Source organism: Phenylobacterium sp., from assembly GCF_036502675.1.
In the GTDB taxonomy this organism is placed as follows: domain Bacteria; phylum Pseudomonadota; class Alphaproteobacteria; order Caulobacterales; family Caulobacteraceae; genus Phenylobacterium.
In genome coordinates this window covers 1-55,000 of record NZ_DASXYF010000104.1, presented here as the reverse complement: position 1 = coordinate 55,000, position 55,000 = coordinate 1, and the positions used below count along the sequence as shown (strand labels likewise).

Sequence of the window (55,000 nt, the reverse complement as noted above, 5' to 3'; positions counted from 1 at the left end):
GGATCTGACCTTCTCGCTCACGCCGGGGTCGTTCCATTTCGTCACCGGTCCGTCGGGGGCGGGCAAGAGTTCGCTGTTGAAACTGATCTACCTGGCCGCGAAGCCGAGCAAGGGGCTCGTTCATCTGTTCGGCCAGGACATCTCACGAGTGGCGGCCAAGGACCAGCCGTTCCTGCGCCGGCGGATCGGCGTGGTGTTCCAGGAGTTCCGCCTGCTCGAACATCTGACCGCCTTCGACAACGCCGCCCTGCCCCTGCGCATCGCCGGCGGCCGGGCCGACGACTACCGCACCGACGTGGCCGAGCTGCTCACCTGGGTGGGCCTGAAGGCCCGCATGCACGCCATGCCCGCGACGCTGGCCGGCGGCGAGAAGCAGCGGCTGGCCATCGCGCGCGCGGTGGTGGGGCGCCCCGACGTGCTGCTGGCCGACGAACCCACCGGCAACGTCGACCACGAGATGGCGTTGCGCATCTTCCGCCTGTTCGTGGAGCTGAACCGGCTGGGCACCACGATCCTCATCGCCACCCACGACCAGGACCTGGTGGCCCGCTCCGGGCGGCCGGTGCTGCACCTGGAGGACGGCCAGCTCACCGCCCTGGGGCCGGGAGGCGCGGCTTGAGCGAGATGTTCGACCTGCCGAAGTGGAAGCCGGCTCCGTTCCTGCCGGAGGCGGACGCGCGCGACGGCTCGCTGATCTTCGTGGTGGCGGTGCTGTGCTTCCTGGCCTGCATGACCGCGCTGGCGGTGATCGCCGCCGACCGCGCGGCGCGCGGCTGGGCCGACCAGCTCACCGGCGAGGCCACCGTCATCGTGCGGCCCAAGGGCAGCGAGAGCCCGGATTCCGCCGCGGCGAGGGCGGCCGAGACCCTGGCCGGCATCCCGGGCGTCACCGAGGCCCGGGCGCTGGAGCGGGAGCAGGCCTACGACCTGATCAAGCCCTGGCTCGGGGACGTGGCCGACCTGGAGGACCTGCCGGTGCCCCGGCTGGTGGCGGTGGAGCTGAACCGCAAGCAGCCGCCAAGCGTGTTGGTGTTGGACGCCGCCCTGAAAGCGCAGGGGCTGGACGCCACGGTCGACGACCACAGCCTGTGGATCAACGACATCAAGCGCTCGGCGAGCGTCGCGCGCTGGCTGGGCGGAGGGGTGTTCCTGTTGATCGCGGGCGCGGCCGCGGCGGTGATCGCCTTCGCCACCCGGGCCGGGCTGGCGGCGCGACGCGACGTGGTGGAGGTGCTGCACCTCGCCGGCGCCGAGCATGTGCTGATCGCCCGGCTGTTCCAGGCGAGGTTCGCGCGCATCGCCGCCACGGCGGGTCTGTTCGGAGCGGCGGCGGCGATGGTCACCGGGGCTGTGCTGCGGCTGGTCGGCGGCGGCCAGGGGATCACCCCGGTGCTGCCCTTCGCCTGGATCGACGTTCTGGCCGTGCTCCCCTGCCCGCTGATCGCCGCCGGCGTCGCGGCGGTGGCGGCGCGGCTCACCGCCTCGTCGCTGATCGGGGAAATGACGTGAAGGGGCTGGCGGCCATCCTGGTCACGGCGCTGATCTGGGCGGCCGGCCTCCTGGCGTTCGCAGGCCGCATCGAGCATTCCACGCCGGCGCAGGACCCGCAGGACGCCGACGGCATCGTGGCGCTCACCGGCGCCGGGTCCAACGAGCGGATCAAGGCGGCCATGAGCCTGCTGGAGGACGGCAAGGGCAAGCGGGTGCTGGTCTCCGGCGTCAACCGCGAGGCCTCCCGCGAGGACATCCGCACGGCGGCGCGCGCGGTGCGCCGGCTCTACGACTGCTGCGTCGACCTGGGCTTCGAGGCGGCCACCACGGTGGGCAACGCGCGGGAGACCTACGCCTGGGCGCGGGCGATGCGCTACCGCAGCCTGATCGTGGTCACCGCCGACTACCACATGCCGCGGGCGATGCTGGAGCTGCACGCCGGCCTGCCGGACCTGGCGCTGCAATCCTATCCCGTCGCCACCTCGGTGGTGGACGCGCACAACTGGTGGAAGACCGGCCGCGGGGCGCGGCTGATCGCGCTGGAATACTGCAAGTATCTGGCGATCCTCGGACGCGAGGCGGTCCTGAGCCTGGGTCCCCGGGCCGCGCCGGCGGCGGCGGACAGGACCTGAACATGCTGGTCGTCCGCTCCCTGGCCTTCGTGGCCCTGTTCTACCTGTGGTCGCTGATCGTCTGCCTGGCGATGACGCCGCTGTTCGTCTTCCCGCGGCGCTGGGTGATGCGGGGCCTGGACATCTACAGCCGCGGCATTTCGCTCCTGCTGGCGGCGGTCTGCGACATCCGGGTGGAGCGGCGCGGGGCCCAGCACATGCCGACGGGCGCCGCGGTGATGGCCTGCAAGCACCTGTGCATGTTCGACATCTTCGGCCAGTTCCAGTGGCTGCCGGACTTCTGCTTCGTGATGAAGAAGGAGCTGGTTCGCGTGCCCTATCTGGGCTGGTACGGGCTGAAGGCGGGGATGATCGTGGTGGACCGCGGGGGCCAGGCCACGGCGCTGAAGAAGCTGGTTCGCGACGCCGTCGCGGGGCTGCAGGACGGCCGGCAGGTGGTGATCTTCCCGGAAGGCACCCGGGGGACGCCCGGCGTGGCCGGCGACTACAAGCCAGGCGTCGCGGCGCTCTACCGCGAACTGGGCCTGCCGGTGTATCCGGTGGCCACCAACTCCGGCGTCCACTGGCCGGCGCACGGCTTCCTGCGCCGGCCCGGAACCATCGTGTTCGAGTACCTGGAACCGATCCCGCCGGGGCTGAAGCGCGCGGAGTTCATGCGCACGCTGGAGGAGCGGATCGAGGCGGCGTCGAACCGGCTGCTCGAGCTTTAGCTTTCTCGCCGCCGCGCGAAGCAATTGGGTGAACCGCCGCCGAATTACGGCTCACGCCGCCTGGGCCTCCCTGGCCTCCACCAGGGCCAGCAGGCGTTGCATGTCGCGGCTGCAGAGGCCGGCTTCGCGCAGGTGTTCGACGAGGTCGCGCAGGTAGTCGACGTTACGCCCGGAGAGGCCGGAGGCGCCGGCGATCAGCTCGGCCTGGCGATCGAGGCTGAGCACACCGGCCCACTGGGGGTGGTGAACGTCGGAGAGGAAGACCAGGCTGGGGACCCGGCGGCCGTCGGCCAGGCGGACGTGGGCCTGCGCCTCCACATAGGTCTCGGTGGGCTGCTCGCGCTCGCGCAGGTAGGCGTAGACCTCGTCCCAGTCGGCGTCGGCGATGCGGAAGGCCCTGCCGCGCACCGCGCCGCCCGGGGCCAGGCCCAGCACCAGGCCGGGGCGCGGGTAGGTCCCACGATGGTGCACGGAATATATGCAGAAGGCCCGCCGGCGTCCGTGTAGGGTGGCGGCCTGCTGCTCCACGAACCGGAACCCCGGCCGCCACATGAGCGATCCGTAGCCGAACACCCACCGCTCGTCCGCCATCCGCCGCGCACCTTCGAAGAGCCTCCCATGTCTGTGCCCGATCCCCTGCCGCCCCGCAAACCCCGGCGGCTCGGCCTCTACCTGCCGTTCGTGCTGCTGCTGGCGGCGGCGGCGGTCTGGAGCGGGGTCTGGTTCAAGGCGCGCATGGAGCTGGGCCGGCGCCTGGACGCCGGCGCGGAAGCCCTGCGCAAGACGGGCTACGACGTGGCCTGGGGCTCGCGCAGCATCGGCGGCTATCCGTTCCGCATGGACGTGACCCTGACCGACGCGCGGGTGCGCGACCCCTCCGGCTGGGCGCTGGCGGCGCCGCGGCTGGAGGCGGAGGCCAACATGCTGAGCCCCGGCCGCTGGATCATGGCCGCGCCGCAGGGCGTGGTGTTCACCCGGCCGGTCGGCGGGCCGGTGTCGGTGAAGGGCGAGATCATCCGTGCGAGCCTGAGCGGGCTGGAGAAGACGCCGCCCGCCTTCTCCTTCGAGGGCGTGAAGCTGGCCTTCCAGCCGGCCCCAGGGGCGCAGCCCTTCGCGCTGACGGCCGCCGACCGGGTGGAGTTCCACCTGCGGCCCGGACCGGACGACCAGGGCGGGGTGTTCCTGCGGGTGGACGGCGGCAAGGCCAGGCTGGCGGGGTTGTTTGCCCGGGTGGCGGGGGACCGGCCGGTGTCGCTGAGCTGGAACTCGACCCTGTCGAAGATGGGCCGGTTCGCAGGCGCGACCTGGCCGGAGGCGGTGCGGGCCTGGTCCGACGCCGGCGGCCAGATCAGCGTGCGCGACGCGGGCCTCACGGCGGGAGACGCGGTGCTGGGTGTGCAGCCGGGCACGCTGAGCGTCGGGCCGGACGGGCGCATCCGCGGATCGCTGGACCTGACGCTGCGCCAGGCGCCCAAGGCCATCACCGCCCTGGCCGACACCGGCGCGATCTCGCCGGAGGCCGCGCAGGCCGCCGCCGTGGTGGCCGCCGCGCGGCGGGACGGGGAGACGGCCCGGGCCACCCTGACCTTCCAGGCCGGCCAGACGACGTTCGGTCCCGTGGCCGTCGCGCCGGCGCCGCGGGTGTACTAAGGGGACCTGGCCCGCGGCTTGCCTCTCCGCCGCCGATGACTTAACCGCAACCCTTCGTTTTCGGGGGCGAAATGGCGAAGGCCGATTCCAAGTCCGCACGCCCGCCCTCGCTGGAGGCGGTGCGCGCGCGGCTGGACGCCATCGACGCCGAGCTGTTGCCGCTGATCGACGAGCGGGCGTCGCTGGCCGCGCAGGTGGCGGCGGCCAAGGCCGCGGCGGGGGACGCCGGCAAGTTCGGCCTGCGCCCGGCGCGGGAGAACGCCATCCTGCGCAAGCTGCTGGACCAGGCGCGACGCGGCGCGGGCGACGCCCTGGTGGTGCGGCTGTGGCGCGAGCTGATCGGCGACAGCCTGGCCCGGCAGGGGCCCTTCCACCTGTCGGTGTGGGGAGACCGGGACGCGGCGCGGGTGGTCGACTTCGCCCGCAACCGCTTCGGCTCCGCGCCGCCGCTGGCGCTGGCCGCCCGGCCGGAAGACGCGCTGGCGGCGGCCCGCACCCTGGGCGGAGTGGGCGTGCTGGCCCTGGCGCCCGACAGCGCCTGGTGGGGCCGGCTGCTGGCCGAGCCGAGGCTGAAGGTGTTCGCCGCCCTGCCCTGCCTGGCCGCCTGGGGGCCGATGACCGCCCTGGCGGTGGCGGAGATCGCCGTCGAGCCCACGGGATCGGACCAGACCTTCTGGGTCACCGACGCGGCCCAGGCGCCGGCGGCGATCGAGGAGACGCTGGGCCGCGACGGGGTCGCCGCGACCTTCCTCATGGCCGCAGGGGGCTTGAAACTGTTCAGCCTGGCGGGCTTCCACCAGCCGGACGACCCGCGGCTGGCCCGTGCGCCCGGCAGCCTCGCCGGCGTGATCGGGGCTGCGCCGGCGCCGCTCGACGTGTAAGCCAAAAGCCCATGTCCCAGCCTCCCGTCCCGCCCACCCTTGATCGCGGCGCCGCCGCGCGTCCCCAGCCGAAGCCGGGGATCATGGACATCCACGCCTATGTGCCGGGCAAGGCCACGGCGGAGGGCGTGGCCGATCCGATCAAGCTGTCGGCCAACGAGAACATCCTGGGGTCGAGCGAGAAGGCGCGGGCGGCTTACGCGTCGGCCGCCGGCCAGCTGCACATGTACCCGGACAGCCGCACGACGATCCTGCGCACGGCCATCACCGAGCGGTTCGGCCTGGAACCGGAGCGGCTGATCTTCGGCTGCGGCTCCGACGAGGTGTTCCAGCTGCTCTGCCAGACCTTCCTGGAGCCGGGCGACAACATCGTGCAGGGCGAGTTCGCCTTCGCCGCCTTCGCCATCGGGGCGCACGCCTGCCAGGCGCAGGTGAAGGTGGCCAGGGAGCCCGGCTACCGTATCGACGTGGACGAGATCCTGCAGACCGTCGACGGGCGCACCCGGCTGGTGTTCCTGGCCAACCCCGGCAACCCGACCGGCACCTGGATCCCGTTCTCCGAAGTCGAGCGGCTGCACCAAAACCTGCCGCCCAGCGTGGTGCTGGTGCTGGACGGCGCCTACGCCGAGTTCGCGGACGACCCGACGTTCGACGACGGGATCGACCTGGCGCGGGGCTCCGAGAACGTGGTGGTGACCCACACCTTCTCCAAGCTGCACGGGCTGGCGGCGCTGAGGGTCGGCTGGGGTTATGCGCCGGCCGCCATCGCCGAGGCGGTGGACCGCATCCGCCTGCCATTCAACATCAATATCCCGGCGCAGCTGGCGGCGGTGGAGGCGCTGAGGGACGAGGAGTTCCAGCGCCGCTCGATAGAGCACGTGAACCGCTGGCGGCCGTGGCTGGACCAGCAGCTGGGCGGGCTGGGCCTGGACGTCGTGCGGCCCTCGGCGGCCAACTTCCTGCTGGTGGGCTTTCCGAAGGCCGGCAAGACGGCGAGCGGGGCCGAGGCCTTCCTGTCGGCCCGCGGCCTGCTGGTGCGGCTGGTGACCAACTACGGCCTGCCGGACCACATCCGCATCACCATCGGGCTGGAAGAGCACAACCGCGCCGTCATCGAGGCGCTGGCCGCCTTCATGCACCGCTAGGACCGCTTGGCCGCGACCTGATCCAGCAGGCTGCGCGCCTGGTCGACGAAGGCGCCTGCGACCTCCGCCGCAAAGGGGTTCTGCGTCTGGATCGCGGTGAACAGCTCGAAGGTGTCGGCGCCGATCAGCGAGCAGAGCTCCAGCAGGTGCTGATAGGAGACGGTCTTCAGCTGTTCGTCGGGAATGCCGAGATTGACCAGCGAGCGGCCGATCAGGTGAGTCAGGGCCTGCACATAGGCCATCTCCCGGTCATGCTCCTCCGCGCTGGTGACCGTCACGGTCAGGCCGAGCGAGCGGCCGAACGCCGCGACCCGCTCGTGGCGCTCGCCGCGGATCGGGCAGACGACGAAGCGCAGGCCTTCCAGGCCAGCCTTGGCGCTCTGCGGGCCGAACAGCGGGTGGGTGGCGACGAGGTCGACGTGCGCGGGCAGGATCTCGCTCATCCACTGCGCGGGCAGCATCTTCACCGATCCCACGTCGACGACCAGCGCGCCGGGCTGGAGATGCGGCGCCAGCGCTGTGAAAACCGCGCGCATGGCCGCCACGGGCACGGCGACGACCACGACATCCTGCCGAGCGGCGTCCTCCAGCGATCCGAACGCCACGCCGGCCTCTCGCGCGGCGGCTTCGGCGCCCGGGGCCAGGTCCGTGACCAGCACGTCGAAATGAGGTTTCAGGGTCCGGGCCGCGAGCTGGCCGAACTGACCGAAACCGACAAGGCCCAGGCTCTTCATCGGCGCTCGATAGCCTGTAGGGCGCAGCTTCGCAAACCTACTCCCCCAGGAACGCCGCCGTCGCCTCGATGGCCTCGACAAGGCTGACCCGCTCCACCGCCACCCCCTCGGGCAGGCTGGTGAACAGGCGGCTGGGAGCGGCGGCGTCGAGCATGACGAACACGCCCTTGTCGTCGGCGCGGCGGATCAGGCGGCCGAAGGCCTGGGCGATGCGGCCGCGGGCGACGGCGTCGTCATAGCCCTTGCCGCCGAAGCGGACCCGGCGAGCCTTGTGCAGGATGTCCGGCCGCGGCCAGGGCACGCGGTCGAAGGCCAGCAGCCGCAGCGAGCGGCCGGGCACGTCCACCCCGTCGCGCACGGCGTCGGTCCCCAGCAGGCAGGCGTCCCGCTCGGCGCGGAAGATGTCGACCAGGGCGCCCACCTCCAGCGGGTCGACGTGCTGGGCATAGAGGGCGAGGCCGCGGTCGGCCAGGGGCGCGGCGATCCGCTCGTGCACCGCGCGCAGCCGGCGGATGGCGGTGAACAGGCCAAGGCCGCCGCCCCCCGCCGCCAGGAACAGCTCGCGCATGGCGGCGGCCACCTGGCGGGGGTCGTCGCGGCCGACGTCGGTGACCACCAGGCAGCAGGCGTTGGCGGCGTAGTCGAAGGGCGAGGCCAGCTTGACGGTCTTGGGCCGCTCGGGCAGGCGGGCCGCGCCGGTGCGCATCTCGGCGAGCGCGAAGGGATCGGCCGCCGCGCCGTCGGACAGGGTGGCGCTGGTCACCAGCACGCCGTGGGCCGGGGCGATGACGGCGTTGGTGAGCGGCTCGGTGGGATCGACCCAGTGGCGGCGGCAGGCGGCGTCGACCACCCGGCCGTAGAGGAAGGTGGCGTCGAACCAGTCGACGAAGTCCGGGTCGTCCTCGGCGTCCTCGTCGATGGCGCGCAGCATGGAGCGCCAGGCCGGCAGGGTCATCCGCGCCCGGCGGTCCAGGCCGCGCAGGGCGCCCTCGATGCGGGCGCGCTCCGGCGCGGTCAGGGTGGCGGCCTCGTCGTACAGCACGTCCTCCAGGCCGCGGGCGAGCGCCAGCAGCGGGGCCTCGACCTTGCCCAGGGCCGCGGCGGCCTCGCGGGCGGTCTCGCGCACCCGGTCGACGGCAGGGCGCGCGGCGCACTCCATACCGACCTCGGAGGGGGCGGCGCGGGCGCGGAGCTGTTCGAGCAGGGCGACCAGGAAGGTCTCCACCGGACCCAGCGGATTCACCTCGCCATTGGGCGGGGCGATGCGGCCGGACCAGCCCTCGCCCGGCAGGGCGGTGGCGGCGCGGGTGGCCTCGATCAGGGCCAAGCGCGCCTCCTCCCGCTCGGCGAGCAGCTCCCCAAGCCGCGCCTCCAGGCCGCGCCCGCGGCGGCCGCGGCCCTCGGGCCCGCGGATCCAGCGGCGCATCTCGGCCGCCTCCGCCCCGGAAAGGGCGGCGGCGAAGGCGCTGTCGGCCGCGTCGAACAGGTGGTGGCCCTCGTCGAAGACGATGCGCTTGAGCTGGGTGGTCTCGCCGTCGGCCTTGGCGCCCCTGGCCTTGCGGGCCCCGTCGAAGGCCGCCTGGGTCAGCACCAGGGCGTGGTTGGCGATGACGATGTCGGCCCGGCGCGAGCCGCGCACCGCCTTCTCCACGAAGCAGGTGCGGTAGTGCTGGCAGCCGGCGTGGATGCACTCGCCGCGCCGGTCGACTAGGTTGGCGGCGCTGGCCTGGGCGGACGGGCCGATGGCGAACAGGGTGGGCAGCCAGGCGGGGAAGTCGCCGCCGGTCATGTCCCCGTCGCGGGTGGCGCGCACCCAGCGGGAGGCGAGGCCCAGGCCGATCAGGTCGCCGCCGCCCAGCTGCGCGGCATTCACCGCATCCTGGAAGTTCAGCAGGCACAGGTAGTTCTCGCGGCCTTTTCGCACCACGGCCTTGCGCGCCCGCACGCGCGGGTCGGGGAAGATCGACTGGCTTTCCCGCTCGATCTGCCGCTGCAGGGCGCGGGTGTAGGTGGAGACCCAGACCGCCGGGCCGTTGGCCTCCGCCCAGAGGGAGGCCGGCGCCAGGTAGGCCAGCGTCTTGCCGACGCCGGTGCCGGCCTCGGCCAGCATCATCCTGGGCTCGCCCTCCCGCTCGCGGGGCTGGAAGGCGAAGGCGGCCTCGGCGGCGAACTCGGCCTGGGCGGGGCGCGCCTCGTCGAGGCCGGAGCGCTGCAGGAGAACCTTCAGCCGCTCGGCGGCGTCCTCCGGCGAGACCGGCCGCGTGCCCGGTTCGCCGGGCGGCGCCTGGTCCTCCCACTCCGCGATACGGCCCCAGGCGTCGAGGCCGGAGGTGCGGAACTGGTTGCCGACCGGGGCCGAGCGCAGGGCGGCGACGGCGGCCGGGCCCCAGGCCCAGCCGGCCCGGGCCAGGGTCTCGGCCACGGCCAGCGCCTCCTCGCGGGAAGGCTCGGGCGCGGCGGCCAGCTCGCCCAGCAGCAGGCGGGTGACGGCGAGCAGGGCCGCGGCCTGGACCGGGGCGCCGTCCGGCTCGGCCAGGCCCACGGCCAGCGCCAGGCCGGCGGCCGAGGGGGCGCAGAAGCGGGCGGGCCGCACGAAAGCGAACAGCTCCAGCACGTCGAGCAGGCCCTGGGCGCGCGGCGGGGCGTTGAGCCCCAGCCGGCGGGCGGTCATGGCGGCGTGGGCGAGGAGCACCGGGCCGCGCTCGAACAGGTCGCGGGCCTCCGGCGGACGGACGGCGCGCACGCCGGCGGCGTCCGCCACCGCCGCCCGCGGCCCGGGCAGCACGATGAGCGCGGGCGCGAGATCCAGGGTGGGCGAAGGCGCGTTCACCCGCGTCTGCTACCTGCATTCGGGCGCGAACGAAACGGAAGCCTTGGGGTGGCCGAGTTCTCCTCTCCTGGCCCCGCTTGCGGGCCAAGGACGCACACATCCTGGGGGCCGCTGATGAATCCTTCTCCCCATGCGGGAGAAGAAGAACACCGCGCCTCCATAGGAAATGGATGACCCGGCGCTTACGTCGGTAAACACTTTTTCCGGGTGGCGAACAACACCTTTTGGTCCGATAAAATATAATTGTAATCAATGGTTTATATGATATCTTAGGTGTTCTGGAGCTGTTGACCGGTAAACACCTTGCAAGGCTCCGTCACGGCGGCGGCGCAGGGTTGCGCTCTGATCCCCAACGATGCGGAAAACACCTGGGAGCAGTGCCAGCGGGCGCCTGCGAAGCGTAGCTCACACGGCGTCGTGCGACAAGAACATAATGAGAACATTACGGCTGGCGGATGCGGAGCCCCGGCGAGGGGCTTACGCCGCCTTCCGGGCGACGGCGGAGAGGACGTCGAAGACCTGGGATATCTCGATGGGCTTGCCGAGGACGCCGTCGGCGCCGGCTTCGATATAGCGGCGGACGTCGTCGTCGAAGACGTCGGCGGTGAGCATGTAGATGGGGGCCGCGACGCAGGGTCCAGCTTCGCGGCGGATGCGCCGGAGCGCCTCGACCCCGTCCATGCGCGGCATGTTGGCGTCCATCAGCAGCACGTCGAAGGCGCTCGCATTGGCCGCCGCGACGGCTTCGCAGCCGTCGTCGGCAAGGCGGACCTCGATGTCGAAAGGCTGCAGCAAGGCCTTGAGCACACAGCGGTTCGCCGCGTTGTCCTCAGCCACGAGGACGCGCAAGGGGCGGCCGGTCCGATCGCGCGGGTCCGCCGCAGCCGGCAAATCGACACCATCCCGCATGTCAGGCTCCCTCACGTGCGAGTTCCCTGAGGTAGCCGGAGAGCGGCAAGGCTCCGGTTAACGTTCGGCCGTGGCGGATGCGGCGGGTTGTCGCAATCCGCTCAGCGCTTGAGGCCCAGGAGATGCAGGAAGGCCTGGAGGTCGCTCCAGATGTCGTCGAGCCAGCGCCGCCACCAGGACCTGGCGGGCTGGGGCGGGGGCGCGGCGGCGGGCGGCGGCGGGGCCGGTTGCGGGACGGACGCTGGCGGGGACGGCGCAGGGGGCGCAGCCTGGACCGGTGCGTCGGGCGGGGGCGGCGGCGCAGGCGCAGCGGGCGGGGGCGCAGGCGCGGCGACGGGCTTCGGCTGGGGCCTGCCCATCGGATAGCTCCCGACGATCTCGCCGTCGCCGGAGCGCCGCCAATGGCCTCGGCCGTCCTTGCACGCCAGCGTCCCGCCGCCCTGCCAGCGGCAGCCGGGCGGGGCGGCGTCCTGGGCCGCCGCAGCCGCGGCGGCCAGCAGAACCGCGCCGGCGAGCGCGGCGGGAATGATGCGAACCATGGCCCCCTCCTTCGTCCGTCCGCGCGGTCAGTGGCGCGGGATGGGCTTGCAGATCGTCGCGTTGTCCTGGTCGATGCAGGCCATGCCGCGGCCGCGCCGGCCCCGGCGGTCCTGGAACATCAGCACCCGCGGCCTGTTGGCGGGCGCTGCGGCGGCGGCCGGGCCCGGGACCGGCGGCGGGGCCGAGGCCCAGGCCTCGCCGGCGGCGGCCAGCGCCCGGGCCTCGGTGACGCAGCGGGCGCCGTCATAGAGCTTGCCGCGCGGGCAGCCGTCCCAGGTGTTGGGCGACGCCTGGCGCATCAGCCGTCCGGTGGGCGTGGCCCGGCCGTCCTCGCCGCGGCACCACATCTCGATGGTCGAGGGCCGGGCCGGAACCGCGACCCAGTGGCAGTCGGGCGGGGTGTCGACCTGGGCCGCCGCGCCGCCCGCCATCGCCGCCCACACGATCAGCCCCACCGCCCGCCGCATCGCCGCGCCTCCTCAAGCCCGGTCCCAGTGAGGGGCGCAGCCCGGCCGCCGTCAAGCCGCTTGCACGAAACGGAACGGGAACATCTTATGGCGGCGATGGACGACACGGGCGCCCCACCCTCTCTGCTGCCCGAGCGCTTCGCCGCCTGGTTCGAACGGCGGGGCTGGCGCCCGCGCGCCCACCAGCTGGAGATGATCGCCAAGGCGCGCGCCGGACGCGACGCGGTGCTGATCGCGCCGACCGGCGGCGGCAAGACCCTGGCGGGCTTCCTGCCCAGCCTGATCGAGCTTGCCGAACGGCCGCCGCGCAACGCGCGGCCCGGGCTGCACACCCTCTACATCTCGCCGCTGAAGGCGCTGGCGGTGGACGTGGAGCGCAACCTGCTGGCGCCGATCGGCGAGATCGGCCTGGCTGTCGTCGCGGAGTCGCGCACCGGCGACACCGGCGTGGCGCGCAAGCAGCGCCAGCGGGTGCGGCCGCCGGACATTCTGCTGACCACGCCCGAGCAGCTGGCCCTGCTCTGCGCCTGGGAGGGCGCGCGGGGGTATTTCGAGGACCTCGCCTGCGTGATCGTCGACGAGATCCACGCGATCCATTCCTCCAAGCGCGGCGACCTGCTGGCGCTTGACCTGGCGCGGCTGCAGCAGCTCGCGCCGCGGCTGCGGCGGGTGGGCCTGTCGGCGACGGTCGACGACCCGGACGTGATCCGGCGGTGGCTGGCCTATGGTCCTTCTCCCCTTGCGGGAGAAGGTGGCCTGCGAAGCGGGTCGGATGAGGGGTCGATGGGCCTCTCCGCGATGAACGCCGTCGTCACCCGGACAGATCTGAGAGACCCCTCATCCGACATCCCTCCGGGAGGCCACCTTCTCCCGCAGGGGGAGAAGGAAACAGTGGACCTCGTGCGCGGGCCGCCCGGCGCGGAGCCGATCATCGACCTGCTGCTGTCCGAGGGCCGCGTGCCGTGGGCGGGGCATACGGCGCAGCACGCCATGGCCGAGGTCTATGAGGCGATCACCCGGGCCCGCACGGCGCTGGTGTTCGTCAACACCCGGTTCCAGGCCGAGTTCGCCTTCCAGGAGCTGTGGCGGCTGAACGAGGAGAACCTGCCGATCGCCCTGCACCACGGCTCGCTGGCCGCCGAGCAGCGGCGCAAGGTGGAAGCGGCGATGGCGCGCGGCAGCTTGCGGGCCGTGGTCTGCACCTCGACCCTGGACCTGGGCGTCGACTGGGGCGACGTGGACCTGGTGATCCAGCTGGCCTCGCCCAAGGGCGCGTCGCGGATGGTGCAGCGGATCGGTCGCGCCAACCACCGGATGGACGAGCCCAGCCGCGCGCTGTTCGTGCCGGCCAACCGCTTCGAGATGCTGGAGTGCCAGGCGGCCCGCGAGGCGATCGCCGAGAACCGGCTGGACGGCGATCCGGAGCGCGTGGGCGCGCTGGACGTGCTGGCCCAGCATGTGATGGGCTGCGCCTGCGCCGAGCCGTTCGACCTGACGGCGCTCTACGAGGAGGTGCGTGGAGCCGGGCCCTACCGCGACCTGGCCTGGGAGGACTTCGAGGCGGTGGTCGATTTCGTCTCCACCGGCGGCTATGCGCTGAGGGTCTACGACCGCTTCCGCCGCATCGTGAAGGGCCAGGACGGCCGCTGGCGAGTGCGCGACGCCGCCACCGCCCAGCGCCACCGGATGAACGTCGGCGCCATCGTCTCGCCCGCGGTGCTGAGCGTGCGCATCGCCGGGCGCCGGGGGCTCCCCGGGCGCAAGATCGGCGAGGTGGAGGAAGGCTACCTGGAGCTGCTGGAGCCCGGCGACACCTTCGTGTTCGCCGGCCAGGTCTGGAAGCTGGTGGGAGTGACCAGCCTCGACGTGCTGGTCAGCCCGGCGGCGGACCGGGACCCGAAGATGCCGTCCTGGGGCGGCTCGAAGTTCGCGCTCTCCACCTACCTGGCCAAGCGGGTGCGCGAGCTGATGTACGACCAGGACCACTGGGCGGTGCTGCCGCTCGACGTGCGCGAGTGGCTGGAGGCGCAGCGGGACCGCTCGGCGATCCCCCACGGGGACGAGATGCTGCTGGAGACCTTCCCGCGCGGGAAGCGGCATTTCATGGTCTGCTATCCGTTCGAGGGCCGGCTGGCGCACACCACCCTGGCCATGCTGCTAACCCGGCGGCTGGAGCGGGCGGGGGCTGCGCCGCTGGGGTTCGTCTGCAACGACTACGCCCTGGCGGTCTGGGCGCTGAAGCCGCTGGATGGCCTTGATTTCGACTCGCTGTTTGCCGAGGACATGCTGGGCGACGACCTGGAGGACTGGCTGGCCGACAGCTTCATGATGAAGCGGGCCTTCAAGGGCTGCGCGGTCATCGCCGGCCTGATCGAGCGGCGCTTTCCCGGCCAGCCGCAGAAGTCGGGACGCCAGATCACCTTCTCCACGGACCTGATCTACGACGTGCTTCGCCGCCACCAGCCCGACCACCTGCTGCTCCGCTGCGCCCGCGAGGACGCCGCCACCGGCCTGATCGACGTGGCGCGGGTGGGCCAGATGCTGGCCCGGATCCGCGGACGCATCCGGCACGCGGCGCTGGACCACCTGTCGCCGTTCGCGGTGCCGATCCTGCTGGAGATCGGCAAGGAGCGGGTGCCCGGGGCGGCGGGCGAAATGATCCTGGCCGAGGCGGAAGCCGACCTGATCGCCGAGGCGCTGGCATGAGCGCCGTCGCCCCGGCCGGCGCGGGCTATGGCTTCGCGCAGAGCGGCTGCGGGGGGCTGCGGCTGGCGCTCAACGGCGAGGAGGTGCTGCTGCGCCGGTCGGGCGGGATGTGGCTGGAAGCCGCGCGCGCCCTGGTGGTGGCCGACCTGCACCTGGAGAAGGGCTCGTCCTACGCCGAGCGCGGCCAGATGCTGCCGCCCTACGACACGGGCGAGACGCTGGACCGGCTGGAAGCCGAGACCCGGGCGTTGCGGCCCGCCGTGCTGGTGCTGCTGGGGGACACGTTCCACGACCGGCGCTCGGAGGCGCGGCTGGCGGCGACCTACGCCGAGCGGCTGCGGACGCTGGCGGCGGGGCTGCGGCTGATCTGGGTGGTGGGCAACCACGATGCGGACGGGCCGCAGGCGGCGCCGGGCGAGGTGGCGCAGACGCTGACCCTGGGCTCGCTGACCCTGCGGCACGAGCCGACGGGCGGGCGCCGGCCCGGCGAGGTGAGCGGCCACCTGCATCCCTGCGCCAAGGTGGCGGCCTCGCGCGGGGTGGTGCGGCGGCGCTGCTTCGTCACCGACGGCGAGCGCGCGGTGCTGCCGGCCTTCGGGGCCTATGCGGGGGGACTGAACGTGCGCGACCGGGCGTTCGGGGGGCTGTTCGCGCAACCGCCGCTGGCCGGGGCGCTGGGGACCGAGCGGGTGCATGCGGTGGGCTGGCGCTCGCTGCGCCCCGACTGAGCCTGAGCATCCCCCTACATCCGCAACGCCTGCTCCATGGCGACGGCGAGCGAAACGCAGGCGCCGGCGGCCAGCAGGGTGGAGAGCCGGGGGTAGCGGGACGGCACGTCCGGCGCGGTGTGGTCGAACAGCCATTGCAGGATGAAGGCCGCCATGAAACCGCCGATCACCACGACGGCTCCCAGGCGTCCGCGGCTCATCAGGAGCGCCCAGGCGGCCACTGACGAGATCACCGAGGTGGTCAGCCGCGTCCAGCGCGGGGCGGGCCTGGCGCTCTCCAGCCCCCAGCGCACGCCGCCCAGGAAGCTCAGCACCGTGGACGACCAGAACAGCAGCGCGGTGAGCGCGACGGGCGCCCAGCGCGCCGGCCCGTAGGCGTAGAGGGCGGCCGCGGCGGGAAACGGGGCCAGGGCCAGGACGGCGATGGTCCACAGCGGCGCCGGTGCGGAGGCCTCACGTTCCATCGGGGTCAGCTCCTGCGGAAGACGGCTGAGGCAGCCCAGCCGGCCGCGAGCGCGATAGCGACCGAAGCCAAGCCGTAGGACCATGGCCTGTCATGGGCGAGAAGGTAAAGGGCCCTCTCGGCGCCGGCCTTCTCCACCAGCAGGGTGCGTCTGCGCTCGGCGACGGGCCGGCCGGCCTGGAACAGGACGATCCTGGCCTGGTAGACGCCGGTGGGGGCCGCCGCCGGCAGGGCGATCTCGGCGCGGAACAGGCCACGGTCGACGAAGCGCACCCCGCGGTCGTCGTCGGCGTAGAGGCCGGCCGCGGACTTCAGCCGCACGACGGCGCGGCGCCAGGCGAAGTAGTCGGCGCCCAGGCGGCTCACCACCATGTCGCGGACGCCGTAGCGGGTCTCCACGCGCTGCTCGGCCGGGGCGTCGATGGCCAGGTGGTCGAGCCCGGCCCCCAGGCGGCGCAGCGCCGAGAAGCCGGCGACCTGGTCCAGCGGCCGGGTGGAGGCGGTCATGTAGAAGCCGGGCGCGCCCTGGAAGACCACCGGACGGCTGTTGATCCACAGTCCCGCCACATGGACCTTGCGGGCGATGCGGATCGGCTGCTCGGGACCGCGCACGATGACCACCACGTCGGCGGGCCGGGCGGCGGGGTCGAAGACGGCGCCGTAGAGGACGATGCGCGCGCCGCGGAAGCTGGAGGTCACCCGCACGTGGGTCTCGGTCAGGGCGGCGGCCACGGCCGGCGGCGGGTCGAGGGCGGCCATCAGCCGGCGCCCGGCATCAGGACGAAGGGCTCGTCGGGGACGATGAACAGGCCCAGGCCCATGCGCAGCCCGACCAGCAGGACGATCAGGCCCAGCAGCGCCCGCAGTTCCTCCGCCCGGAAGCGGGACGAGGCCTTGGCCCCCACCTGGGCGCCCAGCACGCCGCCGACCAGCAGCAGGGTCGAGAGCACCACGTCCACCGTCTGGTTGCGGCCGGCCTGCAGCACGCTGGTGAGGCCGGTGGTGATGATGATCTGGAAGAGGCTGGTGCCGACCACCACCGCCGCCGGCATCCTCAGCACATAGATCATGGCCGGCACCAGGATGAAGCCGCCGCCCACCCCCATGATCGCCGACAGCACGCCGACGAAGACGCCCAGCGCCAGGGGCGGGATGACGCTGATGTAGAGCCGCGAGCGCGGGAAGCGCATCTTCAGCGGCAGGCCGTAGAGCCACGGCGGCCGGCGGTCGGCGCGGCGCTTCGGCGCCTCGCCCCGGCGGCGGCGCAGGACGGTGGAGACCGACTCCATCAGCATCAGGCCGCCGATGACGCCCAGGAACACCAGGTACGAGAGCGAGACCACCAGGTCGGCCTGGCCCAGCAGCCGGAGCCAGCGGAACGCCTCGACCCCGACGACCGAGCCCACGGCCCCGCCGCCGGCCAGGACGCCGCCCATCCGGAAGTCCACCGCCCGCTTGCGGCCGTAGGAGATCACGCTGGACATGGAGGAGGCGGCCACATGGTTGGCCTCGCTGGCGACGGCCACCACCGGCGGAATCCCCAGGAACACCAGCACCGGCGTCATCAGGAAGCCACCGCCGATGCCGAACAGGCCGGAGACGAAGCCCACGGCCGCGCCCAGGGCGACGAGCACGGCGACATTCACCGAGACGTCCGCGATGGGCAGGTAGATGTCCAATCCCTCGCCTCCGTTGGCGGAGACCCGCTGTCGGCCAGGGACTAACCCGTAGCGGTCAGCGCGTGAAGACCGTGAGCCGGGCGACGGTGACGTCGTCGAGGCCGCCGGTGGGCGGCAGGCCCTGTTCGCGCTGATAGGCGGCGACGGCCATGGTCAGCGCCGGCGACGGGCTACCGTCGCGCGGGCCCTGATAGTAGCCGAGCCGCGAAAGCGCCCGTTGCGCGGTGACCATGGCGTCCGCGCCGGCGGCCGCCACCTGGCCCGGGACCGCCGCGCGGTAGCCGCCGGCGGCGCGCTCCACCACGGCCTGGCCGGCCGGCGACAGGCCGGCGCGGGCGCGCTGGGCGCTGGAGCGGGACTCCGCGTCGCCCGAACGGCCGGCGATCAGGTACCACTTGTAGGCTTCCGCCATGTTCTGCGGCACGCCGATGCCCTTTTCGTAGAGCAGGCCCAGGTTGAACTGGCTGTCCACCAGGCCGAGGTCGGCGGCCCTGTGGAACCACTGGGCGGCGAGCGGCGCGTTCTTCGGGCCGCCCACGCCGCGGATGTGATAGAGGGCCAGGTCGTGCATCGCCAGGCGGTCGCCGCCCTGGGCGGCGCGCTCGGTCCAGCGGCGCGCCTCGACCGGGTCCTTCTTCACGCCGGAGCCGCCGGCCTCATAGAGCTTGGCGAGATAGCGCTGGGCCGGCCCGTAACCGATGTTGGCGGTCTTCTTCAGGGTCTCGAGTCCGTCCGGCTGGCCCGACTTGACGGCCTCGACGGCGGCCTGGTAGGCGGCTTCCAGCTCCGGACCGGCGGGCGCCGGGGCCGACGGCGCCGTCGGGCCCGCGCCCACCTGCGACAGGCTCTGCGGGGACAGGGCGATGGCCGCCCGGGGATTGTCGCCGAACGGGGCGGAAGCCTGGGCGATCTGATCCGCCACGCGCTGGGGCGGGGCGCCGCCCGGCCTGGCGCTCATCACCACCAGGCCAGCGGCCCCGACGCTGAGGAAGGCGGCCCCGCCGGCGATCAGCAGGGCGGTCTGCAGCGTCGAATTGCGCGACTTCTTCGAACCCCTGCGGCCGAGGCCCGAGAACAGCGAGCCCAGGGTGGGACGGCCGATCGGCCGCTGGCCGCCGTCCTTCTTGGCCTTGTCGCCGTTGGAGGCGCTGGCCCGCGCCGCGGCCCGGGCCTGCTCGATCACCTCGCGGGTGGTGAGCGGCCGCGCCGGGACCTCGATCTCCGGCGCCAGGTCCGCCGCCCGCTCAAGCTGGCCGGCCTTGAACGCTTCCGGATCGTCGAGGTCGGCGTCGGGCTCGAACAGTTCCGCGTCGTCCGCCCGGGCGTCGTCGTCGAGGCTGAGGTCGATGTCGTCGGCCGAGAGCTCTTCCTCGGCGCGCGGCGCCTCGGCGTCCGGGGCGAAGGCGGAAGGGCGCGCATCGCCCAGGAACTCGGTCTCGGCGTCGAAGTCGTCGTCATCCGGCGCGACGAAGGCGGCGTGGCCCTGCGCCGGCGCGGCGGGCGCGGCCGGGGGCTCGAACCCGGGGGCGGACTGCAGCGCGGATCTCAGGATGTCTTCGGGCTCGGGTTCGAATTCCGGCTCGGCCGCGGCCACCGGCCCAAAGCCGTCGGCGGCCTCGAAGTCCTCCTCGGCGAAGGCGGGCTCCTTGGAGTCCTCGACTTCGGCGGCGGCGGGAAAGGCCTTCAGCGGCGGCGGCTCGAACGCGGGCTCGGCGGCCTTGTGGTCGGGCTCCGGCGGGCCGAAGTCGGCGAAGGGCGCCGCGCCGAACGGGGTGAAGGTGGTGCGGGCGCCGACATGGCTCGCCGGACCGGCGCCGCGGCCCACGTCGCCCAGGCGCTGGTCGATCTTCTCGCGGGCTTCCTCAAGCAGCTTGGCCGTGCGCTCCTCGCTCTGGCGGATGCGGTCGGAAAGCTCCTGCGAGTCCCGTTCGTGACGCAGGTTGAGCTTCTCGGTGGCGCGGACGACCTGCTCGCCGACCTCGTCGATGGCCTGCGCCGAACGGCGCTCGGCGGCGCCGATGCGCTCGCCCAGGCGCTCGGTGATGCGGGCGATCTCGCCGCCCAGCCGCTCGAGGGCCTGGGCGTGGACGTTGTCGGTGCGGCCGAGCCGGGTCTCCATCGCCGTGGCGATACGCGCCACCTCGCCGCCCACCTGCTCGATGGCCTGGGCGCTTTGCACCTCGGCCGTCTGCACCCGGCGGTTCAGGGTCTCGGCGACGGTCAGCACCTCGCGGCCCATCTGCTCGATGGCGTGGGCCGAGCGCTGCTCGCCGGTGCGCACGTGCTGGGTCATCTCGCCCAGCTTGCGCTCCATGCGGTCGAAGCGCTCGTCGGCGGAGGCGCGCAGCTTCTCGGCCACCTCGGCCCGGACGGCCTCGACCCGCTGGCTCAGGCCCGTGGCCAGATCCTCCAGGCGCAGATCCCCCTGCCCCACGCCCACGGACTCCACCGCCTTCAGCCGGCCGTCGAGGGCCGCGAAGGAGGCCCGCAGACCCTCCAGGGCGCCGGTGGTGCGGGCCTCGGCCTCCGCCAGGCGCTCGCCCAGCCGGCCCACGACCGCATCGGCCACCCCGGCCGGATCGCCGGAGCCCCGCTGCTCGATCCGCTCGACGCGCTCGGCCACGGCGTCGATGATCGCCCGCGTGCGGCTCTCGCCGTCGTAGAGGTGGCCGGCGACCTTGCCCAGCGCCTGCTCCAGCGAGCGCAGGGCCTCCGCCGAGCGCGGGCCGGAGTCGCCGTCGTACTTGCGCAGCCGCTCGGCCAGCCGGACCTGGGAGGAGCTGAGCTCCTCCACCGCGCCCTCGAAGCGGGCGGCGACGGCGACCTGCTCCCGCTCGCCGGCCTCTATGCGGGCCAGCGCCTCGCGCACGGAATGCTCCACGCCGGTGATGGCGAGCCCGGTGCGGGTCTCGGCCTCCTCCAGGCGGGCGGAAATCCGGTCGAAGGCGGTCACCACCCGGGCGACCTCGTCGGCGGGATGTTCGGGGGCTTCGTACCGCGCGGGCGCCTCGCCGCCGCCGCGGGAGGTCTGGAAGTAGCTGCGCGTGGGGCGCTCGGCGAACTGGTCGTGGGAAGTGACTTCGTCGGGACCGTCGTCCTCCAGGATCACCCGGTTCAGCCACTCACCGAGGGTCATGCCCGAACGCCGGGCGAGATCCTTCGCGACCTCACGGGCCTTAGGGTCGATCCCCTTGACGCTCCAGGGCGCCCCTGACGTCATCGAATCGCTCTCCAGGACAGGGTTCGAGGCTACCGACCGATTCCTGGGGTGTAAACGCGGCGTCATAACAAGATGTAGCGCCTCGCGCAGTCTGCTGTGGATTGAAACGCCGCGATCGACCGGCTTCCTACGGACGGAAACGTGATTGTGGTTAATGGGGTGTTAACCGTTGTTGCAACGCAGCACAGGCGGTGGCGCTGCGGCCTGCGCTACGCGGTCGCAGCGCCTCCCGTCCTGTGTCCCGGTTCCGGAATCCGCAGGCGAACTTCAGATCCGGCGCCTAGGCCGCGGCGGACAGCGCGGGCGGCTCCTCGGGGCGTTTGGGGCGGCGGGCGAGGTTGGCGACGCCGCCGGAGGACAAGAGGCCGACGTCGGCCATCAGGATCGGGATCGCCCACTTGTAGGGAGCGGCGATGTAGCGGGGCTGCCAGACCGGGTCGTACTTGTCCTTGTACCGGCGAAGGCCGCGGAAGTTGTAGATCTCCTCCCCCCGCTCGAAGAGCAGGCGGCCGACCCGCGACATGATCGGCGCCAGCGGCCGGTCGTCGAGGCCGGCGAGCGGCGCCATGCCGAACTCGAAGGCCTCGTAGCCCTGCTCGCGGCCCCACTCGATGATCTCGACGAACAGGTAGTCCATGACGTTCTTGGGCGCATCCTGGGCGTGGCGCATCAGGTCGACGGAATAGGCGCCGCGCGAGGCGGTGATCCACAGGCTGGCGAAGGCGACGACGCGCCCTTCGCAGCGGGCCACGGCCACCGGGAACTCCGTCAGGTAGGCCGGGCTGAAGCCGCCCATGGAGAAGCCCTTCTCCCCCCCGGCCTGGGCGCCGAGCCAGTCGTCGGAGATGGCCGCAAGCTCGCCCATCGCCGCCTGGACCTCGGCGCCGCGCAGCACCTGGAAGCTGCAGCCGTCCTCGCCGGCCTTGCGCCAGGCGCGGCGCAGGTTGCCGCGCTTGCGGCCCTCGATGCTGAAGGAGTCGAGGGGCACGGCGGCGGTCTCGCCCACCTTCTGGATGGAGAAGCCCAGCTCAACGATGTCGGGCAGGTCCTCGGCGCCCAGGTTGTAGAGGCCGGGCCGGGCGGCGTGGGCGTCGGCCAGTTCGCGGAACCGCCACAGCAGCTCCAGCCGCTCGTCCCGGCGGCCGACGGGGGCGCCGAGCGCGATCCAGGAGCGGCCGCGCACCCCGAACATCAGGAAGCTCTCGCCCGAGGTCGAGAACAGGAAGCGCTTGTCGCCCAGCAGCGCCAGGTTGGAGCCGGGCTCGGCGGCCTCGGCGCTGGCCAGGATCGCGCGGACCCGGCCGAAGTCCGGGTCGGTCTCGCCCATCACCGGCGGCGGGGCGGCGGTGGAGACGAGACGCCAGACGCCGAAGGCGAAGAGGGCGAGCGCCGCGCCCGCCCAGGCGCGGATGGCCCGTGCGGCGTCGGCGTCGGCCATCACCCGCCACCAGGACTGGTCGGCGTAGTCGGCGTGCTGGAACGACCACAGGCCGATGGCCCCCGCCCCGACGACGGCCGCCAGCGCCGAGAACAGCCAGCCGGGGGTGATCTCCATCCGGCTGAGGCGGGCGCTGCGCGGAAAGGCGCTGCGGAAAGGCAGCAGCAGCACCGCCAGGCTGGCCAGGATCGTCGTCTCCTCCCAGACGAAGCCCTTCAGGAGGGCGAGCGGCGCGGCCGCCAGCAGGGCGGTGAGCGTGGCCGCCCAGGCCGCGTCCAGCCGGGAGCGCAGGCCGAAAGCCAGCAGCACCAGGGCCAGGCCCATGACGCTGGAGAGGAAGTGGCTGATCTCGATGAGCAGCACGGGAGCTACGGCCATCAGCTCCACGAACCGCCCGGGCACGGAGGGCGTGGCGCCGGACGCCAGCAGCATGACCCCGGCCGCCAGGGTCAGCACCGCGGCCACGCTGGGCGCGGCGGCGTCGGCGGCAGGTTTCAAATCGTGGATCAGCCGCATGCGTGGCGCCAATGCCCCCGGAAGCCCGGGCTTATAGCCTGACTTGCAGGACGCCGCACGATGCAACCGGCGAAGCCGGGGTTTCCTGCGCTTGCCGGCCGGCGAGCCGGCGCTAAGTTGCCCTGCGCGTGCGACAGGGAGAAGGCCATGGCCGGGAACGACCGTCTCGAGGACTTCCGCCAGGAGGTCCGGGACTGGCTGGAGGCCAACTATCCGGCGGAGCTGCGCGATCCGGCCGTGGAGAGCGACCCCGACGCGGTGTGGGGTGGCCGCAAGTTCGCCGGCGAGGCCCGCGATCCGCAGGTCGTCTGGATGCGGCGCGCAGCCGGGAAGGGGTGGACGGCGCCGGCCTGGCCCAAGGCCTATGGCGGCGCGGGCCTGTCGGAGGCCGAGGCGCGGGTGATCGCCGAGGAACTGGCCGCCGGCCGCTACCGCACCCCCCTCTCCTCCATGGGTCTGTGGATGCTGGGGCCGGCGCTGATGGAGTACGCCGGCGAGGCGCAAAAGGCCGAGCACCTGCCGAAGATCGCCCGCGGCGAGATCCGCTGGTGCCAGGGCTATTCGGAGCCGGGCGCGGGCTCCGACCTGGCGTCCCTGCAGGCCCGTTGCGAGGACAAGGGCGACCACTGGCTGATCAACGGCCAGAAGGTGTGGACCTCCTACGCCGACCGCGCCGACTGGTGCTTCTGCCTGGTGCGGACGGATGCGACCCGCAAGCACGAGGGGATCTCCTTCGTGCTGATCGACATGGCCTCGCCCGGGGTGGAGGCCCGGCCGATCCGGCTGATTTCCGGCGAGTCGCCGTTCTGCGAGACTTTCTTCACCGACGTGAAGATCCCCAAGGAGAACCTGGTCGGCCGGCTGAACGGCGGCTGGGAGATCGCCAAGCGGCTGTTGCAATACGAGCGCCAGAACATCTCCGGCCTGTTCGGCGCAGGCGGCGGCGCGGGCGGCGCGCCGGGGGACCTGGGCGAAATCGCCAAGCGCTACATCGGCGTGGACGCCGAGGGCCGGCTGGCGGACGGCGACCTGCGCGCCCGGATCACCCGCAACAAGATGGACATGCAGGCGCTCGCCCTGACCATCGCCCGGGCCGCGTCGGAGTCAGGCGCCAACAGCGGACCGGGAGCGACCACCTCGATCATCAAGTACGCCGCGGCGACCTTCGCCCAGGAGCGGTCCGAGCTGATGATCGAAGCCCTGGGCCATCAGGGACTGGGCTGGGAAGGCGAAGGCTTCACCCCGGCGGAGCTGGCCGCCGTGCACGGCTGGCTGCGCTCGAAGGGCAACTCGATCGAGGGCGGAGCCTCGGAGATCAACCTGAACGTGGTCGCCAAGCGGGTTCTGGGGCTGCCCGACCCGTCGCGCTAGGGTGGGGTCCGTCCGCGGACTTTTCCTCCCCTGTCCCGAAGAGGACGGTGGGGGCGAGCCGACGCACTGCAGAACCTACGCCCCTCCACCACCGGCTCTTCGGCCGGTGGTCTCCCTCCCCGTCCTCTTCGGGACAGGGGAGGATGGAGGTAGACGTCCTTAGAACTCGACGTCCAGCTCTTCCACCTCGTCGGGCTCGGTGAGGGCGACGGCGGTCCATTCGCGCATGTAGGGCAGCGCCAGGATGCGGTCGCGATAGCCGGCGCAGACCGGGTCGAGGGCCACGTCGTAGGTGGCGAAGCGGGTGCAGACCGGGGCGTACATGGCGTCGGCCACGGTCAGCTCGCCGAACAGGAAGGGGCCGGCCGACGCGGCCAGGCTCTCGCGCCAGATGGCGGAGATGCGGTCGATGTCCGACTGGGCGCCGGCCCAGACCTTGAAGCCCGGGTGGCTGGCCTTGAGGTTCATCGGCAAGGCCGCGCGGAGATTGGCGAAGCCGGAGTGCATCTCGCCGCAGACGGAGCGGCAGCGCGACCGCTCGGCCCGGTCGGCCGGCAGCAGGCCCGCCTCGGGGTGCAGCTCGTTGAGGAACTCGGCGATGGCCAGGGTGTCCCACACCTGGCCGCCGCCGTAGGTCAGGCAGGGGGTGAGGAAGGACGGCGAAAGCAGCAGGAGCTCGGCGCGCGCCGAGGCGTCGTCGAGCGGGACCGGCACGGTCTCGAACTCCAGTCCCGCGAACTTGCAGAGCAGCCAGCCGCGCAGCGACCACGAAGAGTAGTTGCGGCTCGAGATGGTCAGAGAGGTCTTGGCCATCGACGCTTTCGGCCCCTTCAGCGGACGGGATCACCATGCCGTAGAGCCGAACGTCCGGCCAGGCCCAACCTACGGCGGCCCCCGGCGCGGCACGACCGGCGAATGGCGCGTTTTTGGGCGCCGGCGCGCCGGCGGCGCCCGCGCAGGCGCATCCACGGCCTAGCCTGAATCTTGCATGCTGCAATGCGACGCGCCCGGCGACTCCGCCCGCGCAATTGAAGCATGCAGGATGTCGACGGCGACGTTGGCGGAACCGCGAGGACGAATGCGCTACAAGGCCTTCCAGGCGCAGGTGGACATGATGGCCCCCGCCCGGCTCGCGGCCGGCGCGGCCAACGCCGCCCTGGGCCTGGGCCCGCCCTGGATGCGCCAGCTGCCGCCGCTGGCGCACCTGTCGGCGGCCTGGGAGATGCTGAGCCGCGCCGCCCTGACCCACCATCGCCCGGACTACGGCTTCACCGAGGTGATGATCCGCGGCGAGGCGGTGCCGGTGCGCGAGGAGGTGGTGGCGGGCACGCCGTTCGGCGACCTGGTGCGGTTCCGCAAGGCGGGGGATCCGGAGCAGCCCAGGGTGCTGCTGGTGGCCCCCCTGTCGGGGCACTTCGCGACGTTGCTGCGGGGCACCATCCAGACGCTGCTGCCGGACAACGACGTCTACATCACCGACTGGCGCAACGCCCGCGACGCGCCGCTGGCCGCCGGCGCCTTCGGCTTCGACGAATACGTCGCGCACGTGATCTCGTTCCTGGAGACGATGGGGCCGGGCTCGCACCTGATCGGCGTGTGCCAGCCCTGCGCCCACGCCCTGGCCGCCGTGTCGCTGATGGCCGAGGACGACAATCCGGCCACGCCGCTCAGCATGACCCTGATGGCGGGGCCGGTCGACACGCGGATCAATCCCACCACGGTCAACGCCCTGGCGACGTCCCGGCCGATCGAATGGTTCGAGAAGGAGCTGATCGACACGGTGCCCGCGCGGTTCGCCGGCGCCGGCCGGCGGGTCTACCCGGGCTTCATCCAGCTGACCGCCTTCCTGCTGATGAACCTGAACCGCCACGTGGACGCCCACGTGGACATGTACACGCACCTGGCGGCGGGCCGCATGGCGGAGGCCGACACCGCCAAGGCTTTCTACGACGAGTACTTCGCCGTCCTGGACCTGACGGCGGAGTTCTACCTGGAAACGGTGAGCCGGGTGTTCCAGGAACACCTGCTGCCCAAGGGCCAGCTCGTCTGGCGCAACCGCCGGGTGGACCCGGCCGCGATCCGCCGCACCAGCCTGTTCACCGTCGAGGGCGAACGGGACGACATCTGCTCGGTGGGCCAGACGGTGGCCGCCCACGACCTCTGCAAGAACATCTTCGCCAACCGCAAGCGCCACCACCTGCAGCCGGGCGTCGGGCACTATGGCGTGTTCAGCGGCCGCAAGTGGTCGACGCAGATCTATCCGCAGGTCCGCAACATGATCCTGGCGACGAACTAGGCTCCTGATCCTCCCGCCCACTGGCGCAGCAGAGAGGGGTCGGCGACGCCCGAGTGGTGGGCGGCCACCTTGCCGTCCCTGAACAGGAACAGCGCCGGGATGCCGCGCACCCCGTAGTCGGCGGAGAGCTGCGGCTCGGCGTCCACGTCGATCTTCACGAACCGGGCCCCGGGCTCCAGCTCGGCGGCGGCGCGCTCGAAGATCGGCGCCATGGTCCGGCAGGGGCCGCACCAGCCGGCCCAGAAGTCGGCGATGACCGGGATGCCGCTCCTGGCGACGTGCTGGCGGAAGCGGGCGGTGGTCAGGGCGGCGGGCCTGCCGTCGAACAGCGCCTGGCCGCAGCGGCCGCACTTGCCGGCCCGTGCGTCGCGGCCGGGCGGCAGGCGGTTCACCGCGTCGCAGTGGACGCAGACGACCTGGATGGGATCGGCCACGGCGGCCTCGCAATGCTGACGGCGCACGAAACGCGCAGAAGGCGGAGATAGGCGCCCGCAGCCCGCGGTCAACGGGGGCCTTGCGTGCGCCGCGGCCGCCGCTACCAAGGCTGCGACGGAGGACCAGGATGGCGGCGGGATGGCTGATCGGGGTGCTGGTGGAGACGCCGGACGAGCCCCTGCCCTTGCGCCGTTACTACGCGGTGGCCAAGGACGACCGCGCCCAGGCCGAGTGGACGGCGGTGGACCAGGCGATGAAGGTGGGCCGGGTGGCGTCCAGCCCGGTGGGCGGGGTCGAGCCGGTGCAGGCGGAAGGCGAGCTGCCGGCCCGGCTGCTGGCGGCGCAGGGGGTGAAGCCCGGCGCGGTGCGCGACCTGGGCTTCCGCACGCCGCGGCGCTGGCTGAGCGCGCTGCGGCCGGTGCGCGCCGGCGGCTGAGCGGACGCGGCAAAAATCAGCGAACGCCGTCCTTCGGCGCAATTGATCGGGAACCTTGGCAGGACTAGGGTCGGGAACTCGAATCCACCACCGGGGGCCATGACATGCCTAAACTTTCAACTGCGGCCGTAGCCCTCGGGCTCGTCGCCTCCATGGCCGCCGCGACGCCGGCCGCCGCCCAGTACGGCATGGACAAGAAGGGGCCGAAGAACGCGGCCACTCCCGAACTGCCGCGCTGCGACCGGCCGCTGGGCACCGCGGCCATCCGCGAGCCCGAGAGGCAGTGGTGGACGGAGCTCGGCCTCTCGAGCCCGGAAAGCCTCCTGAAGCTGTTCGCCGCCCGCTCCGGCTGCCTGCGGATCGTCGACCGCAACGGCGGCCTGGCCATGCGCAACATGGAAAAGGACCTGGGCGCGTCCGGCGACCTGCGGCGCGGCTCCAACATCGGCAAGGGCCAGGTGGCGGCGGCCGATTTCTTCATCGTGCCGGACATCGCCAACTCCAACTCCAACTCGGGCGGCAACGCCCTGGGCGCCGTGGCCGGCGCCTTCGGCTCGCGGTTCGGCGGCTTCGGGGCGCTGGCGGGCAGCATCAGCACCAAGAAGTCCGAGGCCCAGGCGCTGATCACCCTGGTGGACGCGCGGACCACCGAGCAGCTCTACGTGGCCGAAGGCGTGGCCAAGAAGACCGACATCAGCTTCGGCGCCGGCGGCGGCGGCGGCGGCTGGGGCGGCTTCGGCGCCGCGGCCGGCGGCGGCTACTCGAACACCGAGATCGGCAAGGTGATCACCGCGGCCTACTTCAACGCCTTCGTGGACCTGGTGGGCTACATGCAGCGCGGCGCGCCGACGGGCGCCGAGGCCTCGGCCAACGCCGGCATCCAGGGCTATTCGGTGAAGCAGAACCTCGTCCTGCGGAAGACCGCCTCGCCGGGCGGGGCGTCGGTGCGCACCTTCACCCCCGGCGACACCGTCTATCCCACCGGCCAGAAGAACGGCATCTGGTGGGAAGTCGACGACGAGAACGGCAACCGCGGCTGGGTGTCCTCGGCGTTCATCACGCCCCGCTAGGGCGAACGGACGGGTCGTGAACAAGGGACGGCTGGAGGCTTTCAGCGACGGCGTCATCGCCATCATCATCACCATCATGGTGCTGGAGCTGAGGCCGCCGCACGGGACCGAGCTTTCGACCCTTCGGCCGCTGATCCCGGTGTTCCTGAGCTATGTGCTCAGCTTCGTCTACGTCGCGATCTACTGGAACAACCACCACCACATGCTGCAGGTGGTGAAGGGGGTGACGGGCGGGGTCCTGTGGGCCAACCTGCACCTGCTGTTCTGGCTGTCGATCATCCCGTTCGCCACCGCCTGGATGGGCGAGAACCACTGGGCCCGGGCGCCGGTGGCGCTCTATGGCGCGGTGCTGCTCATGAACGGCCTGGCCTATTCGATCCTGGCCCGGCTGCTGATCCGCCGCGAGGGCCCGGGCTCCACCCTGGCGACGGCCTTCGGCCGCGACGTCAAGGGCCTGGCCTCGGTGGCGCTCTACACGGCGGGGATCGCGGCGGCGTTCGCCAATCCGGCCGTCTCCCTGTCGATCTACGTCTTCGTCGCGCTGATGTGGGTTGTTCCGGACCTTCGGATCGAGCGCCGCCTGCAGACCTGAGCAGACGCCCGCCCGACGCCGCCCTCAGACCGGAAACGTCAGGGTGGCGCTGACCCCGGGCTGGCTGACCAGCGAGAACTCGCCCTGCACCTGGGCCGAGAGGCTGCGCACCAGCCAGAGGCCGAAGCGCTCCCGCCCGGCGGCGGGGTCGAAGCCCACGCCGTCGTCGGCGACGCGCAGGTCGCAGCGGCCGTCGGGACGGCGCCGCAACTGCACGGTGACCTTGCCGGACCGCCCGTCGGCGAAGCCGTGGGCCAGGGCGTTGCCCACCAGCTCCTGGGCGATCAGGCCGAGGGTCGAGGCGGCGTGGTCCTGCACCCACAGAGGCTCGGCCTCGACCACCAGCTCGGCCGGGCGCGAGCCCTGGCGGCGGCGCCAGATCGGCGCCATGTCCACCAGGAAGGCGGTGAAGTCGACGCCGTCGGGCTTGCGCTTCTGCTCCAGCGCGCCGAGCGAGCCGACGGCGTCGGCCATCCACAGGAGCTGGCGTCGGGCGTCCGGGTCGGTGGACCGCTGGCTGCGCATGCGGGCGAGCGCCGCCAGCAGCTGCAGCGTGTTCGCCATGCGGTGGCGCACCTCGGAGGCGGTGGGCGCGTTCGACGTCGCCAGGTCGTCTGTCATGGCTGCGACCGCTCACAGCGCAGAAGCAAAAGCGTCCAGGAATTCATGCGGCCCCTCGCACCGGCGGCCCAGGCGCGCCGGAGGGCGGAGTCTGAGGCGCGGGCCCGGCCTTGGCTAGTCTGAGCATCGCGCCCCACAACCCTCTGTCGGCCTGGAATTACCGCTAGGGGTCTTTGAAGGTTGCAGAAGCTGGCGCACGCTGCGGCAAGCTGTCGCAGTGCGCCCCGCCGCCCGGCGTGGTCGCCCGGCGGCCGGTCCCGAAGGCGCAGGCGGAGTGATTCGGCCGGCGATCGGGTCCAGGGCGCGGTCGGACGGCTCTACGACGCGCTCGGTCGGCGCAGCCGGCGCCCGTTCCCCCTGCGGCGGGCATGGAAAAGGCGGCCCGGAGGCCGCCTTTCCGCGGCCAGGCGCCGCGCGCCACGCGAACGCATTCGCCGCGTGGAGCGCCGGCAACCTACGGGAAGCGCCGCGGCGGCGATCTATGGCCTTTCGTCGCGGCGCCCAGGGTAGAGCTACGGATTGAGCACGACCCACAGCCAGAAGAGCGCGCTGAGCTCCAGCGCGATGCAAAGCATGGCCCAGACCACGGAACGGCTACGCGACCGCGGAGGCGCCGTCTCCGGGCTCCGGTAGAAATCGAACCTTGGCATGATCGTCTCTCACGCCCCCCACGGCCAAGATAACGCGGGTATAGTTCAGCTTCGGTTAAGCTGGGCAATAACTGCCGGTCCCGCTGCGGCAGGCCGATCGGCAGGCGCCCGGCGCCGGTTCCGCGCGTGTTCGACGCCTCAGGGCGGGCAAGCTGCGCCTGGAGGCGGGCCGGGCGGCGGTGCGGGGTTGCGGTGCGGCCCGCACGTCCGTAAGGGCTGGCCGATGCTGGAGAACCTCAAGGCCAACAACCGGAACTGGGCGGCGCGCAAGACGGCGGTCGATCCCAGCTTCTTCACGCGCCTCGCGGGGCAGCAGGCGCCGGAGTACCTGTGGATCGGCTGCTCCGACAGCCGGGTGCCGGCCAACGAGATCGTCGACCTGGATCCGGGCGAGCTGTTCGTGCACCGCAACGTCGCCAACCTGGCGCCGCCTCAGGACGCGAACTACCTCTCGGTGCTGCAGTTCGCCGTCGACGTGATCCAGGTCAAGCACATCATGGTGGTGGGCCACTACGGCTGCGGCGGCGTGGCCGCGGCGGTGGACGGCCAGCGGCGGGGCCTGGTCGACCACTGGCTGCATCCGATCCGCGAGGTGCACCAGGAGCACATCTGCGAGCTCCAGGCCCTGCCCGACGAGCGGGCCCGCTGGGACCGGCTGGTGGAGCTGAACGTGGCGCGCCAGGTGCGGAACGTCGCCTCGGACGTCTTCGTGCAGGACGCCTGGGCCCGCGGCCAGCCGCTCCACGTGCACGGCTGGGTCTATTCCCTCACCAACGGCCTGGTGACCGACCTCGACATCACCGAGGGCCCGCCCGGGACGAAGGACGGACAGCGGTCGTGAAGCCGCGCGGCGGGTTGCAAAACCCGCCGGCAAGCCCAATGTGCCGGCCGCTTCCAGGCCACGAGCCGCTGCGCCTTCGACGGACGACCGGATTTGATCAGCAACCCGCCCGCCCCGGCCAATATGGCGCGCCGCCGGCGGCGCATCGTCTGGGTCCGGTTCCTGCGCCGCACCCTGCCGGTCACCGCCGCCATGCTGATGGCCGGCGTCGTGGGCCAGGTGGTCTGGCGGGCGGTCTCCGTGGTGGTGGCGCCGGAGGCGCAGGCGTCCGGAACCACGGTGCGGATGGACAATCCCAGCTTCAGCGGCCAGTCCCGCGACGGCTCGCGCTATCTGCTGACCGCCCGGTCGGGCCTGCGCGACGCCGCCGACGCCGCGCGCATCCTCCTGGACGCGCCCACGGTGACCATCAGCCACGGCGGCCAGCCCGCGACCCGCACCAGGTCGAAGAGCGGCGTGTTCCGCGAGGACGACCGTACGCTGCAGCTCAAGGGCGACGTGCGGGTGGACGACGGCTCCGGCTTCAAGTTCGCCTTCAAGGACGCGGTGATCGACACCACCACCGGCAAGGTCTCGGGCCAGGGGGTCCAGGGCCAGGGACCCGCCGGCCAGGTGAGCTCCGACCAGTACACCGTCTACGACAAGGGCGAGCGGATGGTGTTCAAGGGCGGCGTCCACGGCCGCATCGATGGTCGCTGAAGCGTGCGCCTGCGTCGTTTCGATCGGGGAACAATGGCGGCGGACCGTATACCGTCCACGCCCCAGAGGGAGGCCGGGCCGGGCCCGAGGACGACGTCATCTCCGACTATCCCAACCCCGCGGGGCCGAACGCCGGCGCCCCCTCCGCTGCAAGTCTGCGCCCCGCATGACGACTGACGCCGCCATGCAGATCGCTCACCGATCCGGAATGAGCCGCGTGCTGGCCAATACCGGCGTGCTGCTGGGCGGGCGGACGGCCAACGCGGTCGTCAGCCTGGCCTACATGGCCGCCGCCGCGCGCCTGCTGGGCGTGGCCGAGGTGGGGGTGCTGATCCTGATCAACGCCTTCGCCCAGCTGGTCGGCGAGGTGGTGAAGTTCAACTCCTGGCAGGCGGTGCTGCACTATGGCGCGCCGGCGCTGGCCGAGGGACGGCGGGACCGGCTGCAGCAGGTGGTGCGGTTCGCCGTCTTCCTGGACGTGGTCAGCGGCCTGGCGAGCGTGGCCGTGGCGATCGCCGCCGCCCACCTGTTCGGCCAGCGCCTGGGCTGGGGGGCGGCCGAGAATCCCGCCGCCGCCCTCTACTGCCTGTCGATCGTCTTCCTGGTCCCCGCCTCGCCGATCGGCCTCCTGCGGCTGTTCGACCGGTTCGACCTGATCGCGGCCCAGGCGCCGATCAGCTCGGCCGTCAGGCTGGCGGGCAGCGGACTGGCGCTGGTGACGGCCCCGACGCTCGGCCTGTTCCTGACCGTCTGGGCCGTGGGCTCCGGGACCGCATTCCTCTACCTGGCCGCCGCCTCGCTCGCCGAGCTGAAGCGGCGCAACCTCCTGGAAGGATTCCGCTGGCGCGGGCCGCTCACCGCCGGCATGCCGGGCGCCTGGCGCTTCGCCTGGGCGACCAACGTCTCCGGCAGCCTCGACACCGCCTTCACCCACGCCATCACCCTGGTGGTGGGCGCCGTCGCCGGACCCTCCCCCGCCGCGCTTTGGCGCGTCGGCCGCCAGGTGGCCGACGCGCTCGCCAAGCCCGCCCAGCTGCTGGCGCCCGCGCTCTATCCGGAACTGGCGCGGCTGCATGTGACCCAAGGCGAGCATGCCATGCGTCGCCTGGCGCGGCAGGTCGGCCTGCTCGGCGGCGGGATCGGCACCCTGCTGCTGCTGATCTCGGCGACCGCCGGCCGGCCGCTGCTGACCCTGGTGATGGGCCAGGGTTTCGCCGGCGCGGCACGGGTGATGACCTGGCAGGTGGGCGCCGCGGTGATCGGCATCTGGTCCATTCCGCTGGAGCCGATGCTGGTGTCCCTGGGCCGGCCGGGGGACGCGGTGAAGGTGCGGCTGATCGTTTCCGCCGTGCTGCTGGTCTGCCTGGTCCCGGTCGTGCAGCGCTTCGGCCTGACCGGCGCCGGGGCGGCGCTGGTGATGGCGACGGCCAGCCTCGCGGTCGGCATGTTCGCCATGCTGCAGCTTAAAGCAGGCGCCGCACCTGCGCCGACGCGAACGAAATGACTTGCATCGACGCCCCGGCGCAAGCGAAGCGCAATCCGTGATGCTGCTCCCCACCGCCGCCGACCGCGCGCTGCGCCTCGCCGACTTCGCCACCCTGGTCCAGGCGCTCGACTACGCCGCCGGCGGCGAGACGGGCGTCACCCTCCACTCCCTGCGCGGCGAGGTGGCCGAGGCGCTCTCCTATGCGAGGCTGCGGACCGAGGCCCTGGACTATGCCGCGCGCCTCATGGCGGCCGGCCTGCCGCCCGGCGCGCGGGTCGGCCTGATCGCCGAGACCGACGGCGACTTCGTCCGCGCCTTCTTCGCCTGTCAGTACGCGGGCCTCGTGCCGGCGCCCCTGCCGCTGCCGGCGCCGCTGGGCGGCCGCGAGGCCTATGTGGCGCAGATCGGCCGCATGCTGGAAGCGGCCGACGCCTCGGCCCTGCTGGGTCCGGCCTCGATCACCGCCTGGATGGCCGGCGCGCCCTCCGCGGCGCTGAGCTTCGTGGGCGCGCTTCCGGACCTGCCGCCCGCGGCGGGCCACGCCCTGCCCGGGATCGGGCCGGACGCCCCCTGCTACCTGCAGTTTTCGTCGGGGAGCACGCGCTTTCCGACCGGCGTGCTGGTGACGCACCAGGCCTGCATGGCCAACGCCGCGGCCATCGTGCGCCATGGCCTGCAGGTGAGGGCCGAGGACCGGGCGATCTCCTGGCTGCCGCTCTATCACGACATGGGGCTGGTGGGCTTCCTCCTGAGCCCGCTCAGCTGCCAGATGTCGGTGGACCTGCTGCCCACCGGGGCCTTCGTCCGCCGGCCGCTCCTGTGGCTCGACCTGATCACCCGCAACGGCGCGACGATCTCCTATAGCCCGACCTTCGGCTACGAGCTCTGCGCCCGGCGCGCGGAGGGCGGCGGCGGGCCGGCGCTCGACCTCTCCCGCTGGCGGATCGCCGGCGTCGGCGGCGACATGATCCGCACCGGGGTCCTGCGCGACTTCGCCCGCGCCTTCGCCGGAGCCGGCTTCCAGGCCAGCGCCTTCGTGGCCAGCTACGGCATGGCGGAGGCGACGCTGGCGCTGTCCTTCGCGCCCCTGGGTCGCGGGCTGGAGACCGAGACCCTGGACATCGCCAAGCTGGAAAACGAGCGCCTGGCGATCCTGGCCGACCAGACGGCGCGGGCCCGCGACTTCGCCCGTTGCGGCCCCGCCCTGCCCGGCCACGAGCTGCAGGTGCGCGACGGGAACGACGCGCTGCTGCCGGAGCGGTCGGTGGGCCGGGTGTTCGCCCGCGGTCCCAGCCTGATGCGCGGCTATTTCCGCCAGCCCGCCGAAACGGCCCGGGTGCTGTCCGACGACGGCTGGCTGGACACCGGCGACCTGGGCTTCCTCGACCGCGGCGAGATCGTGCTGACCGGCCGCGGCAAGGACCTGATGATCATCAACGGCCGCAACGTCTGGCCGCAAGACCTGGAATGGACCTGCGAGGCCGAGCTCGAGAAGGTGCGCAGCGGCGACACCGCGGCCTTCTCCGTGCCGGGCGAGGAGGAGGAGCAGGTCGTGCTGCTGGTCCAGGCGCGCAGCAGCGACCCCGAGGCGCGCGAGGCGCTCCGCGTCGAGGCCGCCCGCATCCTGCGCCTGCGCCATAGCATCGAGGCCGAGGTGCGGCTGGTGGGCCCCCACGCCCTGCCGCAGACCTCGTCGGGCAAGCTCAGCCGCTCCAAGGCGCGCGCCGCCTTCCTGGCCGGGGCGTTCGACCTGGAGCCCAGCCGGTCGTGACCCGCGGCGTCGCCGCTGTCACCGGCGCGACGGGCTTTCTCGGACAGCATCTGGTCCGCGCCCTGTCCGACGACGGCTGGCGGGTAAGGGTCCTGGCCAGGCGGGCGCCGGTCAGCCCCTTCTGGGCGGGGATCGAACCCGAGGTGGTCATCGGCAACCTGGAGGACGAGGCGGCGCTGGCCCGCGTCTGCGCCGGGGCCGGCCTGGTGGCGCACGCCGCAGGCCTGATCGCCGGCTCCGCCTCCCAGCTTCGCCGCGTCAACGTGGAGGGCGGCCGGCGGCTGGCGGTCGCGGCGTGGAAACACGCGCCGGGGGCGCGGACGCTGCTGATCTCCAGCCTGGCCGCGCGCGAGCCGCAGCTTTCAGCCTATGCGGCCAGCAAGCGCGCCGGGGAGGAAGCCGCGCTGGAGGTGCTGGGCGACGCTGCGGTGGTGGTGCGTCCGCCGGCGATCTACGGCCCCGGCGACCGCGAGACCCTGCGGATTTTCCAGGCGGCGGCGCGCTCGCCGGTGCTGCCGGTGCTGGACCCGCGGGCGCGTATTGCGTTGATTCACGTCGAAGACGCCGCGCGCCAGATTATCGCCTTGGCGCAGATGCAAAAAAGCGGGTGTGGCCCGATGGGACTATGCGATGAACGGCCGGAAGGCTATGCGTGGCGCGAACTGATGCAGACTGTCGCAGCGGTGCTCGGCAGGCCGCGGCGGCTGTTGCGTATTCCGGCCGGGGCGCTGTCGGCCCTTGCCGCGGTGGATATGTTGGGCAATGGCTGGCGCCGGAGGACAGCCACGCTTACATTCGGAAAGGTCAGGGAACTGACGCATCTTGACTGGGGAATCCAGCCACATGAGAGAGCGCCAGGCGCGCCGGCGGCTGTCTTTGACCTTCGGGCAGGTTTTGAACACACCGTCGCATGGTACCGGAAGAGCGCTTGGCTTTAACCGTTGAGAAACCCTAACGCGCGTCGATGTCGGCTTCGCGACAGGGATTGAAGAGGGGCATTGAGGAGCATTGTCGGATGGAGTCCGTGACCGATCTCACCGTCCATCAGATCGGGCGTACGGCCTCCATGGTGATGCAGCGTACCGTGGACGTGACCGAGTCGTCGGATATCGGGCGTGACCTGGGAGTCGACTCATTGAGCTTGATGAATATCGTCATGGAGCTTGAGGATTTTTTTGAGCTTTCGATTCCGCTGGACCGCTTGGCGGATGTCGAAACGGTGGGCGACTTGGCGGCTCTTATCAACGAACTGCGAGTGAGAGCGTAGCATCATGGGGCTTCTCGATAAGCATAAGGCCTACAACGAGGCCTATAAGGCGATCCGCGACATGGGCGCGGATCCTTTCAACGTGCGGTTTGAGGCGGTGCTGTCTCCCTCCGAGGGAATCGTAAACGGCCGGCCGACGATCCTGCTGGGCACCAACAACTACCTGGGGCTCACCTTCGACGAATCGTGCATCGAGGCCTCGCAGGAGGCGGTCCGGCTGCACGGCACCGGGACCACGGGATCGCGAATCGCCAACGGCAGCTTCGGCGGCCACGTGGAGTTGGAGCAGGCGATCGCCAGGTTCTTCGGCCGGCGCGCGGCGATGACCTTCACGACCGGCTACCAGGCCAACCTGGGCATATTGTCGACGCTGGTCGGCCGCGGCGATCACCTGCTGCTGGACGCCGACAGCCACGCCAGCCTCTACGACGGGGCGCGGCTGGGCCATGCGGAGGTGATCCGCTTCCGGCACAACGACCCCGACGACCTGCGCAAGCGCCTGCAGCGGCTGAAGGGCCAGCCCGGCAAGCGGCTGATCGTGGCCGAGGGCATCTACTCCATGCTGGGCGACACCGCGCCCCTGAAGGAGATCGTCGACGTCAAGAAGGAGATGGACGCCTACCTGCTGGTGGACGAGGCCCATTCCCTGGGCGTGCTGGGCGACAAGGGCCGCGGCCTGGCCGAGGCCGAGGGCGTGGAAGCCGACGTCGACGTGGTGGTCGGCACCTTCTCCAAGAGCCTGGGCGCCATCGGCGGCTTCTGCGTCTCCGACATGGACGACTTCGAAGTGATGCGGGTCGTCTGCCGTCCGTACATGTTCACCGCCTCCCTGCCGCCCAGCGTGGTCGCCTCGACCCTCCAGGCGCTGCGCCGCATGGAGTCGGACCCGGCGCTGCGCCAGCGTCTGACGGCCAACGCGCAGAAGCTCTACCAGGGCCTGCAGGCCATGGGCTTCGAGCTGGGTCCGCATTGCAGCCCGATCATCGCCGTCGCCCTGCCCGACCAGCCGCTGGCCCTCACCGTCTGGAAGGCGCTGCTGGACAAGGGCGTCTACCTGAACCTGGCCCTGCCGCCGGCCACGCCGGACGCCCGGCCGCTGCTGCGCTCCAGCGTCAGCGTGGCGCATACCGACCAGCAGCTCGACCAGGTGCTGCGGGCGTTCGGCGAGGTGGGCGAGGCCTTCGGCCTGGTGGCCAAGTCGCGGCAGCGCGCGTCAGCCCGAGGCTGACCGCCGCCGCCAGAGCGCCCAGAGCAGCGCCGGCGCCGACAGGATCGGGTGGCGCTCGCGCCACGGGGTCATCGGCACGGCGACGCCGGTGTGGCGCTCGATCTTCCAGGCGGCATAGCGGGCGGCGCCTTCGAAGGTGAAGGCCGCCTTGGCCAGGCGCGCCAGGTTCAACGGCCGTCCCAACGCGCGGCGCAGGCGCCAGGCGCGCAGCCGGCGGGTGCGGTCGGAAACGGTCAGCTGCGGGGCGAAAACCCCCTCCCCCGCCGTTTCGAACCTCAGGCCCCCGGCCGCCCACGCGAGGGGCAGCAGGCCATCGTAGCGCTCCGGGTCGGCCTCGATCAGCGAGCGTTCGCGTCCGCTGGGCTCCACGCGGAACTCCGCAGCGTAGGTCTGGCGAAACAGCGCCGACCAGTAGGCCTGGGCCGGCCCCCGCTCCGGCCCGAGCGCCGCGGCGTAGCCGGCGGCGGCGGCGGCGGCGTCCGCGACCGCCGCCTGCACCGCCGCAGCCGCCGCCGCGTCCTGGCTCCACACGAGCACCGCGGGCTGGACGAAGCGGGTCCAGACGGTGGTGTCCGCCCCGGTCCCGCGCGCCGCCCGCTGGAACCGCGCCAGCGTCATGGCCGCCACCTTGGCCCGCACCAGGCCGTCGGCGGCGGCGACCTCGTGGTAGCTTACGTCGGGCCAGAGCATCCGGCCGGGCAGGCCGCGCCATCCCTCCGGCGGCCGGCGGGTCAGGACGTAGAAGTCGAGGACGCCGTCGCGGTCGCCGGTGCGCAGGGCCGAGCCGTAGAACAGCACCGCGGCGGCCTCGGGGAACAGCGGCGCCAGCGCCTCGGCCGCCGCCGCCGCGGCCGGCGGCGCAGGCCGGGCCAGCTCGCGGCGGGCGAACTCGAGCAGTTCCGGCGTCATGGCCGCAGGAACCGCAGGGGCGGCCCCTCGGCGAGGGTGAGCTCGCCGCCGGGATAGGTCTCGCCGTCGAGGACGAACGCGCCGGGCAGCGACAGGCGCACGCGACGGGCGTCGCCCCGCCGGTAGCCGTGCGCCGCCAGCCACCCCTCCGCCTCGCCCCAGAGCAGCAGACGCAAAGCGCGCAGGAGCTGCTGGGGCGGCGCGTCCACGTCCAGCACCTTCAGCCCCGGCCGGACCGGGCCGAAGGGACGCAGGCCCCACGGAAACTGCTGCAGGGTGGTGGCGATCATCACCAGCCGGTCTCCCGTGCGCCAGGCGCCGCCGTCGAGGCTGAGGCTCAAGGCTTCGCCGCGCGCCCAGACGCCGCTGCGTCCGCCCATCAGCAGGCCCGCCGCTGCGCCCGCCAGGCCAACGGCGACCACGGCGTCGTGGAAGACGCCGGCCCGATGCAGGCGCTGCGATCTGTTGATCGCGCGCACGAAGCCGGCCGCTCCGAAGACGAAGCCCGAGAGCGGCGCGCCGCCGCCCTCGCGGGACACCTGCAAGGGCGCGCGCACCGTTACGTCGGCGCCTTCCCGCGCCGCCGCCAGCGCCGCCGCCACCGTCCAGCCGCGCGGGACGCCGAGGTCCCTGGCCAGGATGTTGGTCTTGCCCGAGGGCAGCGCCGCCAGCAGCGGCGCGGCGGCGTCGCCATAGGCGGCCGGCAGGGCGCTGACCACCTCGCGGACCGTGCCGTCGCCGCCGTCGATCACCACCAGTTCGACCCCTTCCCGGGCGAAACGCACCAGCTCGTCGGCCAGGATCCGGGGCGTCGGGGGCGCTGCGTACAGCACGTCGGCGGACAGGCCGCCGTCCACGACCTGCCGGTTCGCGTGGCTGCGCGGATTGCGGATCACACCGGCGCGCATCAGCGGGAGAGCCGGGACGCCGCCGTGCACGGCGTCAGCGCCTGCGCCAGCTGCACCGCCAGGGAGACGTCCGACGCGCCGACCGCCGCCGCCGGCGAAGCCCGCCCCGCGCCTAACGCATTGGTCAAAACCGCTCTCCCCTGTAAACCAAGGCAGCTCCCATACCGCGCTTCGGCGCAGGTTCGCCACAGCCCCGGATTCGCCATTGGCCGTGTTCCGCCTCGCCCACTTCTCCGATCCGCATCTGCCGTCGTCCTGGACCCCGGACACGGCGCGCGACGTGGTGTCGAAGCGCGCGCTGAGCCGACTGGCCTGGCGGCGGAAACGCAGCCAGCACGATCCGGCGGTGCTGGCTCTGTTGACGGCCGACGTCGCCGCCCACGCACCGGACCACATCGCCGTCACCGGCGACCTGACCAACTTCTCCACCCCTGAGGAGTTCGAACGCGCGCGGACCTGGCTTTCGACCCTGGGCCCGGCCGATCGGGTCACCGTCAGCCCCGGCAACCACGACGCCCTGGTCGACCGCGGCCTGGCCGCCCGCCTGGAGAGGCTGCGCCCCTGGTTCGGCGATACGGACGGCGAAGCCTTCCCCCACGTCCGCCGGCGGGGCCCGGTGGCGCTGGTCAACCTCAGCACGGCGACGCCGACGCCGCCGGCCCTGGCCACCGGCGCCCTGGGAGCGGCGCAGCTCGCGCGGCTGGCGGCAGGCCTCGAGGCGGCCGCCCAGGCCGGGCTGGCGCGCGTGGTCATGCTGCACCATCCGCCCGTCGAGGGGGTGGTCTCCCGCCGCAAGGCGCTCGACGACGCCGCGGCCCTGCGCGCGGTGCTGCGGGATCGTGGGGCGGAACTGGTGCTGCACGGACACGGGCATGAAAGCGTGTTCGGCGCGCTCGCAGGGCCCGTGGGGCCCATCCCGGTGCTGGGCGCGCCGTCCGCCTCCTCGCCCGGCGGGCGGCACGCGCCGGCCGGCTGGCATGCGATCGAGATCGAACCCGGCGCGGGCGGACCGTCGATCCGGGTCACGGTCCGCGGGCTCGACGCCGCGGCCGGGAAGCTGCGCGAGCTGGGGCGCTACGTGCTGCTCCCGCTCACTTCAGGTATCGCAGCTTGAGCCGGATGCCGGTCTCGCCGGACCCGGCCTGGAACCGCACCGCCTTGAACGGCGGCAGGCCCGTCTTGGTGGAGGGATCGTTGGAGAAGCCGAAGCCCTCGGTCGGCAGGCCCAGCAGGGTGCGGTTGAAATCGTGGTCGCCGTTCTCGTCGTGATAGACGGCGACGGCATAGTAGCCCGGCCCGGGCAGGAAGAAGCAGGCCGTGGTGACCGGCGCGCCGGCCGGCGTACGCACGCGCAGCAGCTTGCCCTTGGGCGCCAGGAAGCGTTGCGGCTCGTCGGGATAGAGGGTCACGGCCACCTCGCCGTGCGCCGAACGCACGCCGCCGACCTGGACCGTCAGCCTGGCGGCGCCGGGCTGGCCTTCGCAGGCCAGGGCGGACGCCGGGAGGCTCCAGGCCGACGCGAGCGCGACCAGCGCCATAGTGCTTGCCGATTTCACGGTGATGGACGAGCCTCTTTCGATGTATCAGGCGCTTCGCACGCCGGGAGCGAGACGCTCAGATGACCAATGCCACCGCCGTCAGTTTCGGTTTTCCTGACACCGTTGTCGGAGAAACCGCCTGCTGGCTGGTGCTCGCACGGCCCAAGCAGCCGACATTTGGTTCCCTGGTGCTGATTTGCAAGCATCAGGCCCGCGCCTTTTCGGACATCGGCGCCGAGGCCTTCGCGGACCTGCGCCACGCCGTGTCCGCCATAGAAGCCGTGTTGGCCAAGGTCGTGGCCTATCGGAAGATCAACTATCTGATGTTGATGATGGTCGACCCCGACGTTCATTTCCACGTCATCCCCCGCTACGAGGGGGAGCGCGTGCATGAGGGGACCGCCTTCCCCGACGCCGGCTGGCCCGGCCCGCCGGACCTGGCGGCGGCGGTGGACCTGGGCGCGGCGGGCGCCGGGCGCCTGGCCGCGACCTTGCGCGCATCCTGGCCGGCGGCTTGAGGATGGCGTCCAGGTCCGCGAAGGCCGGGCGCAGAGGGCCTCTTGCGCTGATCGACCGCTATGTCCTGCGCATGACTTTCTGGCCGATGGTGGGCTGCCTGGCGGTTACGGTGGTCTCGCTCCTGCTGGAGCGGGCGCTTCGGCTGCTGGATCTCCTGTCGCAGAGCAGCGAGCGATTCGGGCCGGTGGCGGAGCTCACCGCCAACCTCCTGCCCCACTACCTGGGCCTGGCCCTGCCCATCGCCTTCTTCGTGGCGCTGTTCATCGTCATCACCAAGCTGGACGACGGGTCGGAGGTGGAGGCCCTGCTGGCCAACGGCGTCTCGCTCTCCCGGCTGGCCGCGCCCTATGTGGCGCTCGGCCTGGCGCTGATGGCGATCAGCCTGGTGGTGTTCGGCTACATGCAGCCCTACAGCCGCTATGCCTACCGCGCCGTGCTGCACGCGGCGATCAACGCCGGCTGGGACGCCCGCCTGCACGGCGGCGCCTTCATCACCGACGGCGATACGGTGATGACCGCCGACAGCGCCAGCCTCGAGGGCCGCCGGCTGCAGCGCCTGTTCATCCGCCGGCCGGTGAACGGCGGCGAGGAGGTGATCACCGCAAGCTCGGCCCAGCTGGTCCTGCAGCCGGACGGCAAGCACGTGACTCTGCTGCTCAAGGACGGCGTGCGGGTGGGCGAGAGCAGGAACGGCAGCTTCGACACCCTGCGCTTCGACAGCTTCACCATGCAGACCAGCCTCAGCAGCGCCGCAGCCCTGATGCGGGCCCGCGGCGGCGACGAACGGGAGCTGACGTTCAACGAACTGGCCCGCGAGGCGGCCAATCCGGCGCCAATGATCCCGCGCGGGAAGCTGCTTTCGGAACTCTACATCCGCCTCGCCCGTTCGGCCGTCCTGCCCTTCCTGCCGCTGATCGCCTTCCCGCTGGGCCTCGCCGCCAAGCGCGGCCGACGGGCGGCGGGGCTGATCCTGGCCGGGGTGCTGATGCTGGCCTTCCAATACGGCCTGGAGTTCGGCGAAGGGATGGCCGGTGCGGGCAAGGCGCCGCCGGGCCTGGCGGTGGGCACGCCCTTCTTCCTGTTCACCGGCTTCTGCGTCTGGATGTTCCTGGGCAGCCGCAAGCGGCCTGGCCAGACGCCGATCTCCGAGTTCGTGGGCCGCCTGGGCGACGCGATCGAGCGGGTGCGCGGCCTGCTCGGCGGCCTTTCGCGGGCCACCGCATGAAGCTCTACCGCTACGTCCTGAAGGCGGTGAGCCTGCGCATCCTGGTGGCGGGGCTGATCCTGCTGGCGGTGATGCAGATCCTGGACCTGCTGGAGGTCACGCCGGACATCATCAAGCGCGGCCTGGGCGCGGCGGGCATGGCGCACTACGCGTTCCTGCGCCTGCCGCGGCTGATCGATCAGGCCGCGCCGCTCAGCGTGCTGACCGGGGTGATCTTCGCCTTCATGAAGCTCGCGGGAGACAGCCAGATCGTGGCGATCCGCGCCTCGGGCGTCTCCGTCTACCGGCTGACGGCCATGGCGCTGCCCGTAGTGCTGGCGGTGATGGCGCTGGACTTCGTCGCGACGGAGGTGGTCGCACCGCGCACCGATCCGATGCTGCAGGCCTGGTGGTCCGCCACCGCTCCGGCCGACGCCAGGCCGACCGTCAAGCCCCACGCCTTCCGGGTCGGCTCCGACGTGGTGGTCGCCGCGCCGGGCGACACCGAGGGCCGGGCCCTGACCGACGTGAAGATCTACCGCCGCGACGCCACCGGCCGGCTGGTGGAGCGGATCCAGGCGGCGACGGCCATCTACGCCGGTGAGGGCGGATGGCGCCTCGAAAATCCGCAGTTCGCCCGCTTCACCAGCGGCGGCGTCAACCTGGGCGTGGCGGGCCAGATGACCTGGGCCTCGGCTTTCCGGCCCAGGGACGTGCGCGCCCTGTTCGCGGGCGACCAGCGCGTGTCGGCCGCCTCGGCGGCGCGGGCGCTGGCCGGCGGGGGCTCGGAGCGGCCGCCCAGCTACTACGCCACCCACCTGCAGCGCTCCGTCGCCCACCCGCTAGGCGCGCTGGTCATGCTGATCCTGGCGGCGCCCGTCGCGCTGGCCAACTTCCGCAGCGGTCAGGGCGGGGTGTTCGTGGTCGGCAGCCTGGTTTCGGGGCTGGTGTTCCTGGTCGCCGACGGCGTCCTGACCGCCATGGGCGAGAGCGGCGCGGTGGCGCCCGTGCTGGCGGCCTGGACGGCGCCCATGGTGTTCGCAGCTCTGGGCGCCACCGCCCTCCTCAAGCTGGAAGGCTGATGACCGGCGAAAAGCTCAGTGTGCGCCCGGTCCGCTCGAAAGCGGAGCTGGAGCGGTTCATCCAGGCACCGATGCGACTGAACGCCGGCGACCCGGCCTGGATCTCCCCCCTGCTGATGGACCGCCGCGACGGGCTCTCGGCCAAGTCCAACCCCTTCTTCGCCCATGCGCAGGTGGAGATGTGGCTGGCGAGCCGGGCGGGGCGCGACGTGGGCCGGATCAGCGCCCAGATCGACGCGCTCGCGCCGGCAGACCCGGCGGGCGCGACCGGCGCCTTCGGCCTGATCGCCGCCGAGGACGATCCGGAGGTGTTCGCCGCCCTGTTCGCCGCCGCCGAGGCCTGGCTCGCCGCCCGGGGCGTGACCCTCGTCCGCGGGCCGTTCAACCTCTCGATCAACGAGGAGGTGGGCCTGCTGGTCGACGGGTTCGACACGCCGCCGATGGTGCTGATGGGCCACGACGCCCCCTACGCCGGGCCGCGGGTGGAGGCGCAGGGCTACGCCAGGGCCAAGGACGTCTACGCCTATCTGGCGCCGCTGGCCGACCACAAGGCCGAGGCCATGCTGCAGCGGGCGATGCGCAGCCCCGCGCCCGGCGTCGTCCTGCGTATGCTGGACATGTCCCGCTACGCGGCGGAGGTCGCGACCCTCACCGAGATCCTCAACGACGCCTGGCGCGACAACTGGGGCTTCACGCCGACGACCGAGGCGGAGACCCGCCACCTCGCCCAGGCGATGCGGCCGATCGTCGACAGGCGGCTGATCTGGTTCGCCGACATCGACGGGGTGACGGCCGGCGTGCTGGTGGCGCTGCCCAACGTCAACGAGGCCATCGCGGACCTCGACGGCCGCCTGCTGCCCCTCGGCTGGGCGAAGCTGCTCTGGCGCCTGAAGGTGAGCGGCGTGAAGTCGCTGCGGGTGCCGCTGATGGGGGTGCGGCGCGCCTATGCGCGCACCGCGCAGGGCCGGATGCTGCCGTTCCAGCTGATCGCCGCCGCCGCCGGCCAGGCCCGCGCCCTGGGCTACGAACGCTGCGAGTTCTCCTGGATCCTCGAGGACAACCGGCCCATGCGGCGGATCTGCGAGGCGGCGGGGGCCACGCCCTACAAGACCTACCGGATCTACCAGAAGGCGCTGGCTTGACGGGCTTCACCGCCCTGCTGCTGGCGGGATCGCGGCCGGGCGACGACCCGGTCGCGGCCTACGCCGGCGTGGGCCACAAGGGCCTGATCGAACTCGCCGGCGAGACCCTGCTGGCGCGGGTGCTGCACGCCCTGGACGCGGCGGGCGCAGCGCGGGTGTTCGTGTCCACCGACGCCCCCGAAATCGCCGCGGCCGCCGGCAAGCTCAGGCTCAAGGCGGAGGTGCGCGTCGTCCCCGCCGCGGAGAGCCCGAGCCGCAGCGTCGGCCAGGCTGCCGAGGCCACGGGCACGCCGCTGCTGGTGACTACGGTCGACCATGCGCTGCTGCGCCCCGAATGGGTGCGCCAGTTCCTCGACGCCGTCCCGGCCGAGGCCGACATCGCCGTGCTGGTGGCGCCGGAGGCGGTCGTCCAGGCCGCGGCGCCGGGAACGCGGCGGACCTACCTGAGGATGCGCGACGGCCGGTTCAGCGGCTGCAACCTGTTCCTCCTGCGAACGCCGCGGGCGCTCTCGGCGGTGGCGCTCTGGCGGCGGGTGGAGGCGCACCGCAAGCAGCCCTGGCGGATCGCTGGCCTGCTCGGGCCGCAGATGCTGCTGGGCTATGGGCTGGGCCTGCTGACGCTCGACGGCGCGGTGCGGCGGCTGGGGCGCAAGGCGGGCGCCACGGCGGCGGCCGTGCGCACGCCCTATGGCCTGGCCGCGGTGGACGTGGACCAGCCCGCCGACCTGGACCTCGTGCGCAGCATCGTCGCCGCCGGCCCTATTTCAGAGACTTGCTGAGCCTGTTCGGTTCGGAGAGACCCAAAATGGGGCTCAGACCACCACGAACGGCGCAGGGACGCCGCTCAACAGCCACCACACCGCAAGGGCGCCGCCCAGCGCGATGGCGACACCGTATGGCACGCCGCGCCCGAAGTCGCCCTTCCCGCGCATCTGAAACATCACCAGCGCCCGGGTCGGCCGGCTCACCAGGCTGACGGCGGCGATCACGCCTCCGGCAAGGACGGTCGCCAGCGCGAAAAGCGGCAGATAGGTCAATCCCGTAAACAGGGCGACGACGGTAAAGAGCTTGGAATCACCCGCCCCGACGATCCGGAAGGCGTAGAGCGTCACCGTGACGGCCGCGGCGATGCCGGCGGCCTCCAGGGCCGCGACCAGGCCGACGCCCCCGCCGGCGACGGTCCACAGCAGAAAGAGGCCGAGGACGGAAAGCACGCTCCAGTTGGGGATGCGGCGGTCGCGCACGTCGCTGATGGCCGCAACGGCGAGGACGGCCGTAAGTGCGGATGCGACCAGGATGCGCGCGGGTTCAGCGAGAAACAGCGGGACCATCCTTGTCACGGGCCGCCAGGCTGCGAACGACGTCCAGATTTTCAGAGGCGCGGCTGTAATATTCGCTTCTGGCCTTCATGGCGCGCTCCAGCAGGTCCTGGGACTCGGCGTAGTCACCGCGCAGCGCGGCGGCGAAGCCGGCGTTGTTGAGGATCGCCGCACGGTCGTCGTTGGCGCCGGCGGCGGTGGCGCGGCCGTAGTCGCCTTTCATCGCCAGCGCCAGACGCAGATTGGTGCGGGCTTCCGCCAGATCCGGCCTTTTCTGCAAGGCGGCCACGAAGTCGGGCACGGCCTCTTCCGGCCTGTGCTGCAACAGTCGGGAGTAGCCGCGATTGTTCAACACGACGGCTTGGTTCGCCGAGGCCGCGAGCGCCTTGCCGTAGGCGGATTCCGCCTGCGTCCAGTCCTGCCTGCGATCGTATTCGCTGGCCAGGGCGTTCCAGGCGCGCCAGGCGGACGGGTCGGCGGCGACCGCCAGGGCGAGCGCCGCCAGCGCCTTGTCGGACCGGCCCAGCAGGGACAGGGCCACGCCCTGCCCCTGGAGGGCGGCGGCGTGGGTCGCAGGCGCCTCCAGCGCGCGTTCGAATTCCCCGAGCGCGTCTGCGTAGCGGTTGCGTGCGAGATCCAGTTCGCCGCTCAGGAGCACCAGCCGGGGATCCGACGAGCCGCTCAGCGCGGCGCCGTCGAGCATCTGACCGGCGTCTATATAACGGCGTTCGTCCAGAGCGCGCTGGATCTCGCCGACGTCGGCGTCGATCACCGCCGCGGCCGGCGCCTTGCGGCTGTGGCCGAACACGGCCCCCTGGCAGCTGCCGGCGACCGCTGTCGCGGCGAGCACAGCGAAGGCCAGACCGGCGAGACGGCTGCGGACGGTCCTTGTGGGAGTCATTGCGTCCGTCCTAGCTGCGGCTGAAACGGCCGCGGGTGCGCCACGCGCCGGCGTCGGCGCCGATAACCAGGCGGATGCCCTTGCACGCCCCGTCGCAGGCGACCATGCGGGTCGACCTGGGCAGGGTGCGCGCCAGCGCCCGGGCCGCCACGACGGCGTCCTTCGAATAGCGGATGGTGGTCTCTGGTTCGCGCGGCGCGTTACGAAGCGCAGCCCTCGGCGCCGACCATCCCAGCCGGGCCAGTTCCGTTCGTACGGCGTCCGCGCCGCCGCTGCGGCCAGACGCGTTGACGACCACCAGGATATGTCCGGTGGTGATGGGAAGCGGCTTCGCCAGGGCCAGCTGCGCTGGGGCCCGGATGAACAGGACCGCGCCGTCCGGCCGCGGCCTGGCGGCGGCCTGCTCCTGCTCCTGCGCCGCGGCCGGCGGGGCCGACTGCGCGGGGGCTTCCGCCATGGCGGCCATCGCGGCCGCGCCCTGCTGCAGGGCGGCGGAAAAGGCGATGTTGTTGTTGACGATGGCCGAACCGGGATCGACCGCCTTGGCCTCGGCATAGTATCGCGCGCTGAGATCGAAGCGGCCCAGCTTGTCGTAGACCACGCCGAAAGCGTTCAGGATCCTGATGTCTGCCGCGGCGTGCGCGCGGGCGGCCTGGAGCTGGTCCAGCGCGTCGGCATAGTCCCCCCGGTCGATCGCGGCGGCGGCGGCTTCATATCCGCGGTCGGCGACAGCGACCTTCGCGTCGCCGATCTCCACCGGCCGGACATCGACCCACCTGGCGCGGTCGGGGACCAGGGCGCAGGCCGCAAGCGCCAGCAGCAGGGGGGCGGCGAGGATCGGACGGATCAGGCGTGGGAGGGTCATGGCGAGGCTCAATGCTGGGCACGCAAGGCGGGAAGCAGGGTTCGAGACACGTCGATGACCACCGGCAACAACAGCGAGGTGATGATCACCGGCAGGATGCAAGCCACCAGCGGCACGGTCATCAGCACCGGGATGCGCAGGGCCTTCTCCTCGGCCTTGAGGAAGCGGTGCTCGCGCATCTCGACGGAATAGGTCCGCAAGGTCTGGCCGATGCTGACGCCGAGGGCGTCGGTCTGCACCATCAGGGCCACAAAGGACTTGACCGTATCCACGTCCACCCTGTCGGCCATGGCCCGCAAGGCATCGGCCCGCCCGCGGCCGGCGCTCATCTCGTCCGAAAGACGGCCGAACTCCCGGGCGATGCGCGGATGGGAGATGCGCACCTCCTGGCCGACCCGCACGAAGGCGGCCTCCAGGCCGAGGCCGGCTTCGACGCAGACCACGATCAGGTCGAGGACGTCCGGGAACTCGTGCTCCAGCTGCGCCTTGCGGTCGTTGACCCGCTTGGCGACGAACACCCGCGGGCCGAGCAGCCCGAACCCGCAGAGCAGCAGCGGGACGGCCACCGGAGCCAGGCCGGTCAGTGGCTTGGCGGCGGTCGACTGCGCGATGACGAACAGGATCGGCAGGCCGATCGCGGCGCCGAAGCGCATGAGCACATACCAGATGGGCGCCGCCGGATGGTCGAAGCCGGCCAGCGCCAGGTCGCGCCTGAGCTGGTTGCGTTCCTTGGAGTCGTTCAGCGACGAGGACTCGACCCACTGCAGGAAGCGATTGGCGACCTTGTCGTTCCTGAACAAGGCGGCGGCCGGGGCGCCGTCGGGACGCCGCTGCTCCCCGAGCCGGCGACGCACGCTCAGGGCGCCTTCAAGGCTGCGGATGGCCGCGATGCTCACCAACACCACCAGGGCGAAGATCAGGATCTCGATGACGATCTGGAGCGGCGTGTTCATGTGGTCAATATTTGAAATTGATGATGCGCTGGATCATCGCCCAACCCAGCAGGTAGAGACCGCCCACGCAGGCCACCGTCGGCCAGAAGATCGGATCGGAGAACTTGTCCGTGTAGAACTTGGGGTTGAACACCGCCTGGAAGGCGACCAGCCCCACCGGCAGCGCGCTGAGCAGGTAGGCGGAGGCCTTGCCCTCGCTGGCCAGGGCCTTGACCCGCTTGGCCAGGGTGCCCCGGCCGCGCATGACCCTGGTCAGGCCCTCCAGGATCTCCGCGAGGTTGCCGCCGGTCTCGGCCTGGATGTTGATGGCGACGGCCATGAAGTGGGCGTCGCCCGAGCCGGTGCGGCGCGCGAAGCTGGTCAGCGCCGCCTTGAACTCCGCGCCGTAGTTGGTTTCATCCACGATCAGCCCGAACTCCGAACCGATCGGGTCGCCGAGCTCGTCGGCGGCGAGCTGGACCGAGGCGAGCACCGGATGCCCGGCGCGGATGGCCCGGGTCATGATGTCCAGCGCCAGCGGCAGCTGCTCCTCGAATTTCTTCAGGCGCGCGTTCCTCGCCCGCCGGACCCAGAGGAACACCCCCAGCAGCGACAGGGCGCAGGCGCCGACCAGCGACACGGCGCCGTTGAGCAGCAGGTCGCCGCCGTTGACGCTGACCAGCACCAGCCCCGCCAGCCAGATCGCGGCCGCCGCGCCCCCGGCGATCGCCGCCAGCCGGGCCGGAGTGACCGTGAGGCCGGCCTGCCGGCAGTAGGCCTCGGCGCGTTCGTAAAGCGCGGCCAGGCGCCGGCTGGCAAGCTGCGGCGCCGCGGATCGGCGCACCAGGGCGGCATGGACCTGTTCGTGATCCATGCCGGCGTCCAGCATGGTCAGGCGGCGGTTCACCCGCCGGGTCTTGTCGCCGGACTCGAGGACGACACCGGCCAGCGTCTGCACGAGCACGACCACGGCGATGAAGGCCAGGACATAGATCAGGGGGACGAAGGCCGCCGTCATGGCGCGCCTCGCCGCGTCGCCGGCGCGGCCGCCCGCAAGGCGCCGGGGGACAGAAGGGAGGCGGCGCGCAGCGGCATCAGGTGGATGTCCGGCCTGCCGAGAACGACACCGCCGGCGCCTGCAGGCCGCGGGCGGTCAGCTGGTCGAGGAACCTGGGCCGCACCCCCGTGGTCTCGAAATCCCCCATCACCCCGCCGGCTTCGGTCCGGCCGCGGCGGCGGAACCGGAAGATCTCCTGCAGCGAGATGACCTCTTCCTCCATGCCGACCAGCTCGGCGATGGAGACCACCCGGCGCCGGCCGTCGTCCATCCGCTCCACCTGTACGACGACGTGCACCGCCGAGGCGATCTGCTGCCGGATGGAGCGCGGCGAAATCTCCAGCCCCGCCATGCCGATCATCTGCTCGATGCGCGAGATCGCGTCGCGCGGGGTGTTGGCGTGGACGGTGGTCATCGACCCGTCGTGGCCGGTGTTCATCGCCTGCAGCATGTCGAAGGCTTCGCCGGCGCGCACCTCGCCCACGATGATCCGGTCGGGGCGCATCCGCAGGGCGTTGCGCACCAGGTCGCGCTGCACCACCTCGCCGCTGCCCTCGATGTTGGCCGGGCGGGTCTCCAGGCGGCCCACGTGGGGCTGCTGCAGCTGGAGCTCGGCCGAGTCCTCGATCGTCACGATCCGTTCGTCGTGCTCGATATAGGCCGAGAGCGCGTTGAGCAGCGTGGTCTTGCCCGAGCCCGTGCCGCCGGAAATCAGCACGTTGCGCCGGGTCTTGACGATGGCCTCGAGCACCTGGGCCATCTCGGCGGTGACGCTGCCCAGCTCGACCAGGCGGCCCATGTGGATGGGCGACCTGGCGAACTTGCGGATGGAGACCAGCGGGCCGTCGACGGCCAGCGGCGGAATGATGGCGTTGACCCGGCTGCCGTCCGCCAGCCGCGCGTCGACCATCGGCTGGGACTCGTCCACGCGCCGGCCGACCGCCGCGACGATCTTGTTGATGATCCGGATCAGGTGGCGGCTGTCCTGGAACTTGACGTCGGTCTGTTCCAGGCGGCCGGCGCGCTCGACATAGACGGAATTGTGCGTGTTGATCAGGATGTCGCTGACGCTGTCGTCCTTCAGCAGCGGCTCCAGCGGCCCCAGGCCCAGCAGCTCGTCGAGCACGTCCTCGATCAGCTGGTCGGTCTGGGGAAGCGTCAGGAAGCGCTTCTCCTCGGCCAGCAGCTGGGTGACGGCGCCGCGGATTTCCTGGCGGAGGGCTTCCCGCGGCGTCTTGTCCAGCAGGGCCAGGTTCAGGAGCTCGATCAGCCGCTGGTGGATACGCACCTTCAGGCCGATCGCATCGTCGATCGGCGGGGCTGCGGGCGGGCCGGCCGTGGCCGACGGGGTGGAGGTCCAGAGCATCGCCATTACCGCCTCGCGCGTCCTGCGGGCGCGGCGATCACGCCGGCCGCCACCTTGTCGGCCAGTTGGACCACCGCCTTCTCCAGCTTGGTGCCGCGCCGGACGACCGAAAGCTCCAGGCCGTGATTGATCGCGGTGCTCATCGTGCGCCGGTCCTCCGGCACGACGACGTCGAAGCCCCGCCCCAGCGCGCGCTCCGCCGCCTTGATCGAGACGGAGCCCTGCTGGTCGGCGGAGGGGCCGTTGCAGACCAGGATCAGCGGGCGGTCCTCGAGCTTCTGGACCGCCAGCGTCCGCAGCTGCCGCTTGACCAGCTGGATGTGCGGCACCGACAGCTGCGTCACCAGCACGATGCGGTCCACCAAGCTGAGCACCCGGTGGGTCCAGGCGGTCCAGGCGGACGGCAGGTCGATCAGGGTCAGGGCGAAGTCGCGGCGCAATCCGGCGAGCAGCGAATCCATCTGGGCGGGATGCACGCCTTCGAGCGCCATCAGCTCGTGCGGCGCGGCCAGCACCCGCGCCCCGGAAGGGTGGGCGCTCAGCGCCGTGGCGAAGGGCGTGTCCGCCAGGCTTGCGCCGGTGTTCAGCAGGTCGGCGACAGTCACCGTGTCCGGCATGTCGAGGTAGAGCGCCGCGGCCCCGAACTGGACGTCGAGGTCGGCCAGGCAGACGCCGCCGCCGTCGCGGGCGGCGAGCAGCGCGGCGACCTGCACCGCCAGCGAGGTCGCGCCGACCCCGCCGCCGGCCTTCAGGATCGCCACCGCCTCGCCGGCCTTGCGGCGCGCGGGGTCGGAGCTCTCGTTGCTGAGCAGGCGCTCGAGGCTCAGCGCCAGGGCCGGCTCGCTCACCGGATGGGGCAGGACGTCGGCGGCGCCTTCGCGCACCAGGCGGCGCGTGGTCAGGACGTCGGCGTTGCGCAGCACCACCACGATGCGCGTCGTGCGCGGCGCGGCCGTCAGGCGGCGGGCGAGCGCATCGCCGTCGGCGGCGTCGGCGCCGACCACCAGCACGTCGAAGGCGCCGCCGGCCGACCGCTCGGGCCACTCGCCCAGCGCTTCGAACAGGATGTGCGGAAACAGGGCCGCCATCGAAGCGAACTGCGCCGGCCCACCGACCGCACTTTCGACGACGCCGATACGCTGCACCCGATCGCCCCTGTGTTCGCCGCCGGAACCGGCGGCCGTTGGTCTCTTCAATCCGAGCAGCATCGGCTCAACTCGCTAACGTCGGACCCGCAGCCCGGACATCCGGGCGCGGCTCGGTTCAACTAGGGCGCCGGCGCCTGGGCCGGAGCCGACTGTCCGCCGCCGATATCGGACGCGGCAGACGCAGCCACCGGAGCAATAACCGTGCCGCTCTGGTATCTCTTCTGGGCCAGTCCGACCCGGGCGCCGCTGGAGCCCGGCGCCGGGTCGCCCGTGTAGCGCGCGTCGGGATCGGCCACCTGGGCGGCCAGGTCCTGGCGCACGGCGACGCCGAAGTCGGGCGAGAGGTGCTGGGCGGCGCAGCCGGTGAGGCCCAGGCCTGCGATCGCGGCGGCCAGCGCGGCGGCCTTGCAGCGTTTCAGGGTGGGAAGGCGCATGGTCATCTCCTAGTGCAGCACGTGGCCGTGCGGGCCTTCGATGCCGCCCTTGGTGGGGTCCGCGGACATCAGGACGCGATCCTCGGGCTTCACCGAGCTGCTCGCCCGCTGGGCCCCGAACATGAACAGCTCGAAGTCCGACGGCGGCACGAAGTGGTCGGCGGGCGTGGCGGTGGCGCCCCGGCGCGGGACGGCCAGGTGCGGCGTCACCACGATGACCAGCTCGGTCTCGTCCTTCTGGTAACCGTTGGACCGGAACAGCGCCCCGATCACCGGGAAGTCGCCGATGAACGGATACTGCCGGATCGAGGCCTGGTAGTCGTCGCGCAGCAGGCCGGCGATGGTGAAGGACTCGCCGTCGCGCAGCTCCACGGTGGTGTGCGCCCGGCGGACCTTGATGCCGGGCACCTTGATCAGCCCCAGGTCCACCGAGTTCTGCGGGTCGATGCTGGAGACCTCGGGGTTGACCACCAGGTTGATCAGCCCGTCCTTGAGGACGGTGGGGGTGAAGGCCAGCGCCACCCCGAACTGCTTGTATTCGACGGTGATGGTCGGCGCGGCGCCGCCGGAGCCGCTGCTCTGCTGCACCGGGATCGGGAATTCGCCGCCGGCCAGGAAGTTGGCGGTGTCGCCCGACATCGCCAGCAGCGTCGGCTCCGCCAGGGTCTTGACCAGGCCCTTGGTCTCCAGGGCGTCGAACAGCAGGTCGAGGTTGCCGCCGCGCGCCGGTATGCGCAGCAGGGCCGAGCCGAAGGTGCCGGTCAGCAGGTTGGCGCCGCCCACCAGGGTCTGGCCGGTGGTGATCTGGAACTTCGGGTCGGCGCCGTTGCCGGCGGCCGGGCGCTGGACGTTCAGGCGCAGGTCCTTGGCGATGGTCCGCTGCATCTCCACGAAGCGCACCGACAGCATCACCTGCTGGGTGCCCTCGACCCCCAGCATGTTGACCACCTTGCCCGGGGCGAAGGAGTCGGCCAGCGCCAGCACCTGCTGCAGCGCGGCCGGGTTGCTGACCGTGCCGGAGACCAGGATCGACTGGTTGGCGGCGCGCACCGCGATGTCCTTCTCGTTGGGCAGGACGTCGTTCAGCCGCGACTTCAGGCTCTCGATGTCGGCCGAGACCACCACGTTGACCGCCACGATCAGCCGCTTGCCGGGGCCGTAGACGGTGAGCGCCGTGGAGCCCATGGTCTTGCCGACCACATAGACCGAATGGGTGTTCAGCGGCAGGACGTCGGCGACCTTGGGATCGCCGATCATCAGGTCGGTGTAGGCGCCCGGCAGTTCGATGACCTTGGACTTGCCGACGCCGATCACCGCCTCGACGGTGTTGGTCTGGGTCAGGTCGCCGGCCATCGACTGCGCCGCCGCCGGCGCGCCGCCGGCCAGCGCCAGGGCCACCGCCGCGGCGGCGCCCAGCGCAAGCGCGCGCGGCCGCCGGCCCTTCATGCTGTTCACTGTGTTCATCGCCCCAAATTCCCCCCGCGTCCCTTTACGGGCCGCGATCAGTTCGCCCGGATCGGGTAGCCGGAAATCTCCGTCCCGCGGGTCACATGCACTTCGATCATTCCGGCGCCCGCCGGCGCCTTGGCGCGCGCCACGCGCCGGGCCGGCGTCGCGGCCGGGGGGGCGCCGAAGCGTCCCAGGTCGCTGACGGTGGTCGCCTTGCGCACCAGGGCCGTGTCGTCGGCCACCTGGCGCAGCGACAGGGTGACGGCGCCGACCGACTGCGCCAGCGAGATGGCCTGCGCCTGGTCGGGCGTCACCTCGATGGTCACGGCCTTGGCCACCACCGGCTTGTCGGCGTCGACGTTGTCGGACTGGTCGACGCCCATCACGCGGACGTTCTCGGCCAGCGCCTGGGTGACGGTCTGTGGATTCTGGCCGGTCCCCACCGTGCGGGTGACCAGGATGTCCACCCGGTCGCCCGGCAGTACGAAGCCGCCGACCCCGGCGACGTCGCTGGAGCGGACGCTGATCGCCCGCATGCCCTGGGTGAGCACGCCCGACATGGTGGCCTTGCCGCCGGGTCCGCTGACCTTGGTGGGCAGGATCGGTTCGTTGGCGGCGATGGCGCGCAGCGCCAGCCGCGCGGCCGGGCCGGTCCCGGAAAGTTGCGAAACGTTGCTGAAGGCCCCCGCCGGCACGCTCTCGGCCGGATAGTTGACCACCTTCAG

55 protein-coding genes (1 of these 55 cut by a window edge) are annotated in these 55,000 nt (G+C 72.3%); 27 read left to right on the top strand and 28 right to left on the bottom strand.

The genetic code is table 11. The annotated features are described in order from the left end of the window. The 4 genes in view from ftsE to VGL30_RS13295 are tightly spaced (at most 2 nt apart) and all read left to right on the top strand, a layout consistent with a single transcriptional unit that may run on beyond the window. A protein-coding gene (ftsE, locus tag VGL30_RS13310; protein WP_331540486.1) for a cell division ATP-binding protein FtsE crosses the window boundary here: on the top strand, positions 1 to 619 show its 3' portion. It extends 104 nt beyond the left edge of the window; only the last 619 of its 723 coding nucleotides appear in the window; its start codon lies off the left edge, out of view; the stop codon is at positions 617 to 619. Then, the gene (locus tag VGL30_RS13305; RefSeq protein WP_331540485.1) at positions 616 to 1,509 is read left to right on the top strand and encodes an ABC transporter permease; all 894 of its coding nucleotides are present in this window, start codon (positions 616 to 618) and stop codon (positions 1,507 to 1,509) included. Before ftsE ends, VGL30_RS13305 begins: the two co-directional genes overlap by 4 nt. Continuing rightward, positions 1,506 to 2,123: a YdcF family protein gene (locus tag VGL30_RS13300; RefSeq protein WP_331540484.1), complete on the top strand. Its 618-nt coding sequence runs from the start codon at positions 1,506 to 1,508 to the stop codon at positions 2,121 to 2,123. The genes VGL30_RS13305 and VGL30_RS13300 overlap by 4 nt, the downstream gene beginning before the upstream one ends. Positions 2,124 to 2,125: 2 nt before the next feature. Further along, the gene (locus tag VGL30_RS13295) at positions 2,126 to 2,833 is read left to right on the top strand and encodes a lysophospholipid acyltransferase family protein (protein WP_331540483.1); all 708 of its coding nucleotides are present in this window, start codon (positions 2,126 to 2,128) and stop codon (positions 2,831 to 2,833) included. 51 nt (positions 2,834 to 2,884) lie between these two features. On the opposite strand, the gene VGL30_RS13290 is transcribed toward VGL30_RS13295, so the two are convergent. Further along, complete coding sequence (locus VGL30_RS13290; RefSeq protein ID WP_331540482.1) at positions 2,885 to 3,424, bottom strand: gamma-glutamylcyclotransferase; 540 nt, start codon at positions 3,422 to 3,424, stop codon at positions 2,885 to 2,887. Positions 3,425 to 3,451: 27 nt separating this feature from the next. On the opposite strand from VGL30_RS13290, the gene VGL30_RS13285 reads away from it, so the two are divergent. The 3 genes from VGL30_RS13285 (at position 3,452) to hisC (ending at position 6,509) form a co-directional block, all read left to right on the top strand. Then, complete coding sequence (locus tag VGL30_RS13285; RefSeq protein ID WP_331540481.1) at positions 3,452 to 4,483, top strand: DUF2125 domain-containing protein; 1,032 nt, start codon at positions 3,452 to 3,454, stop codon at positions 4,481 to 4,483. A 71-nt stretch (positions 4,484 to 4,554) separates the two neighbouring features. Then, the gene (locus VGL30_RS13280) at positions 4,555 to 5,364 is read left to right on the top strand and encodes a chorismate mutase (protein ID WP_331540480.1); all 810 of its coding nucleotides are present in this window, start codon (positions 4,555 to 4,557) and stop codon (positions 5,362 to 5,364) included. A gap of 11 nt (positions 5,365 to 5,375) precedes the next feature. Continuing rightward, on the top strand, positions 5,376 to 6,509 hold the full coding sequence (hisC, locus tag VGL30_RS13275; protein WP_331540479.1) for a histidinol-phosphate transaminase: 1,134 nt from the start codon (positions 5,376 to 5,378) through the stop codon (positions 6,507 to 6,509). On the opposite strand, the gene VGL30_RS13270 is transcribed toward hisC, so the two are convergent. The 5 genes from VGL30_RS13270 to VGL30_RS13250 all read right to left on the bottom strand — a co-directional run bounded on the left by VGL30_RS13270 (position 6,506) and on the right by VGL30_RS13250 (position 11,989). After that, positions 6,506 to 7,243 carry a prephenate dehydrogenase/arogenate dehydrogenase family protein gene (locus tag VGL30_RS13270; RefSeq protein ID WP_331540477.1) on the bottom strand — a complete coding sequence of 246 codons (738 nt, stop codon included), beginning with the start codon at positions 7,241 to 7,243 and terminating at the stop codon, positions 6,506 to 6,508. The two genes, hisC and VGL30_RS13270, sit on opposite strands and share 4 nt — an antisense overlap. Before the next feature lie 37 nt (positions 7,244 to 7,280). Beyond that, a complete protein-coding gene (locus VGL30_RS13265; protein WP_331540476.1) occupies positions 7,281 to 10,073 on the bottom strand; it encodes an ATP-dependent DNA helicase in 2,793 nt (930 codons plus the stop codon). Between the two features lie 477 nt (positions 10,074 to 10,550). After that, complete coding sequence (locus VGL30_RS13260; protein ID WP_331540475.1) at positions 10,551 to 10,982, bottom strand: response regulator; 432 nt, start codon at positions 10,980 to 10,982, stop codon at positions 10,551 to 10,553. Between the two features lie 101 nt (positions 10,983 to 11,083). After that, positions 11,084 to 11,521 carry a hypothetical protein gene (locus VGL30_RS13255; RefSeq protein ID WP_331540474.1) on the bottom strand — a complete coding sequence of 146 codons (438 nt, stop codon included), beginning with the start codon at positions 11,519 to 11,521 and terminating at the stop codon, positions 11,084 to 11,086. Between the two features lie 27 nt (positions 11,522 to 11,548). Beyond that, complete coding sequence (locus VGL30_RS13250; RefSeq protein ID WP_331540473.1) at positions 11,549 to 11,989, bottom strand: hypothetical protein; 441 nt, start codon at positions 11,987 to 11,989, stop codon at positions 11,549 to 11,551. A gap of 96 nt (positions 11,990 to 12,085) precedes the next feature. On the opposite strand from VGL30_RS13250, the gene VGL30_RS13245 reads away from it, so the two are divergent. Further along, positions 12,086 to 14,695 (top strand): ligase-associated DNA damage response DEXH box helicase, encoded by a 2,610-nt coding sequence (locus VGL30_RS13245; protein WP_331540472.1) that lies wholly within the window; start codon positions 12,086 to 12,088, stop codon positions 14,693 to 14,695. Continuing rightward, positions 14,692 to 15,423: a ligase-associated DNA damage response endonuclease PdeM gene (gene pdeM / locus VGL30_RS13240; protein ID WP_331540471.1), complete on the top strand. Its 732-nt coding sequence runs from the start codon at positions 14,692 to 14,694 to the stop codon at positions 15,421 to 15,423. The genes VGL30_RS13245 and pdeM overlap by 4 nt, the downstream gene beginning before the upstream one ends. A gap of 14 nt (positions 15,424 to 15,437) precedes the next feature. Here pdeM and VGL30_RS13235 read toward each other — a convergent pair whose 3' ends face one another. The 5 genes from VGL30_RS13235 to VGL30_RS13215 all read right to left on the bottom strand — a co-directional run bounded on the left by VGL30_RS13235 (position 15,438) and on the right by VGL30_RS13215 (position 22,739). After that, a complete protein-coding gene (locus VGL30_RS13235; RefSeq protein ID WP_331540470.1) occupies positions 15,438 to 15,887 on the bottom strand; it encodes a DUF3429 domain-containing protein in 450 nt (149 codons plus the stop codon). 5 nt (positions 15,888 to 15,892) lie between these two features. Beyond that, the gene (locus VGL30_RS13230; RefSeq protein WP_331540469.1) at positions 15,893 to 16,645 is read right to left on the bottom strand and encodes a TIGR02186 family protein; all 753 of its coding nucleotides are present in this window, start codon (positions 16,643 to 16,645) and stop codon (positions 15,893 to 15,895) included. Beyond that, positions 16,645 to 17,565, bottom strand: a complete 921-nt coding sequence (locus VGL30_RS13225) for a sulfite exporter TauE/SafE family protein (protein WP_331540468.1) — start codon at positions 17,563 to 17,565, stop codon at positions 16,645 to 16,647. The genes VGL30_RS13230 and VGL30_RS13225 overlap by 1 nt, the downstream gene beginning before the upstream one ends. 55 nt (positions 17,566 to 17,620) lie before the next feature. Further along, entirely contained in the window at positions 17,621 to 20,785 is a 3,165-nt protein-coding gene (locus VGL30_RS13220) for a peptidoglycan-binding protein (protein ID WP_331540467.1), read from the bottom strand. 280 nt (positions 20,786 to 21,065) lie between these two features. Continuing rightward, complete coding sequence (locus tag VGL30_RS13215; protein WP_331540466.1) at positions 21,066 to 22,739, bottom strand: bifunctional lysylphosphatidylglycerol flippase/synthetase MprF; 1,674 nt, start codon at positions 22,737 to 22,739, stop codon at positions 21,066 to 21,068. A 147-nt stretch (positions 22,740 to 22,886) separates the two neighbouring features. On the opposite strand from VGL30_RS13215, the gene VGL30_RS13210 reads away from it, so the two are divergent. Next, complete coding sequence (locus tag VGL30_RS13210; RefSeq protein ID WP_331540465.1) at positions 22,887 to 24,110, top strand: acyl-CoA dehydrogenase family protein; 1,224 nt, start codon at positions 22,887 to 22,889, stop codon at positions 24,108 to 24,110. Between the two features lie 159 nt (positions 24,111 to 24,269). On the opposite strand, the gene VGL30_RS13205 is transcribed toward VGL30_RS13210, so the two are convergent. Continuing rightward, the gene (locus VGL30_RS13205) at positions 24,270 to 24,923 is read right to left on the bottom strand and encodes a glutathione S-transferase family protein (RefSeq protein ID WP_331540464.1); all 654 of its coding nucleotides are present in this window, start codon (positions 24,921 to 24,923) and stop codon (positions 24,270 to 24,272) included. A gap of 265 nt (positions 24,924 to 25,188) precedes the next feature. Here VGL30_RS13205 and VGL30_RS13200 point away from each other — a divergent pair, with 265 nt between their 5' ends. Continuing rightward, complete coding sequence (locus VGL30_RS13200) at positions 25,189 to 26,406, top strand: polyhydroxyalkanoate depolymerase (RefSeq protein ID WP_331540463.1); 1,218 nt, start codon at positions 25,189 to 25,191, stop codon at positions 26,404 to 26,406. Here VGL30_RS13200 and trxC read toward each other — a convergent pair. Then, a complete protein-coding gene (gene trxC, locus VGL30_RS13195) occupies positions 26,403 to 26,840 on the bottom strand; it encodes a thioredoxin TrxC (RefSeq protein ID WP_331540462.1) in 438 nt (145 codons plus the stop codon). The genes VGL30_RS13200 and trxC overlap by 4 nt on opposite strands. Before the next feature lie 128 nt (positions 26,841 to 26,968). Here trxC and VGL30_RS13190 point away from each other — a divergent pair, with 128 nt between their 5' ends. The 3 genes from VGL30_RS13190 to VGL30_RS13180 all read left to right on the top strand — a co-directional run bounded on the left by VGL30_RS13190 (position 26,969) and on the right by VGL30_RS13180 (position 28,939). Further along, positions 26,969 to 27,277, top strand: a complete 309-nt coding sequence (locus VGL30_RS13190) for a hypothetical protein (RefSeq protein ID WP_331540461.1) — start codon at positions 26,969 to 26,971, stop codon at positions 27,275 to 27,277. 152 nt (positions 27,278 to 27,429) lie between these two features. Then, on the top strand, positions 27,430 to 28,347 hold the full coding sequence (locus VGL30_RS13185; protein WP_331540460.1) for a CsgG/HfaB family protein: 918 nt from the start codon (positions 27,430 to 27,432) through the stop codon (positions 28,345 to 28,347). Positions 28,348 to 28,363: 16 nt separating this feature from the next. Next, the gene (locus tag VGL30_RS13180; RefSeq protein WP_331540459.1) at positions 28,364 to 28,939 is read left to right on the top strand and encodes a TMEM175 family protein; all 576 of its coding nucleotides are present in this window, start codon (positions 28,364 to 28,366) and stop codon (positions 28,937 to 28,939) included. Positions 28,940 to 28,963: 24 nt separating this feature from the next. On the opposite strand, the gene VGL30_RS13175 is transcribed toward VGL30_RS13180, so the two are convergent. Then, positions 28,964 to 29,560, bottom strand: a complete 597-nt coding sequence (locus tag VGL30_RS13175) for a sensor histidine kinase (RefSeq protein ID WP_331540458.1) — start codon at positions 29,558 to 29,560, stop codon at positions 28,964 to 28,966. Between the two features lie 873 nt (positions 29,561 to 30,433). Between VGL30_RS13175 and VGL30_RS13170 the strand changes: the two genes are divergently transcribed. The 7 genes from VGL30_RS13170 to spt all read left to right on the top strand — a co-directional run bounded on the left by VGL30_RS13170 (position 30,434) and on the right by spt (position 37,502). Continuing rightward, complete coding sequence (locus VGL30_RS13170) at positions 30,434 to 31,051, top strand: carbonic anhydrase (protein ID WP_331540457.1); 618 nt, start codon at positions 30,434 to 30,436, stop codon at positions 31,049 to 31,051. Between the two features lie 93 nt (positions 31,052 to 31,144). Beyond that, the gene (lptC, locus tag VGL30_RS13165; protein ID WP_331540456.1) at positions 31,145 to 31,750 is read left to right on the top strand and encodes an LPS export ABC transporter periplasmic protein LptC; all 606 of its coding nucleotides are present in this window, start codon (positions 31,145 to 31,147) and stop codon (positions 31,748 to 31,750) included. A gap of 166 nt (positions 31,751 to 31,916) precedes the next feature. Further along, positions 31,917 to 33,254, top strand: a complete 1,338-nt coding sequence (locus VGL30_RS13160; RefSeq protein ID WP_331540455.1) for a lipopolysaccharide biosynthesis protein — start codon at positions 31,917 to 31,919, stop codon at positions 33,252 to 33,254. A gap of 40 nt (positions 33,255 to 33,294) precedes the next feature. Beyond that, on the top strand, positions 33,295 to 35,007 hold the full coding sequence (locus VGL30_RS13155) for a fatty acyl-AMP ligase (protein WP_331540454.1): 1,713 nt from the start codon (positions 33,295 to 33,297) through the stop codon (positions 35,005 to 35,007). Further along, positions 35,004 to 35,945, top strand: a complete 942-nt coding sequence (locus VGL30_RS13150; RefSeq protein ID WP_331540453.1) for an NAD-dependent epimerase/dehydratase family protein — start codon at positions 35,004 to 35,006, stop codon at positions 35,943 to 35,945. The genes VGL30_RS13155 and VGL30_RS13150 overlap by 4 nt, the downstream gene beginning before the upstream one ends. 77 nt (positions 35,946 to 36,022) lie before the next feature. Beyond that, entirely contained in the window at positions 36,023 to 36,274 is a 252-nt protein-coding gene (locus VGL30_RS13145; RefSeq protein ID WP_331540452.1) for an acyl carrier protein, read from the top strand. Positions 36,275 to 36,278: 4 nt separating this feature from the next. Beyond that, entirely contained in the window at positions 36,279 to 37,502 is a 1,224-nt protein-coding gene (spt, locus tag VGL30_RS13140; protein WP_331540451.1) for a serine palmitoyltransferase, read from the top strand. Here spt and VGL30_RS13135 read toward each other — a convergent pair. Genes VGL30_RS13135 through VGL30_RS13125 form a run of 3 tightly spaced genes read right to left on the bottom strand, consistent with a single transcriptional unit; the run spans position 37,488 to position 39,447 of the window. Further along, positions 37,488 to 38,411, bottom strand: coding sequence for a hypothetical protein (locus tag VGL30_RS13135; RefSeq protein ID WP_331540450.1), 924 nt, complete (start codon positions 38,409 to 38,411; stop codon positions 37,488 to 37,490). The genes spt and VGL30_RS13135 overlap by 15 nt on opposite strands. Further along, positions 38,408 to 39,319: a diacylglycerol kinase family protein gene (locus VGL30_RS13130; protein WP_331540449.1), complete on the bottom strand. Its 912-nt coding sequence runs from the start codon at positions 39,317 to 39,319 to the stop codon at positions 38,408 to 38,410. The genes VGL30_RS13135 and VGL30_RS13130 overlap by 4 nt, the downstream gene beginning before the upstream one ends. Then, on the bottom strand, positions 39,319 to 39,447 hold the full coding sequence (locus tag VGL30_RS13125; RefSeq protein ID WP_331540448.1) for a hypothetical protein: 129 nt from the start codon (positions 39,445 to 39,447) through the stop codon (positions 39,319 to 39,321). The genes VGL30_RS13130 and VGL30_RS13125 overlap by 1 nt, the downstream gene beginning before the upstream one ends. 83 nt (positions 39,448 to 39,530) lie before the next feature. Between VGL30_RS13125 and VGL30_RS13120 the strand changes: the two genes are divergently transcribed. Beyond that, positions 39,531 to 40,433 (top strand): metallophosphoesterase, encoded by a 903-nt coding sequence (locus VGL30_RS13120; RefSeq protein WP_331540502.1) that lies wholly within the window; start codon positions 39,531 to 39,533, stop codon positions 40,431 to 40,433. Here the strand turns inward: VGL30_RS13120 and VGL30_RS13115 are convergent. After that, positions 40,411 to 40,857, bottom strand: a complete 447-nt coding sequence (locus VGL30_RS13115; RefSeq protein WP_331540447.1) for a DUF2141 domain-containing protein — start codon at positions 40,855 to 40,857, stop codon at positions 40,411 to 40,413. The genes VGL30_RS13120 and VGL30_RS13115 overlap by 23 nt on opposite strands. Positions 40,858 to 40,937: 80 nt before the next feature. Here VGL30_RS13115 and VGL30_RS13110 point away from each other — a divergent pair, with 80 nt between their 5' ends. The 5 genes from VGL30_RS13110 to VGL30_RS13090 all read left to right on the top strand — a co-directional run bounded on the left by VGL30_RS13110 (position 40,938) and on the right by VGL30_RS13090 (position 45,583). Beyond that, positions 40,938 to 41,375, top strand: a complete 438-nt coding sequence (locus VGL30_RS13110; protein WP_331540446.1) for an HIT family protein — start codon at positions 40,938 to 40,940, stop codon at positions 41,373 to 41,375. Positions 41,376 to 41,446: 71 nt separating this feature from the next. Further along, positions 41,447 to 42,601 (top strand): LptF/LptG family permease, encoded by a 1,155-nt coding sequence (locus tag VGL30_RS13105; RefSeq protein ID WP_414694996.1) that lies wholly within the window; start codon positions 41,447 to 41,449, stop codon positions 42,599 to 42,601. Then, positions 42,598 to 43,662, top strand: coding sequence for an LptF/LptG family permease (locus VGL30_RS13100; protein WP_331540444.1), 1,065 nt, complete (start codon positions 42,598 to 42,600; stop codon positions 43,660 to 43,662). The genes VGL30_RS13105 and VGL30_RS13100 overlap by 4 nt, the downstream gene beginning before the upstream one ends. Beyond that, positions 43,662 to 44,804: a dATP pyrophosphohydrolase gene (locus VGL30_RS13095; protein ID WP_331540443.1), complete on the top strand. Its 1,143-nt coding sequence runs from the start codon at positions 43,662 to 43,664 to the stop codon at positions 44,802 to 44,804. Before VGL30_RS13100 ends, VGL30_RS13095 begins: the two co-directional genes overlap by 1 nt. Then, on the top strand, positions 44,801 to 45,583 hold the full coding sequence (locus VGL30_RS13090; RefSeq protein WP_331540442.1) for a nucleotidyltransferase family protein: 783 nt from the start codon (positions 44,801 to 44,803) through the stop codon (positions 45,581 to 45,583). The genes VGL30_RS13095 and VGL30_RS13090 overlap by 4 nt, the downstream gene beginning before the upstream one ends. Positions 45,584 to 45,616: 33 nt before the next feature. Here VGL30_RS13090 and VGL30_RS13085 read toward each other — a convergent pair whose 3' ends face one another. The 10 genes from VGL30_RS13085 to cpaB form a co-directional block, all read right to left on the bottom strand. Further along, complete coding sequence (locus VGL30_RS13085; protein WP_331540441.1) at positions 45,617 to 46,135, bottom strand: A24 family peptidase; 519 nt, start codon at positions 46,133 to 46,135, stop codon at positions 45,617 to 45,619. Beyond that, on the bottom strand, positions 46,113 to 46,931 hold the full coding sequence (locus tag VGL30_RS13080) for a tetratricopeptide repeat protein (protein WP_331540440.1): 819 nt from the start codon (positions 46,929 to 46,931) through the stop codon (positions 46,113 to 46,115). Before VGL30_RS13080 ends, VGL30_RS13085 begins: the two co-directional genes overlap by 23 nt. A gap of 103 nt (positions 46,932 to 47,034) precedes the next feature. Further along, complete coding sequence (locus tag VGL30_RS13075) at positions 47,035 to 47,889, bottom strand: LytR C-terminal domain-containing protein (RefSeq protein WP_331540439.1); 855 nt, start codon at positions 47,887 to 47,889, stop codon at positions 47,035 to 47,037. Positions 47,890 to 47,897: 8 nt separating this feature from the next. Beyond that, complete coding sequence (locus tag VGL30_RS13070) at positions 47,898 to 48,842, bottom strand: type II secretion system F family protein (protein ID WP_331540438.1); 945 nt, start codon at positions 48,840 to 48,842, stop codon at positions 47,898 to 47,900. Between the two features lie 4 nt (positions 48,843 to 48,846). Further along, complete coding sequence (locus VGL30_RS13065; RefSeq protein WP_331540437.1) at positions 48,847 to 49,839, bottom strand: type II secretion system F family protein; 993 nt, start codon at positions 49,837 to 49,839, stop codon at positions 48,847 to 48,849. A 76-nt stretch (positions 49,840 to 49,915) separates the two neighbouring features. After that, entirely contained in the window at positions 49,916 to 51,250 is a 1,335-nt protein-coding gene (locus VGL30_RS13060) for a CpaF family protein (protein ID WP_331540436.1), read from the bottom strand. After that, positions 51,250 to 52,389: an AAA family ATPase gene (locus VGL30_RS13055; protein ID WP_331540435.1), complete on the bottom strand. Its 1,140-nt coding sequence runs from the start codon at positions 52,387 to 52,389 to the stop codon at positions 51,250 to 51,252. The genes VGL30_RS13060 and VGL30_RS13055 overlap by 1 nt, the downstream gene beginning before the upstream one ends. A gap of 122 nt (positions 52,390 to 52,511) precedes the next feature. Then, positions 52,512 to 52,826 carry a hypothetical protein gene (locus VGL30_RS13050; RefSeq protein WP_331540434.1) on the bottom strand — a complete coding sequence of 105 codons (315 nt, stop codon included), beginning with the start codon at positions 52,824 to 52,826 and terminating at the stop codon, positions 52,512 to 52,514. A gap of 9 nt (positions 52,827 to 52,835) precedes the next feature. After that, positions 52,836 to 54,290, bottom strand: coding sequence for a type II and III secretion system protein family protein (locus VGL30_RS13045; protein ID WP_331540433.1), 1,455 nt, complete (start codon positions 54,288 to 54,290; stop codon positions 52,836 to 52,838). Positions 54,291 to 54,328: 38 nt separating this feature from the next. Then, a partial coding sequence (gene cpaB, locus VGL30_RS13040; protein WP_331540432.1) for a Flp pilus assembly protein CpaB occupies positions 54,329 to 55,000 on the bottom strand: 672 nt, incomplete at its 5' end.

Coding starts and splice junctions, on each gene's coding strand:
- VGL30_RS13295 (WP_331540483.1), top strand. CDS start 2,126: ATGCTGGTCGTCCGCTCCCTGGCCTTCGTGGCCCTGTTCTACCTGTGG.
- VGL30_RS13290 (WP_331540482.1), bottom strand. CDS start 3,424: ATGGCGGACGAGCGGTGGGTGTTCGGCTACGGATCGCTCATGTGGCGG.
- VGL30_RS13285 (WP_331540481.1), top strand. CDS start 3,452: ATGTCTGTGCCCGATCCCCTGCCGCCCCGCAAACCCCGGCGGCTCGGC.
- VGL30_RS13280 (WP_331540480.1), top strand. CDS start 4,555: ATGGCGAAGGCCGATTCCAAGTCCGCACGCCCGCCCTCGCTGGAGGCG.
- hisC (WP_331540479.1), top strand. CDS start 5,376: ATGTCCCAGCCTCCCGTCCCGCCCACCCTTGATCGCGGCGCCGCCGCG.
- VGL30_RS13270 (WP_331540477.1), bottom strand. CDS start 7,243: ATGAAGAGCCTGGGCCTTGTCGGTTTCGGTCAGTTCGGCCAGCTCGCG.
- VGL30_RS13260 (WP_331540475.1), bottom strand. CDS start 10,982: ATGCGGGATGGTGTCGATTTGCCGGCTGCGGCGGACCCGCGCGATCGG.
- VGL30_RS13255 (WP_331540474.1), bottom strand. CDS start 11,521: ATGGTTCGCATCATTCCCGCCGCGCTCGCCGGCGCGGTTCTGCTGGCC.
- VGL30_RS13250 (WP_331540473.1), bottom strand. CDS start 11,989: ATGCGGCGGGCGGTGGGGCTGATCGTGTGGGCGGCGATGGCGGGCGGC.
- VGL30_RS13245 (WP_331540472.1), top strand. CDS start 12,086: ATGGACGACACGGGCGCCCCACCCTCTCTGCTGCCCGAGCGCTTCGCC.
- pdeM (WP_331540471.1), top strand. CDS start 14,692: ATGAGCGCCGTCGCCCCGGCCGGCGCGGGCTATGGCTTCGCGCAGAGC.
- VGL30_RS13235 (WP_331540470.1), bottom strand. CDS start 15,887: ATGGAACGTGAGGCCTCCGCACCGGCGCCGCTGTGGACCATCGCCGTC.
- VGL30_RS13230 (WP_331540469.1), bottom strand. CDS start 16,645: ATGGCCGCCCTCGACCCGCCGCCGGCCGTGGCCGCCGCCCTGACCGAG.
- VGL30_RS13220 (WP_331540467.1), bottom strand. CDS start 20,785: ATGACGTCAGGGGCGCCCTGGAGCGTCAAGGGGATCGACCCTAAGGCC.
- VGL30_RS13215 (WP_331540466.1), bottom strand. CDS start 22,739: ATGCGGCTGATCCACGATTTGAAACCTGCCGCCGACGCCGCCGCGCCC.
- VGL30_RS13210 (WP_331540465.1), top strand. CDS start 22,887: ATGGCCGGGAACGACCGTCTCGAGGACTTCCGCCAGGAGGTCCGGGAC.
- VGL30_RS13205 (WP_331540464.1), bottom strand. CDS start 24,923: ATGGCCAAGACCTCTCTGACCATCTCGAGCCGCAACTACTCTTCGTGG.
- VGL30_RS13200 (WP_331540463.1), top strand. CDS start 25,189: ATGCGCTACAAGGCCTTCCAGGCGCAGGTGGACATGATGGCCCCCGCC.
- VGL30_RS13190 (WP_331540461.1), top strand. CDS start 26,969: ATGGCGGCGGGATGGCTGATCGGGGTGCTGGTGGAGACGCCGGACGAG.
- VGL30_RS13185 (WP_331540460.1), top strand. CDS start 27,430: ATGGCCGCCGCGACGCCGGCCGCCGCCCAGTACGGCATGGACAAGAAG.
- VGL30_RS13175 (WP_331540458.1), bottom strand. CDS start 29,560: ATGACAGACGACCTGGCGACGTCGAACGCGCCCACCGCCTCCGAGGTG.
- VGL30_RS13170 (WP_331540457.1), top strand. CDS start 30,434: ATGCTGGAGAACCTCAAGGCCAACAACCGGAACTGGGCGGCGCGCAAG.
- VGL30_RS13160 (WP_331540455.1), top strand. CDS start 31,917: ATGACGACTGACGCCGCCATGCAGATCGCTCACCGATCCGGAATGAGC.
- VGL30_RS13155 (WP_331540454.1), top strand. CDS start 33,295: ATGCTGCTCCCCACCGCCGCCGACCGCGCGCTGCGCCTCGCCGACTTC.
- VGL30_RS13145 (WP_331540452.1), top strand. CDS start 36,023: ATGGAGTCCGTGACCGATCTCACCGTCCATCAGATCGGGCGTACGGCC.
- spt (WP_331540451.1), top strand. CDS start 36,279: ATGGGGCTTCTCGATAAGCATAAGGCCTACAACGAGGCCTATAAGGCG.
- VGL30_RS13135 (WP_331540450.1), bottom strand. CDS start 38,411: ATGACGCCGGAACTGCTCGAGTTCGCCCGCCGCGAGCTGGCCCGGCCT.
- VGL30_RS13130 (WP_331540449.1), bottom strand. CDS start 39,319: ATGCGCGCCGGTGTGATCCGCAATCCGCGCAGCCACGCGAACCGGCAG.
- VGL30_RS13115 (WP_331540447.1), bottom strand. CDS start 40,857: ATGGCGCTGGTCGCGCTCGCGTCGGCCTGGAGCCTCCCGGCGTCCGCC.
- VGL30_RS13110 (WP_331540446.1), top strand. CDS start 40,938: ATGACCAATGCCACCGCCGTCAGTTTCGGTTTTCCTGACACCGTTGTC.
- VGL30_RS13105 (WP_414694996.1), top strand. CDS start 41,447: ATGACTTTCTGGCCGATGGTGGGCTGCCTGGCGGTTACGGTGGTCTCG.
- VGL30_RS13100 (WP_331540444.1), top strand. CDS start 42,598: ATGAAGCTCTACCGCTACGTCCTGAAGGCGGTGAGCCTGCGCATCCTG.
- VGL30_RS13095 (WP_331540443.1), top strand. CDS start 43,662: ATGACCGGCGAAAAGCTCAGTGTGCGCCCGGTCCGCTCGAAAGCGGAG.
- VGL30_RS13085 (WP_331540441.1), bottom strand. CDS start 46,135: ATGGTCCCGCTGTTTCTCGCTGAACCCGCGCGCATCCTGGTCGCATCC.
- VGL30_RS13075 (WP_331540439.1), bottom strand. CDS start 47,889: ATGACCCTCCCACGCCTGATCCGTCCGATCCTCGCCGCCCCCCTGCTG.
- VGL30_RS13070 (WP_331540438.1), bottom strand. CDS start 48,842: ATGAACACGCCGCTCCAGATCGTCATCGAGATCCTGATCTTCGCCCTG.
- VGL30_RS13065 (WP_331540437.1), bottom strand. CDS start 49,839: ATGACGGCGGCCTTCGTCCCCCTGATCTATGTCCTGGCCTTCATCGCC.
- VGL30_RS13060 (WP_331540436.1), bottom strand. CDS start 51,250: ATGGCGATGCTCTGGACCTCCACCCCGTCGGCCACGGCCGGCCCGCCC.
- VGL30_RS13050 (WP_331540434.1), bottom strand. CDS start 52,826: ATGCGCCTTCCCACCCTGAAACGCTGCAAGGCCGCCGCGCTGGCCGCC.
- VGL30_RS13045 (WP_331540433.1), bottom strand. CDS start 54,290: ATGAACACAGTGAACAGCATGAAGGGCCGGCGGCCGCGCGCGCTTGCG.